Source organism: Pedobacter sp. PLR, from assembly GCF_026239675.1.
Lineage (GTDB): Bacteria > Bacteroidota > Bacteroidia > Sphingobacteriales > Sphingobacteriaceae > Pedobacter.
Genome location: NZ_JAPIVQ010000001.1, coordinates 634,386 through 692,056 on the forward strand (window position 1 = coordinate 634,386; position 57,671 = coordinate 692,056).

Sequence of the window (57,671 nt, forward strand, 5' to 3'; positions counted from 1 at the left end):
TCGGGAGAAGTCACCTGACCTTTAACAGAGATGTTGTTTTGAGCATACAGGTTTTGCGCTGTAAAAAAACAAAATAGTATGCCCAACAAGCACATTAATTTTGATCGCATAATATATTTGGTTAAGTAAAATTTGGCTATTTCATTTTATATTATAAAACGATGTTTTACAATACGCAAGTAAATATAGACATGATAATCACATTTCCAAATATTTTTTATTTTTTTTATCCGACTACCCTACTGATAATCAAGCAAAAAGACAACAAAAAAAATTGAGATCAGGCAAAGCGAATAAATTCTAAAAACATGGGTAGATATGGTTTTTACAGTGATTTTACCAGCCAGATATGCTTACCCGGGCTTACGTTAATCAGCTTCCAGAACTTCCCTTCTGGTATAGCTTTCATCACTTTACCATTCTTAATAATTTTATCATTCCCTGTGACGCGGGGTAAATAAATTATTCCTTTAGAATTAGGGGGAAGTGTAACCTGTAATTGAAAGGTCTGCGCTTTTTTATTAAAAGAGACCTCAATCTTTCCACGTAGGGTTGAAAATTGCAGATCAGCATAATTTAGCGTTCCTGGTTGTGGTTTTATTTGCATCGTGGCAAAAGAAGGCGTAAGCGGTTCTACACCCATTAATTTCCTGACAATTATATTAGCCGGGGCGGCTCCCCAGGCATGATTCCAGTCCTGATTCTTTTTGTACTCAGTACCCCAGGCTTCTGTGGTCATGGTCGTGCCACTACGCAGCATGTTATACCAGCTTCGCTTATCAACCGAAGTTAATAGCTGTAAAGCATACTGATCCTCATTTACATCGTACAAGGCATCCAGTAAGAACTGAGCTCCATAAACACTGCAGGCCATCCCTCTGGAACGGATATGCGCGATCACAGCCGGTTTATTATTTTCAGGTACCAGCTTAAATGCAAGTGCAAACATATTGGCATGAAGTGAACGATGTGTTGTTCCTTCCCCGTCATTTATTAAGCCCGTTTTTCGATCGATAAAAGCAATTTTAAAAGCTGCTTTAACTTTAGCTGCCTGTGCTTTAAAAAAAGCAGCATCATTTCCCTCGTTCAGTACGGTTGCCAGTTCCTGCATACATAAAAGTGCCTGATAATGAAATGCATTTACTACTGAATTATATTCCGTAAAGACAAACCCATCCGTTTCACCTGCTGCATCTTTATCTAAACCATATCCACCTTTCTGCGGCCAGTCTACAATATCCTTTAGTACCGTATTATCATTAAACCTTTTAAAATGAATGGAATTGGTAAAGACGGTATCTTGTTTTCCATTCCGGGTGCTAATGAGCCCATCCGGACGGCCCAGTTTGAGCAGCAACTTAGCTTTGAGCTCCGGATAAAGATATTTTACTGTTCTGATATCTCCAGAGTAAAGATAATCGTTCCAGGCAATCAACAGGTTTTGTAAAGACCACTCTGTTGGCCAGGTCGCATTATAAATAAGATAATACAAAGACCTTTTGGCCATATTGAATTCGGCGTCTGAAGCATAGTGAGACAATTGATTAATGAGCGCATCTGCTTCGTATGGGATCCGTTCACGGTCGCCGTCTATGTATAAACCTGTAAATGAAGTGGCTTTGATGGTATATTTTGAGAGTTCCCACACTTGATTCAATAGCGTGTCAGAAGATTTAAACCTTACGGCATCATCATCAAAAAGATAATTTACGGTATAGCGGAATACCTGTTCAACGGCTACATCTCCTGCGGGCTTTTCAATCTCCACATAACGAAAGGGCAGTACTTCAGCAATATAATCCGGCATAAGTATGGCTTTAGCACCTGTGTTTTGCTTATTGGCAGTAAATCTAAGGTCATAACTATGCCGTCCTTGTTTAAGTGGTAAAACCAGTAAACGATAGCGGATGGTTCCCTTTGGTATCCTGTCAACCCTTCCTTCCGCATCAACAGATTCTCCAACATGTATCCTCAAAGTATCATGATCGGTTCTGGCAATAGCCAGTACATTTAATTGTCCGAAGGCATCCTTTTCAAAATCGTAGAAGAGATTCTGATCCGCCAGTTGTTTTGTGATCAGCGGATATTGTATCGCTTTTGTAATCGGATAAAATGGAGGCTGATAATCTTTTAAAACTTTCGCTGTCCTAAACGCGCCCTTTGCGGAGAATGCACTTTCAGCACCTTTATTGTTCCAGACTTTTACCTTCCAGTAGTAAACCGCATTGGTATCGAGTTTACCTCCATTGTATAATACCCCGGTATTTTGATTCCCGGAAACCTTTTTCGAATCCCAGACATCTCCGGAATCCGTATCGAGCTTCCGGACTGAAGAGGCTACCAGAATCTGATAAGCAATTTGATGACTATCCGCAGAAACATCGTTCATCAGCCAGGCAAAAGTGGGTTTTTGATTAGCAATTAATGCCATTTGGTGGGAAAACCCGGAATCCTTTGCTTCCTGAAGTGAGAGATTTGTTAACAATCCATTTTTCCAAACCTTATCCGCGTGTAAAAGCAGGTCAACACGCAATTGAGAGGGTACTTTAAGCGATTGTGCACTTGCGGTCGTAATGAACATCAATAAAAGCGCGATGGAGAAAAAATATCCGGCAATACGTAACGACAAGTGGTTCATGGGCTTAAGTTGTTTCTTCGGTTGATCTAATATAGGGAGCGATACCTCATACTACCAAGAAAAAACCTGGATTAAGTCCATAATTCTTGAATTTATCTGTAGAAAAACTATAACAAAATGATAATTTCAAGACTACCTCAACCCATAAGATATAAAAATAACAAATACTAAAAAAGCCTTTAGACATCGTCTAAAGGCTCCAATAAATATATTTTTTTAATCATCTTTCCCGGTTGGGAAAGGTTTCTGTACTCATTAGCGGGTATACTTTGAGCTTATGGAGATAGACACCTTTTTAGCTTTGTTCGATTTCTTTTAAGCTATCCATTTTCTTGTAGGCAAGAAACCCTTTGATATCCTCAAAATGCTCCCGGACACGCTTATTACCAAACTCAAATACTTTTTCTGCCAGCCCATCCAGGAAATCACGATCATGGGATACCAGTATCATAGTGCCATCAAAATCTTTAAGGGCGTCCTTGATAATATCTTTGGTCTTCATGTCCAGGTGGTTGGTTGGCTCATCCAGGATCAATACATTTACTGGCTCTAACAGTAACTTGATCATGGCTAAACGGGTTTTCTCTCCTCCTGAAAGCACCTTAACTTTTTTCGTGGTATCATCACCACTGAACATAAAGGCGCCTAAAAGGTCCTTAATTTTTATAGAACCATCGCTGAGTGGAATCTGGTTAATGGTTTCGAATACCGTCATATTTTCATCAAGCAATGCAGCTTGATTTTGGGCAAAGTATCCAATCCTGGCATTGTGACCAACTTTTAATTCACCTTCAAAATCGATCTCGCCCATGATGGCTTTGATCATGGTCGACTTACCTTCACCATTTTTACCAACAAAAGCCACTTTTTCTCCCTGTTTGATCACCATTGATGCTTTTTCGAACACCACATGATCGCCATAGGTTTTAGTAAGCTCTTCTACGATTACCGGATATTGACCCGAACGCGGCGATGGTGGGAATTTCAGGCGCAATGCTGAAGTATCCACTTCATCGATCTCAATAACTTCGAGCTTTTCGAGCATCTTCACACGCGACTGCACCGACAAGGTTTTGGAATAAACCCCTCTAAAACGATCTATAAACTCCTGGTTATCTGCGATAAAACGCTGCTGTTCCTCATAAGCTTTCAATTGGTGGATACGTCGGTCTGCACGCAACTGGAGATAATGGCTATATTTTGCTTTGTAATCGTATATTCTACCCATCGTTACCTCGATGGTACGATTGGTAATGTTATCTACAAAGGCACGGTCGTGGGAAATCACCATCACTGCTTTAGCAGAGTTGATCAGGAAATCTTCCAGCCATTGGATACTCTCGATATCCATGTGGTTGGTAGGCTCATCCAATAAGATCAGATCTGGTTTCTTTAACAGAATTTTTGCCAGCTCAATGCGCATGCGCCATCCGCCAGAAAACTCAGAAGTTTGACGGGTAAAGTCTTTACGCTCGAAGCCTAAGCCTTTTAATACCTTTTCTACCTCTGCATCATAATTGACCTCTTCGATCGAATAAAACTTTTCACTCAGTTCAGAAACACGTTCAATCAGTTTCATGTAGTCATCACTATCGTAATCGGTACGAATAGTAAGCTGCTCATTCAACTCATCAAGCTCTTTTTGCATCTGGTTTACCTCTTCGAAAGCTTTCATCGTTTCTTCAAAGACGGTAACCTTATCCTGGGTGAGGAAATGCTGTGGCAAATACGCTATTACCGCATCCTTTGGACCGGTTACGTTACCAGAAGTAGGTTTTGACGCATTGGCAATGATCTTTAAGATGGTCGACTTACCTGCACCATTCTTACCCATCAGGGCTATCTTATCGTTCTCGTTTATCGAAAAGGTTACATCGCTAAACAGGGTGGTTCCGCCAAATGAAACGGATATGTTATTTACATTAATCACAGTATGGGAATATTGAATTATGGGCAAATATAAGGGAAAGACATCGGATTATGCTGAGAGAAATAAAAGGGCGAAATTCTGCATTTTAATTAGCTTATCTTTGTGGTATTAATATAGTTTTGATTCAGCATCTAACTTAATCAGGGAACCATGAACACACTTCGAATAATCACAACTTCAATCCTATTATCCTGCCTGATCTATTCCTGTTCAACTTCCAGAAATTCATCTGCTGAGGGGAAAAGAAAGCGCAGTAAAATTACAACCATCAATCCTGGTATAAAAAACCCGGGTAGGTCTGTTATTAATGCTAGTGGTGACGGGCTCACACCCGGAATCAGCGAACCAAGAGGTGCTGGTTCAATGATAAACGCAACCAACATAGCCAGTAATGCAATTGGAAGAGCGAACACTTTGGCTAAAGGGAAACAACAGAACTTAGAAACACTGACAGATGCAGAATTGCTCAATAGAATGGCCACAGCTCAACTAATGGAAATCAGTGTGAGTAACAGAGCTGGTCGTACAGCGACCAAAGACAATATTAAAAACTATGCCGGCATGATCTCCTCCAATCATACAGAGATTCTGAAGGAATTGAAAAAACTTACTTCGCAGAAAAACATAGTGCTCGAGAAGGAAGTGCTATTGCGGGGCACTCCTAAAACAGATCTGGATTTTGTTAAAATGATGGTTGAAAGCAACCGAAACATCATCAACATTTATACTATAGGCAGTAACTCTACTGATCCTGAGCTGAAGGCATTTACGTTGAAACAATTGCCAATATTGAAAAAGCACTTAGCGGTTGCTCAGGAACTGAGTCGCGAAATCAAGTAAAACAGCATCTGACCGGAAAACCCATACGTTTTTCCCAGCCTACCTTTTCAGGCCTTAAAAAGCCAGAAAACTCTCTTTTCAAATAAAAACTACAAAATCCATAGATTTTATTGATTTAATAAAAAAGAATACTATCTTCGCATTATAAAAACAACCCTTAACAAACTGGATCACAATGAAAACAGACTTACATTTCATCAAAATGAAAAGAAAAACAGCTAATGCAGGAATGCCCTTTCCATTAGACTGTAACTGTTGTTGTTGATTCTGATCAGTAATCACTGAGGAAGACTAAAACGTCTACAAATCCTATAATATATTTTGAAACCTGGCTGGATGCTGAAAACATCCTTATGGCTTTGCTTTGCAATTTATCTTTTACAAAAATCACCGAAAACCAACGCGTAAAACCAACAAACTATTTAATATTAACAAGATGAAAAAACATTTATTTATTATCCTGTCCTTTATCCTCACGGCAAATTATGTTTTTGCCCAAAGTGCGATAACAGGTGTTATAAAAACCAGTAACGGCACCCCGGTACCACATGCAACAGTATTGATAAGAGGCACTAAAATTTCTGCAATGGCAGATGCTGAGGGCAAGTTTAGCATCGATTCAAAACAAGACCTTCCATTTTACCTTCGGGTAAGTTCAATTGGCTACAAGTCCCAGGATTTTCAGATTTTAAAACTTCAGGAAACACCTTTCGAGTTAATACTGATTGAAAGTGAACTACTGGATGAGATTGTGGTAACATCCAGAAGACGTTCGGAAGTGCTACAAGATGTGCCTATCGCAATCACTGTAATCGGGGGACAAGCTGCAGAAAATGCGGGGGCTTTTAACGTTAACCGTTTAAAAGAGCTGGTTCCTTCTGTACAGTTATATGCATCAAACGCCAGAAATACAACACTTAATATCAGAGGGCTAGGCTCAACATTTGGCTTAACCAACGACGGTATTGATCCTGGAGTAGGCTTTTATGTAGACGGAGTTTATCAGGCTCGTCCGGCAGCTACTTCTACAGATTTTCTTGACATTGAACAAATAGAGATCCTTCGTGGCCCGCAAGGAACCTTGTTTGGCAAGAACACTACTGCAGGTGCATTTAACATCACTACAGCAAAACCAACTCAAACACCCGGCGGAAAAGTTGAATTGAGTTTTGGGAATTACAACTTTATGCAAGCGAAAACATCGGTTACAGGAGGTATTGCAAAAGATCTGGCAGCAAGATTATCCATTTCCGGAACTCAACGAGATGGTACAATTTACAATACTAAAGAAGAACGTAGATACAGCGGCCAAAACAACCTTGGTTTTAAAGGTCAGCTATACTATACGCCCTCAGATAAATTACAGGTATTATTAAGTGGAGATGTCAGTATTCAGCACCCTGCAGGGTACCCACTTGTAATTGCAGGCGTTACGACTACAGAAAGAAGCCCTTACCGCCAATATGCCCAGATTATTTCTGATTTAGGTTATCAGCAGCCTGTAGCAGACCCTTCTTCCAGAAAAATCAATACCAATACGCCATGGAAACATGACCAGTCAATTGGGGGTATATCCTTAAATGTGGATTATAAGATAGGCAACGGAACGCTTACTTCAACTACTGCATGGAGGTTCTGGAATTGGGATCCTACAAACGACAGGGATTTCTCTGAATTGTATGCACTGACCAAATCTCAGGGGAACTCCCGCCATGATCAATATTCGCAGGAGTTTAGATACGCAGGTAATATAGCTGAAAAAATAACCGGCGTAATTGGTGTATTTGCCCTTGGTCAGAATTTAAAAGGACTAGACCAGACCGAAGAGGTTGGTAAAGACCAGTGGAGATTTGTACAAACAAGTAATACCGGTGCCCAGGCACTATACTCAACACCCGGCTTGTTAGATGGCTATGGTATCAAAACCAATTCAACGATCAAATCATTAAGTACCGCTGTATTTGCACAGGCCGACTGGGAGTTTCTAAACCACCTGCATGTGTTACCAGGCTTAAGATATACTTATGATAAAAAAGATGTTGATTATGACAGGGTAACTTATGGAGGCCTGCAAACTTCAAATGCAGCGTTACTTGCACTTAAAACCGCCGTTTATAATAATCAGCAATTCAGCACCAGTGTAGACAACAATAATTTGTCTGGTAATATCACCTTGTCATACCGACCTACGACTAAGTTAAATGCTTATGGAAATTTCTCTACCGCTTATAAACCAGTTGGTGTTAACGTAGGTGGCTTGCCAACAACTGCTACCGGAGAAGCAGACTTGTCTGTGGCTATCGTAAAACCAGAATATGTTCAGCACTATGAATTAGGTGTTAAAAGCAAGCCATTTAAAGGTGCAATTGTAAACGTTAGCGCATTCAATACAGATATTAAAGACTACCAAACCAATGTGCAATCCCCACAACTGGGCGTAAACAGAGGTTATCTTGCCAATGCTGAAAAAGTTAATGTAAAAGGTTTGGAAGTCGATGGGATTTATCAATTAGGCAGGTTCTTAACTTTAAATGCTGCTCTGGCCTATCTGGATGGCAAATATGTGAAATTCACAAATGCCCCATTGCCATTAGAAGAAACCGGTCATACAGAACTCGTTAATGGTGTAGCTACACAAGTGGCGTTTAAAGATGCTTCAGGAGGCAGATTACCAGGGATATCCAAATGGAATGTTTCTGGTGGTGCAGAGTTCAGTAATCCGGGAAGTCTGGCCAGCACAGCAGGTAGATATTTTATTGCTGCCGATGCCAGTTACCGTTCAGATTATTCTTCAAATCCTACACCTTCACGTGTATTAGTCGTAGAAGGTTATTCATTGTTGAATGCCCGGTTAGGATTTAAATCCGATAAATTCTCCCTGTTTGTTTGGGCCAGAAATATCGCGAATAAAAATTATTACGAACAAGTACAGGCTGCAGCAGGTAACGCTGGTTTATATGCCGGGGTACTTGGTGATCCAGGAACTTATGGGATTACACTTCGTTATTCTTTGTAAGATCGTTTAGCCATTACTTGAAGAAGCCGCCTCATATGTAAAATATGAGGCGGCTTCTTTGTTAAAGCTTTCCCACCCTCGCTGCAATATGGTCATCAAAACCACACAAAAAGTCTTATCATCATTCCATTTACTTTCAGCATATTACTTGAATATTAGCTATGCTGCCAGCATCTTCCTCCTCCAGAAACGACACGTTTACAATACCCTCCGGTTTTATTCTTTGCACCGCATACTGAAGAGGTGGGTTTTGTATTTCCTCCACTAGAGCCAGACCCGCCGCTAGAACCAGCAGAATAACTACCATAAATCATCGATTTTTGTCCCGAATTAACATTATATAATAAATCAAAACTATTGTACCCTAAGCCTCCATAAATCACTTCATTGTTCTTTAGGATATAAGCATCAATACTTTGATAAACACTGTTAGTAGTTCGGATGTTGATTTTTAAGTCTACGGCATCAGCCTTTTCGAAAGAATAACTCCACTTTCCATTAGTATTGGTTATCTTCTTAATGCTTTTATTTGTATCCATGAATTGGATTTCACAAGCTGTACAGGTTACTTCATAGGAGTAAATTTCCGTTTTAATCACCTCTTCTGGCTCCTGATTTTTTTTGCTACATGAGGAACAAAACAGGATTAATAAGGAAAATATTACAGCGCCTAAACGGTTCGTATTATTTCTTCTTTCGTAGATTTTTCGCATTAAATGTTACATTTTAATTGTTCAACATTCAAAAGTATACAGTTCTGGATTGCTTATCTTACGGGAAGCCGTAAACCTTTAGCAATTCATATTTCCATGCATTAAGATCTTAACCAACCCCGGTTAGAATGGATTTAAAATTATGAATACTGTTTTTCAAATTACCCCTGGTATCTTAATTCAATTTACACTGGACTACCGGGACCTCCAACTAACCCGAAAAATCAACCTAATTAATCATTAACCAGAAACTACATCCAACTACTCCCCTCCCATAATCACTTCCATTCAAATGAAGGAAAGTATTTAGTAATAGCGAGTCCCTCAACATATGTATATGTTTTAAAAAATGAGCAGCGATACCTTTGCCTGCAACAATTAAAACAAGAATACAATGAGAATATTATTAGTTACCTTATCTGTACTGGGTATCGGGTTTCAAGCCTTTTCCCAGCAGGTTGACACCTTAAATATCTATAGTTCTTCCATGAAAAAGGAAGTCAAAACACTGGTGATTCGTCCTTCATCAGCCACAGAAAAGAAATTACCAACAGTTTACGTTTTGCATGGTTATAGTGGTTATCCAAAAAGAACAATAACGCAGGATATTCCAGCTTTGTTAGCGCTTAGCAAAGAGCTGAAAATGATGTTTATTTTACCTGATGGAAATTATGACAGCTGGTATGTTGACAGCGAAGTTCAAAACTCCAGGTACGAAACATTTATTGCCAAAGAATTGGTGGATTATGTTCAGAACCACTATAACTCAGACCAATCAAAAACAGCAATAATCGGTTGGAGTATGGGTGGACACGGTGCCTTATATATTGGAGCCAGGCATCAAAACACGTTTAAGGCCATTGGCAGTTTATCTGGCGTAATGGACTTTACACCTTTCGGAAAGGAATACGGAGTACCAAAAGCATTAGGAGAAAATCTTGAAAACTGGCATAAATACACCGTGATGTCTCAAATAGAAAAACTAAAAAACTCCCGCCAAAAAATTTTTATTAGCTGTGGAACAGAAGATCCATTAATTGAACAAAACCGGAAATTACACCAACAACTTCTCTTATTCAACATTCCTCATATTTACGAGGAAAGACCTGGTGAGCACAACGCAGCCTACTGGTCTAAAGCAGCAATTACTCAACTAATTCAGTTAAATCAATTCTTTGCAGCCTATGAATAATTATTTTAAAGGCCGTTTCAGGACACAAAAAAAACACCCTGATCTCCTCAATCTTCATATTATCATTTTCAGCCTGCTCAGCACCTCAAAATGATAAAAACATAACTCCAACCCCTATGACCAATATCATTCACAAAAACCCAAAAACACTCTTTGACCCTACCCCATTCGCCTTTTCGCATGCGACAAGCAGCGCGGATAAAGGAAAATATGTATTTATATCCGGGCAAAGCGGTGGTCAGGATTTAAAGCATACGCTCTCCAAAGATTTCAGAACCCAGGTTAAATTCGCTTTGTCAAACTTAGAAACTGTGCTTAAAGCATATCACTTAAAACCTGATGATGTACTTAAAATCACCGTATTAATTGTGGACCATAATCAGGAAAAACTCGCGATATGGACAGAAGAAATGCATCAGGTATGGAAGAACAATAAATTCCCGGCTAGCACCTTAATTCCTGTTCCAAAGTTAGCATTAGATGATATGCTGGTAGAAGTTGACGCTATTGCTTTTATGCCGGAATAAGCAGGAATTAAAACAGCCGCTCAACTGAATACAAAACTCAATTGAACGGCTGTTAATTTAAACGCTAACAAACATCTTAAATACTACTTCAACATCACGTCTACCAACACCGGAAAATGGTCCGAAGGAAATTTCCCATGGTAAGTATCCGTTAAAATCCCCCACCTGCTGGCGGTAAAACCTTTCGTTACAAAAACATGGTCAATTACACCAAAACCCTTCACATCTGCACCGAAAGAATTGAAAGAAGAGTTGTTTCTATATGGGTGTTCTACCTGACTAAAAGTATCCGTTAAGAAGTCTGATGTCGCTAATATCTTGTAACTATCACCATTATGATCTACATTTAAATCACCGGTAAATATTGCCGGAGTATTCCCTGCTATTTCCTTGATTTTAGCCAGAATCAACTTACTGCTTTCTACTTTTGCCACCTTACCCTGATGATCAAAATGTGCATTAAAGTAATAGAATTTTTTGCCGGTTCTTAGATCCTGAAGGTATAACCAGGTGCAGATCCTGTTGCAGCAAGTGGCATCCCAACCTTTACCTGGCTGATCAGGCTTCTCCGACAACCAGAAATCGCCCTTTTTCAGCAATTTAAACTTGTCTTTTCGATAAAATATAGAAGAGTGTTCTCCGCCCTCTTTACCGTCATCACGACCTAAACCATAATGTTCATATTCTGGTAAAGCCTTAGAAAGATCATCCAGTTGATTTTTTAAACCTTCTTGAATTCCGAAAATATCATATTGATGGAATCTCAATAAATTAGCGGCTACCGGTGCCCGTTGCTCCCATAAATTCCCAACATCACCCTTGTTATCATATCGTAAATTAAAAGTCCCAACAACTAGTTTCTGAGCAAATAGCTGACTACAGGTAAGTAAAAGAAGTACTACAGTAATATTAATTTTTTTCATCGTGTTATATATTTTAAAAGATCATTTAATAATTTACCAACCTGGATTCTGTCCCAGCTTAGGGTTCACAATCCTATCGGATTCCGGAATAGGATATAGATAATTTTTAGCTTCAAAGGTTCTCGTTACGGTGGTTAACCAGGTCAGTTCGCCGGAAGTATCATTACTTAAGCGCTGAGGATTTACCCCACCATTTGTTGTTGGGGCTACATTGATATAGTTTACACCGGCAACAGGATTTGCAGGCATCACTTTATAAAAACATACATCCAATTTACCATCACCATTTAAATCCATAGGTACATCTAATGCAGGAACATAAAAACCATTCCATACTTTGGTCATTAATTCACCATGTTTCCACCTCACGATATCATCAAATCTAAGGCCTTCCAATGCCAGCTCTATTCCTCTTTCCCTTCTGATTTCTAACAGGGAAGCGTCAGCCACATCCGGGAAATAGTTTTGCATCATATAAGTATCCGCAACGGTCGGTTTAGTGGTTAAACCACCTTTAATTCCGGCACGCTGTCTTAAAGCACCAATTGTTTTTGACCAGTCGGCATCCGTAAAAGTGCCTAGTTCGGCTTTTGCCTCCGCATAATTCAGTAAAACTTCAGCATACCTTAAGATACTTATGGAGTTCACATTCAGAGAACCACCATCATATTTTGTATCATCCAGGGTCCATTTTATAGGTTGATAACCGGTATAGGTATAAGAAAAAATCGGCGGTGCAGCTTCTGGTGTACCTCCATTAATACGCTTATAATCCCCCATTCTGATGGTCTGTTGCAAACGTTTATCGCGACCTTTCACCTCTTCTACAAAAGGCATCGTCTGGTACCCCGGTGTACTGGTAAATGGCGTACCGTCAATATTCAGGTAAGTATTTACAAAAGTACGTGTAAAGCTTAACCTGCTGCCATAAGTAGCACTGGTCCAATACCAATTGGCGTCATTATAGATGGCCAGGTTGGCATCAGCAACAACAGAAAGCATGATTTCTGAACCTACAGGAGCCGTACTCGTAAACAGTTGGCGGTAAGAAGCATCTTCGCCAGCACTCGTATTCAGTGTAAAGCCAGAAGTCTGCATGGTTGTCGCCGCCGCAGTAGCCGCTTCCGTTAGCCATTTATCAGCGGTAGCTGTCAAATTCTTTTCCGGATGGTATTTTCTGAAAGTACCTTCGTACAAACATACTCTTGATTTAAAAGCCAGAGCGACAGATTTCGTGATCAACGTTTTAGAATTATCGCCGGAGCGGCTGATATTGGCAATCGCAAAATCAAGATCCGCCAACACCGAGTCCATCACTAAAGCTCTTGTATCTCTTCCATTATACAATGCAGGATCGTCTACTTTTAAAGTTTTGTTGATCCAGGGCACATCACCATATCTTTTCACCTTTTGAAAGTAAAAGAAAGCGCGGAAAAACCTGGCTAATCCCTGGTATTGCTTTCTTACCTCCGGACTCACCTTTGGATCCACATTATTCTCTATAAAAAAGTTAATGTTTCTCAGTTTCCTCCAATCCCAGCCCTTTTCTCCCTGGGCAGTTCTGGAATTATAAGCACCGGCAACCAGAAAATCCGGCGACTGACTTCTTGCTCCATAATCAGACATTTCATCTCCGCGGTGCGTCTCATTTGCGGTAGGTAATACGTCATAAAAGGAATTGGCATACAATTCAAGCCCCTTCTCATTGCTAAATACCGAGGTACGGATTGCACTATCTTCAGGTGTCTGATCCAGCTTTTTACATCCTGTCATAAACACAGCAGAAAAAGCGAACCATAAACAGAATCTTTTCATATTATTATCTTTATGTATTTACTAGTTTTTGATTAAAATGTAGCCGTAAAACCTATGCTATAGCTCTTTAACTGCGGATAATTATTTCCATTTCCACCACCTTCTGAATTACCGATACTTTCTACATCTATATCTCTGGTGATTTTGTAAAGCGGTGAATAAGTAAAAATATTTTCTCCGGAAAGCACTACACGAGCAGCACTTAAACCTACTTTTTTCACCAGATTTACCGGAAGGTTATAGCCAACCTGAACATTTTTAAGACGGATATAAGCTACATTCTGAATGTATTTGGATTGCGATTGCAACTCCCCTGAACCATTTTGCGCCACATACCCGCGGTACCTTGGGAAATAAGCATCAGGGTTGCTTTCCGACCATATTTTGTCTTGCATAGATTTAGGAATCTTATTGTAAGGACGGTTGTATTGTCCCCAGAAAAGACCATTTTCAGACCCGGGATACCAATCCATTTTAGCTACCCCCTGGAAGAAACTGCTGAAGAAGAAACTTTTCCACTGCGCACCTAAGGAAATGCCATAGGTATATCTTGGCGTCGAATTACCAATCACTTTTTTATCTCCGGGATTATCAACCGTATTATCTCCGTCATTAATCACCCCATCACCATTCAAATCTTTGAACTTAATATCGCCGGGTAATAATTTACCACTGTTCGACGCTTTAGTCAGGATCTGTTTTGCTGAATTCGCGATATCCTCCGCAGAAGTAAAGTAACGATCCGTGTCGTAACCCCAAATCTCTCCCACATTTTGTCCGGTATAATAATCTGTCAGCCTTTTCTGCGGATTATTGTACTTGGTAATTTTCGCTTTGGAATCTGCCAACGTTAAACGAATATCATAGGTTAAAGGACTGCCAGATACCGCAAACTGATCTCTCCAGGAAATTGTAGCTTCCCAGCCTTTAGTTGTTAAATCTGCATAGTTACCCTTTGGTACCTCTGTTCCGAAAACTCCCGGCAATGTCATACCAACGGTAAACATATTTTTAGTATTTCTTACGTAGGCATCTCCGCTGAAATTTAAGCGGTTGTTCAGGAATGCCAGGTCAAGGCCTATATTTTTGGTTTGAGAAGTTTCCCAGGTCAGACCGTCTGGCAATACCCCCGGCTGACTCGTATACTGTGGTCTCACCCCATTTAATATTCTGCCGGATTGCTCTATTTTAAATTTCTCCTGAAAAGCATAAGAAGCGATACTTCCATTTCCTAAGGAACCATAAGAAGCCCTGATTTTCACATCCGTAATCACATTCTTATTTACATTCCAGAAAGGTTCCTGACTCAGTCTCCATCCTGCAGAAAAAGAAGGGAAAAAGTCATAACGCTGGTCGGAAGGGAATTTTGAAGAACCGTCATATCTACCGTTTGCTTCGAATAAATAGCGGTCTTTATAGGCATAATTTAAGCGGTAAAACCCACCCAATACGGCCCATTGGTCATGACCACCAGCAGTAATTATAGACTGTCCAAGTGCAAGATTAATGTCTTGCGCATCATCAAAAATCAACCCGTTACGTGAAGCCAGCAAGCGCTTATAAGTGGATTGCTCATAGTTATATCCTGCCAGTACTTTCAGGAAATGGTCTTTGCCGACCTGAGGCTCATATTCCCCATAAATGTTAGTCGCCAGGTATTGCGTAGTACGGTCAGTCTGCTGGAAATCATTCGTATTCGTACCTACATATTCTATTACGCCCGGTTTTCTGCTGAAAGCAACAGGTACACGCACGCGGGTATCATCATCTGTGGTTTGCTGGAAAGTTAAATCACCTTTGATCCTGAATTTATCATTAAAAAACTTACTGCTAAAACCAGTCGTATTTCTGAAGACTTTTTTATTAGAAGTCGTACCGTTTTTAGCGGTATAATAATCACCTACCGTATAAGCTGCCGAGTGGGTTAAAGTACCATCAGGATTAAACATTGGTGCCACATTATGACCTTCATCAGAAAGGTTCCTGAAAATTCCGCCACCCTCTCCAACATTAAGTGGTGAATAATACTTAATCGCTGAATAATCCATATTATTATAGACTTTCAGCCAGGAGTACAGTTCGGTAGAACCCTTTGCTCTTACATTATACATCTGATAATCATCAGAATTGTACCTGAAAAGACCAGATTGCTTAAAGGACCTGCCCGAAATGTAAAAATCAGATTTACCGCTTCCGCCGGATATGGATACATTGTGCTCCATAGAATTGTTATGGTCCTTGAACAGCTCTTTATACCAATCGGTATTACCGTAATAAACGTACTCGCCATTGGCATTAAGCGCTGTTTTCGGCAAGCCCGGATCAGCATCACGACGTTTCAGTTCCGCCAGGTATTCAGGAGAGAATTTCACCGTTTTATTGATGTTCTGAGGCGTTTGTGAATAGTCATTCCAGGCAGACCATGCTTCATTAAAACCTTTCGCAAACTCATAACCGTTAGTCACTAAATCCGGAACCGTAGTCGGTGTTTTAACAGCACCTGAAAATGAATAACTAACAGAAGTTTTGTCTTTGTCCGGATTTTTGGTTGTGATTAAAACCACACCGAAAGCAGCCCTTGCGCCATAGATCGCTGCAGATGAGGCATCTTTTAGTACGGTTACTGTAGCAACATCATTAGGATTGATCCTTGAAGGATCACCTTCCACACCATCAATTAAAACCAATGCACTACCGCCTTGCCCGATAGAGGTTGTCCCTCTGAGGTTATAGGAAGGACTCTGGTTAGGGCGGCCATCAGCAATGGATATATTTAAGTTAGGAATCACGCCTTGTAAGCCCTGAGAAAGATTCGCTATCGGCCTGTTTTCAAATACTTTTGAGGTAACCTGATCTACAGCACCCGTCAGGTTTTCTCTTTTCTGGGTGCCATATCCTACAACCAATACCTCATTCAAGGTACCTGTTTCAGCTACCAGAGAGATATTGAGTTTAGTCATTTCCCCTGGCTTTACCAGCACTTTACTATAGGTAGCACTGGTAAAAGAGATAAAGCTGACCACTAAGGTATAAGTGCCTGGTGCTGCAGTAATGGAATAAGAGCCGTCAGGATTACTCTGAACACCTTTATTCAATTCCATAATTTTAATACTTGCACCGGGTAAAGGATCGCCTTTTTCATCTACAACTTTACCACTGATTTTCCCTGGCTCCTGATTTTTCATCAGTGTAATTACGCCCGGTACTTCTTCAGAGAAGGTCAATGAAGTATTGGCAAGCAAAGAAGCCAGGATATCAGCAATCTTATCATTGGAATAATCAATTTCATCAATTCTGATATTCTTCAACTTTAGATAAGCAGGATCGTAGGCAAAATCAACGCCACTCAGGCGCTCAATCTTCTGAACGGCACTGAGTAAGGTCTCGTTTTTAAAAGAAACTTTAATACGTCTGTTTAAAATCTGACCGCTGGTATTTCCTGCCAGCAACACCTGAGAACTGGTGAGGATAAGGATATAGACAATGAGGGTATAACGCATAATCTTCTGCAATAGCAGTAAATGTTTTTTCATTTGTATTTTAATTTTCAAAGCCCGGGAACCAGCATATAAAATGCCCCTTAGAGTTCCTATCTTTGATCATGAACAAAAAATAATTGTTTTGCAACAGGCGAAGGGCTCAATCTAAAGCTGTTGCGTTCTACAGGCCGGTTCTGCTTCAGAGCCGGCTTTTTTGTTGGTTTAGTAGATGATTATACCATTTCCGGTCCTCCTGTATTTCTTGTGGTGTATTGAACAGATGATTTTCAACGTTTGGGAAAGCGTATGTGTCGAACGCATTTGAATATTATACTGATAACGGTCTACATTGGGGTCCTCGCTGCTTAGCGTAACTCCATAATAAAGCTTGACGATCCTGGCTACCTCTTCAAAACTGCCCTGATTTAGGTCTATGGCCGTAGCATACCATTGGTTATTCTCCGCCAAACCGAAATCATCTTGCTTCCAGGTATTGGTCCGCAGGTTATAGTTTATTTTTTCACCAGGCATTAACTGAGCCAATACTTTTTGCGGAGTAGCAACTTCTACTTTACCCTCGCTCAGGCTCACCTCGATTGCCAGCTCTCCTTTTTGATCCGTATAATTGCTTACTTTAAATTTAGTACCCAGCACTTTGGTGATCAGCAGACCGGAATGCACTAAGAAAGGATGTTCCGGATCTTTGGCGACTTCAAAAAAGGCATTTCCTTTTTCCAGAAATACCGTTCTCGAAGCTTGCTTACCAAAATCCTGCGTTACTTTAAATTCACTGGAAGGATTAAGATGAACAATAGAGCCGTCTGCTAAGGTGATTTTTTTGCTTTCTGCTGCACTAGTCGTATATGCCAGATATACCGGTAAATCCACAGTCTGCTCCCCGATCCCTGCTGGTTTGAATAATAGCCCAACTGCAATCAGTAACACCGCAGCCGCAGCATAAGGAAGTCTTTTTCGCCAGTTTGGTAACCTCAGGACTTTTTGAGCTTGTGCTGGCGCGATTGCCGCAAACATTTCTGCTTTAATGCGACTGGCATGAGCTTCATCCCGGAAACCGGTAAATTCTTCTGCATCGTAAGCTGCATACCATTTCTCCAGATTCAGCTTTTCCGCTTCAGTCAGTTTATTTTCGCTGAACCGTTTTAGTATTTTCTTAAATTCTTGTGATTCCAATCTATTGCCCTTTTTAGATAAGTAGCTTGAAAAGGCTGGATTTACTTATAGAAATTGTTAAGTGTTTGTTAAGAAATCCTCAACTGGTTAAATTCAATAATGAAGAAAGCAAGAACTACCCATTCCGGATATTTTGCGCCCAATTTAACACGGATTCTGCGCAGGGCTTCGGAAAGATGATTGGAAACCGTCTGTTCTTTTAAATTCAACTTTTGGGCAATTTCTGCCGTGGATAATTGTGCGGCTTTTAACAGGTAAGCTTCTTTCATTTTGCCGGGAAGCAAGGCGACCTCTCCGGCGATAAGTTTTTCAAGCTCAAAATAACCATCAAGATCGTTGATGGAAGTCATTTCTTCAAAACGCTGAATGGTACTTTCCAGCACTTTATCTTTTACTTTCTCTGACCTGAAATGGTTGAATACCTGAAATTTGACCGCTCCGTTTAGGTAATGTGCTATTTCAGTATTGATCGTAATCGTTTCACGCCGCTGCCAGATGTTGATGAAAACCGTCTGGACAATATCTTTTGCAGCAGCTTCATCCTTCACTCTTTTATAGGCATGGATGTACAGGCTCCGCCAGAACTTTTCATATAAAGTAGTATATGCAGCCTGATCACCGTTTTGGAGCGCGTTAATTAACGTTGATTCATTTATTACTGTCGTTGGCATCCCCCAAAAATAGAGCACCCATATAAAGGAATGATTAAGTTAATGTGAACAACAGGGAAATCAATCCTCCGGATTCATTTCTTGCTTTACAAAAAAACAGGCAAATCTCTTCCTTTAACCTGTTAAAAAAACAAGTTTTGTAAGGTTACGGACCCGGAATATCCCCTGATCTTAAGCCGGTTTCCCCGGCAGGTGTTTCAGTTTATCCTTTAATACCTGGTATTCCTTTTCCAGGTACCGGAATGCTTTGGTTGCGATGACTCCCTCCGCGTAGTCCATCTTTTTCTTTTCGTAATCCGCAGCAACCTGATCAAAACGGGCTTTAACAATACTGTATTTTGCTTTTTCTGCGATTTCCAGCGGGCCATCGGGAGCGCCATTCAGGTTACCTGCATAAGCACTGTCAGAGATTAGTTTCTCATTAGAAGATTTAAAACAGACATAAACTTCCATTTGCGCGCTCATCATCCACTCCTTATCAAGCGGAAGAAAACAGCGTCCATCTGCTCTTTTCGCGGCATTCAGAAAGGTACTTGCCTGTTTTTTTGTTGGGTGACTGACCAATACCATCAGCATATCATCTTCAGCGCCATTTTCTTCGATACCGGAAGCCCAGCTTAAATTGAGCCCATCTGTTCCTTTGCTTACTTTCAAATCCGCTGCCATTTCCAGTGCTCCTTTACTAAGGATCACTTTGGCATAATCAACCTTAATATTGGGATAATCGCCCGTTAAAGCCTGTTTCTTGTTATAGGAAGTCGCCAGATTGTGTGGATTTTTAAGCGTTCCTTCTGATTCCCGTTTAAAACTGACATTGATAAAATCCTTCATCGGTTTCAGCAGTTCCATCGTTACCGACATCTCCTCGCGATTGGCTTTTTGTTTCAGGCTGGGTTTACCAGGTTTACCGGCAGTGCGGCATATCAATTGTCCTCTGGACATATAAAACACCACATCCCCTATTTTCCCCGTAGGGTGCCCAAAAGGGCCCACTTTGCATACTGCCATAATATAATTGGTTAATTCGTCTGAATTGACTAGAACCAAGATACTTACAAACAACAGCATATCCTATGAATTCCCTATAATGATACTAAACTATTTAGTAATCTATTCGTAACCTAAACCACCCTAAGCACAGGGTTTTCAGGCAATTTTGGCCAGCAGAGCCCTAGCAGCCCCGAGATAAGATTCCTGTAAAAGACACCATTATAAAACCTCATCTCAGTGTTTGTATTTCCACGCTACAACATAGGCTGATATTTGAACATAAACAGGTCCGCATTACAACAAAAGCCATTACAGCGAGTCAACCCAATCACCCTAAATTTGTTACACAAAAAGTACCCTTAGAATTCCTTCTCTTAAACCCTTTTCGTTATTTTTAGAAAGTAGTTAATTATTTCCATGAAATAAAATAATGACAATTCCCGACACAATTAATAAAAGCTGACAGCGTTTAAGGCTGAAAGAACATATGGGAAGAATCCTATTCAATGACACATTAAATCATAATTCAATGAAAAAACTGAGGTCAAAAGTAGTAAAAGCACTAAAAAGAGAATTCACCTTCGAATGTACCATTTCAGCAAGAATGAACCAGGTGATCTTAAACGTTAAAAACATAGTTTTTGAAGAACATCTGGGACAAGTGATTCAGCAAACACAGCTGATCATCGACAAATATTTTCCACAAAGAGAAGAGCACCTTTGTTTGGTGGTCAGGGAAATCGGAGGGAACAATCAAAACACCTTTAAAATCTGGAAGTCTATTAATAACTAATTATATTCATACCAAAAGCTGAGGACAAATTTTCCTTCATAAAAGGCCTTCAAACCAATGAAATTTGAAGGCCTTTTTTATAGGCTTATATTTTATTCAAAAAGCCGTATTCATGTACATACTGCTGCCCTTCTGTCAATACCCAGTTTACAAAAGCGGTAACCTCAGGTCGCGTATCTTTGTAGATCAGTGTAAAATTCCCTTTAGGTGGTAAAGTGGTAGAAATTGATTCCAAAGAATGAATCAGCTGATCCAGATCCGCATAAAAACTTTCCTCCTTCCCAATCACTCCGTCTCCGTTTAAGTCTGTTGGCACCACGGCAATTCCCGGTTTAGGTTTTCTTGTTTTCAGGTCATACACAATACCAAGGTCATTATAGGCCACGCCCAGTGGATCATCAGCCACTGTTTTCAATAAAACCTGGTCATCGGCAATCCTCTTCCCCCCTGAATTCGTCAAATCCTTTAACTCCTCTCCCAGCACACTGGAAAAAGTAGCAGAAGTACAGGCGCTGCGACTATACACCTTAAAAGAAACCGGTTGATCGCCGAAGGCTGCAAACTTATCCTTACCGGTACTACTGCTAAAATAAACAGATTCAAAATCTTTGGCTTTAAAACCACTTTTCTGTAGTTTAGCTAAACCCGGATTTTTCTCATTGACAATCGGAACGATTGCGAACCGGCTCACGATGGTATAATTCCCTTTCGCAGGATCCTTCTCTTTTAGCGGTGCCGCCGAAGCATTGATATCCGGATTTGCCAGCCCTTGCTTCACGACAAACTTCACACCCGGATTTGCTTTTGAAAACTCCTCGCCCCACTTTTCCAGAAGTGGAAAAAGGAAACGTGTTCCGGTGATATTGATGGTACCTTCCAGTTTCAATTGATCGCCAGGCCCATTAGCCAAAGTATTTAAAGAGCAGAATAAAGCAATCGCAAAAGTTGTTTTTCTTAAATTCAAAGTCATTAATTTCATAATACAATTTTTAAAAGGTGAATATTAATTATAGCCTGGATTTTGTTTAAGCGCAGGATCTACCAGTAACTCCTGACGTGGAATAGGATATCGTAACTTATTGACATCGCTGATGCCCAGCACCTGCTGCGCCAGACCTCTGCGAATCAGGTCGAACCAACGGTGGCTCTCATAAGCCAGTTCCAACCTTCTTTCCTGTAAAACTTTAGTGATCACCTGGCTTTTGTCGCTCAGCCCGTTCAGGTCATCATCCTTCGCTTTGGCACGTAGCCGAATGATCCGGATGTCTTCTACCGCTTCCGGAATCCTGTTCAATTCGGCTTTAGCTTCCGCGCGGATCAGGTATAATTCCGCAATCCGCAGGGCATAAACCTGATTTTCACCGGTAGAGATTTTGAAATTCATATTCCCATAGGTGATAATTCCCTTGGGCGGTGTATTGATATCCAGCAATAAGGATTTGCGGTCGCCACCATAAGGGCCTCTTGCCAGGGCAATAAATTCGTCTGTAGGCAACAATTCACGCGTGCCTCCGGTTAGGTTACTGGCGAACCAGTTCCCGGCCCAGGAGTTCTTATTATTGATGGTATAATCTATTTCGAAAATAGATTCAGTGGTGTTTTTAGTGTTGAAAAAAGCAGAATAGCTTGACACCAAACTAAATTTAGCACTTTCTTTAATCACCAGATCTGCGTAATCAAGGGCCTGTTGCCACTGCCCTAAATACAGAAACAACCGTGATTTCAAAGCATAAACTGCATAGATAGAAGCCCGGTTTCGGTTTACTGTTACCGGACTGGCGGGCAGAAGATTTTGAGCCACCTCCAGGTCATCTCCAACTTGTTTATACACCTGAGCTGGGGTGCTGTTGCCAATCCCATCTGCGCTATTCGGATTCCGCGTGCTTTCTGTAATGATGGGAACATTTCCCCAAAGACGTACCAGATCGAAATAAGCGAGGGCGCGAATAAAATACGCCTCTCCGATTGCTGCGTTTCTATCCGCTTGCCCGAAAGTCTGGTCATTTACTTTTGGGACCGATTGGATGATGTTGTTACTGCTGTTGATGGTGCTATACAAAGCACCCCATAGTGAAGAAACCGAAGTATTGGTGGCAAACACCGCATGCACATCGAACTCTCTGTTGGAAGGCGAATTGCCCACCCAACGCAGGTTATCGTCTGCAAGATTAACGATATACCTGAAGGTGTTTCCCTGGTAATTATTCTGACCTAAGGCACTGTAGGTCCCTATTAAAGCAGCATCTGCACTTTTTTTGTTGACAATACTGTTTTCTTCCGCCACATATAAGAGCGGTTTAGGGTCAAGCAAATCTTTGCAGGAGCTTCCAAAAAACAGAAAAGGAATCGCCCATATCAGGCTATATTTTGATTTAAATTTCATGATCAACATATTTTAACATTAAAAAGAAAGGTTAAAACCGGCCTGAAAGGTTCTCGGTTGTGAGGCAATGGCCTGATCATAGCCCATCACATTTTGATTATCACCCATGGTATTGACCTCAGGATCCACCCCTTTATATTTGGTGATGGTGATCAGATTCGTTGCAGCAATATATAACCGCACATTGCTGATGTGGTATTTTGCGAGTAAAGCCTTAGGCAGTTTATACCCCAGAGACAGCGTTTTCAGCCTTGCATAAGAGCCATCTTCCAGAAAACGATCTGAAATGATACTCGCATTGTTTCCTTTGGCCGTCATCCGGGGAACTTCGGTAATATCGCCCGGATTTTGCCAGCGGTCTAATTGTTCCTCCAGTTGTGCAAAAACACCGTTTCTGGAACCGCCATGTCCCATTCTGTAACGGGTATTGTTCCAGATTTTATTGCCAATTGAATAGTTAAAGAAAACATTCAGGTCGAAATTGCCATAGGTAAATTCATTGCCAAAGCCACCAAAGAAATCCGGCCAGGCATTTCCTACAATCTGAAGGTCTGCATCAGAAAGGAGGCCATCCCCATTTACATCTTCAAAAACCACATCGCCATTGGCAGGATTTACCCCCAATTGTTTATGCGCATAAAAAGAATACAGCGGACTTCCTTGCTGCATAATAGTCCGGTTGTCCAGAATCGGGGTATTTAACTTCTCAATCGTATTTTTATTGGTGGAGATATTGAAACGCGCATTCCAGGTAAATGCCTTATGCGTAATCACCTGCGCATTCAAAGACAGCTCAAATCCTTTATTACTGATTTCTCCGGAGTTGGAAAAGATCGAAGCAAATCCAAGTTTCTGAGAGATTGGCTGTTGCAATAAAAGATTCGTGGTATACTTGTTATAGTAGTTTAATTCCAGGTTCAGCCGATCTTTAAGAAAGCCCATATTCAGGCCAACATTGAACTGCGTAGTCGTTTCCCATTTCAGGTTGGGATTAGCCAGTTGAAAAGGTAAAATTCCGGAGGTGCTCAGGTAATTATTTCCTCCGTTCCATAAGCCCAATGCAGCAAAATCAGGAATGCCATTTTGATTTCCGGTGAGGCCATAACTGGCGTTGAATTTCAACTCAGAAAACAGGTTCAGCTGCTTGATAAATTCTTCCTCACTGGCACGCCAGGCGACACCTGCTGCAGGGAAATATCCCCAACGGTTGTCCTTTCCAAATCTTGAAGAAGCATCTGCGCGGATACTGGCATCAATCATATATTTACGGTTGTAACCATAGCTTGCCCTGCCGAAAAAAGAAACCAATCCGGCTTGTGATTTACGGGAGGTCCCGGTCTGACTTGCAGAAGAGGCAACCAATGTAAACTGGTCTGTAGGATAACCTGTACCGGTAACACTGGTGGTTTCAAAAGTCTCCTTTTGCAAGGTATTACCGACAGTCAGATTAAACTGATGCACATTTTCCCAGACCTTATCATAACTGATCAGCTGTTCATTGATCAGGGTCGCATTCCGGTTTAAAGCTGAGGTACCAATTCCATTGATGGGTGCCTGACCTAACTGCAATTTGGAATTGAAATAGTTATCCGCCTTGCTTTCGTTGAAATCTACGCTCCAGCTGGTTCTGAACTTCAGCCCTTCCAGGATTTTATACTCTCCGAAAATATTGCTGGTAATCCTGGTTCCTGCGTCCGTAAACACCGTTTCTTTGATGGCAGCAACCGGATTTTCGAACAATGATGGCCGTGCATAACTGCCGTCAGGATTGTACAGTGGCAGATAGACTGGTGTGTACAAAGCCCCGTTTACGGTACCGTTAGGCACATTATTATTCGGTGTCATGTTCCGGTTGGTACTCACCAGGTTGACAGATACCCCGATTTTAGTTTTCTCATTAAACTGCTGTCCTAAATTGACCCTAAAACTGGCCCGTTGAAAACGATCCGGTTTTACGATTGCATCCTGACTATAGTAATTACCACCCAGGTAATAGGTTGTTTTTTCATTACCCCCGGCTACCGATACATCCACATTATCTGTAGGCGCATTTTGAAAAATCAACCCTACCCGATCAATGGTTTCCTGCTCTTCCGGTAAACCTGGTCCGCCTTCTGATTTCGGTCTGAAAGGGCGTTTGTCAAAGGCACCGCCATCGTTCAGCCAGGTTTCGTTCTGCAAAATCCCTTCCCCCAATCCGGAGATGGTTGGCCAGAATTTAATGGCCTTCGAAATTCCTTTATAATAACCGATATCAACTTTTGGCTTCCGGTTTAGTTTTCCGCGTTTGGTGGTGATCAACACCACGCCATTGGCACCTCTGGAACCATATATTGCAGTCGCATTGGCATCTTTAAGGATTTCTATGGATTCGACATCACCGGGGTTCAGGTCGGCAATTGGCGAGGTCTGTTGTCCGCCGGTAGAAATACTTTGCAAGGTTCTGTTGTTTAGGAATACACCGTCTACCACATACAAAGGATCATTACTCGCGTTAATAGAGGAAGAACCCCTTACCCTGATAAAAATCCCGGATCCGGGAACAGAGGTATTTGAAGAAACAAGCACTCCGGAAGCCTGGCCCTGGAGCATCTGATCCACACCGGCAACAGGAATATCTTCAATCTGTTTTCCGGAAATCGTGGCCACGGAACTGGTCAGTGTTTTACGATCCTGGGCGCCATAACCAACCACCACTAAATCCTGAAGTTGATTGGTTTCCGGCTCCAGCTTTACATTTACCGGACTGCCATCCACCACAAGCGTTTTGGTTTGGTAGCCTATATATTTAATGATTAAGGTGTAAGGGAATTTTTGACCAGTCACAAAGTTGAAAGCACCAGCTCTGTCTGATGTTGCGGTATGTGTGGTTCCTTGAATTAGAATGGAGGCTCCGATTAATTTTTCGCCCGTCAGGGCATCGGAGATCGTACCTTTTAAAGTAGAATTGATCAGTGGTGTTGTTTCCTGCGCACTGGCGTTCCCGAAAAAGAACGCGCTAATCAGCAGGTAAAAGGCAAATCCTGGCCATAGTCTACGACCAGGTAAGGCAGCTTGTGCCCTATCAATAATTTTCATATTTTTACAATGGGTTTATTACGTAAAAAATCAGGTGCAACGTCCAAATTGAAACCTGGTTTATTTATAGATCCGGAAGGGTGCGCCGAAAGGCCACCCTTTATTTATATAGTATCTTTAACATTTCATAAGCTTTTTGTTTGTTGGTTTGCTGGTTGAATATAAATTGTTTAGGCAAATATATAAATATAGTCTACCTTTTTAGTATACTTTATTTAAAAATAAACATTTCTGTTAAAAACCTTCATTCATCTGATTGTAAAGCAGGGGAATTCTATAGCCAGATGTAACACAAATCATTTCTGAGCATCTATTGGATATACTAAATATCTTTAACCGCCTGGCTATGAACAGATCACTCCTTTATACCATTACATTTATCCTGCTTCCCTTTTTCAGTTTTAAAAGTCAGGCCCAATTACAAACACTGAGTGGCGATCAAATCAGTACAGCGACACTGGATAAATTTATCAGGAAACAGATGGATTCGCTGGGGATACCAGGCCTGTCATTCGCGCTGATCCACAATGGAAAAGTAGTTTATCATCGGGCGCTGGGTGTTTCAAATATCGAAACAAAAGAAAAAGTGGAAGAGAATTCCATCTTTGAAGCGGCTTCTTTGTCAAAAACGCTATTTACCTACTTTGTATTAAAACTAGTCGATCAACAAAAATTAAATCTGGATACCCCATTGTACCATTATTTACCTTATCCGGATATTGCCAAAGACACGCGTTATCAACTGATCACAGCACGAATGGTGCTCTCCCATACTACCGGTTTCCCTAACTGGCGGTATTTTGACAAACGCGATGAAAAACTTTATAAACAGGGCGAATTGTATTTGAAATTTACTCCGGGTACACAATTCTCTTATTCAGGAGAAGGGTATTATTATCTCGCAAAGGTTATTGCTAAGCTGAACAATTTAACCATAACCACATTAGAACCCATATTTCAAGCTGAAGTAGCCAAACCGCTACGTCTTAAAAAAGCCTGGTTCAGTAGCCATAAGTACATTACTCAGCATAAAGTTAAAGGTCATATTAAAGGAAAACCATTTGACAAAGCATGGCCGACTTCTTTTCCGGAACAAGATTCCACCTGGTTTGAGGCGGCGGGCGGCTTGCATACGGAAGCTTTAACCTTCTCCAAATTTCTGATTGCTTTGATGGATGGTCAGGGTTTATCGAAGCACATGGTCGATGAAATGTTCAAGGCACAGGTTCAACTGGATAAAAACAGTCCACATTACCTATACAATGGCGATACCGCCTGGGGCTTAGGCGTTGCGATCAGGCCAATAAGCTATGGGACAATCTACGAACATGGCGGCAACAACGGCGATGCTCAATCAGGATTTAAGATCAATCTGGCCAATCACAATGGATATGTATTCTTCACCAACTGTGATCAGGGGAGCACTTTTAATAAAAACATAGGGGCATTACTCCTCAGGTAAACTATCCACATCATAAGAAAGCCGTTAAGAAGATCTCCTTCCTAACGGCTTTCCAAATTTAAAACCCTTATTTTCCTGTTACACGGATATCTATACGTCGGTTTTGTGCCCTACCCTCAGGGGTATCATTGCTGGCAATCGGATGCTCGGCACCATAGCCTTCTGCTTCCAGTCGCTTTTGATCAATACCTAATTTCACCAACTCGTTTTTGGCGGTATTTGCACGTTCATTAGAAATTCTCTTATTCACTGCGGCATCGCCGGTACTATCGGTATAGCCACCTAATTTCAGGGTAACTACCGGATACGCGACTAAAATAGCGGCAATGTTATTCAACTGTTCCTGCGATTCTGGTTTTAAAGTGCTTTTTCCAGGTTCAAAGTATAACCTGTCGAAGGTAAACCAGGTGGTTTTATCTACCGGTTTATCTTTAGCTTCAATGAATACAATCAACCTGTTTTCTACGGAATTCTCCGCGATGCTGATTTCTTTTCCATCAGGCAACTTCCTGGTCATCTTTTCGCCAAGATTCTTCACATAATCTCCGGCTTCATTTAATTTACCTTCCACAGTGGTTACAGTGGCATCTACTACACCACCAACTTTACCGCCCATGGTATCTATACTGGTTGTTACTGAATCTACTGTACTGGTGACCGAGGTTTCATTGCAACCTTTTTTTCCCAACATCCACCATAATGCCACAATAACGACAATCAGGGGAAGCAGCCATTTGATAAAGCCACCACCTGTATTTTTATCAGGAACCCTTCCTGATGGTATTGCGCTCGCCCTATGCATTTCAACCTGAGGGGCATCAGGAATACCTACATTGGGAAGCTTAATATTGGCAATTCCTAAAGTGCTGCTTAAACCCGGAGGAAGTGCTGCTGCAATTTCGCTTTTACTTTCAAAAATCTTTCCTAATAAATCAGAGACACTCCAGCCTTTGGAGGCCATCAGTTTTGAAATTAAGCCGGTCACCAATGGCACAATCATCGCCAGCAAACCGGCAGACTTACCCTCAGGTAGCCCCGTAGCAGTAGAAACTGCGCTTGTTACGGAGCCGCTGTCATTTCCAAATAAGCTGCCCAACATGGATTTTCCTTTTTCCAGGAGCGAATCACTGGAACCATTTAGTAAATCATCGGGGGAATTCGTAGCCGCAGAACCAGTTAAACCAGGCAGGATACTATCCAGTAAGCCACCTCCGGCTCCGTTTTTGAGGATTCCGGCTAAAACCGCAGGGATACCAGCAGAGAAGCCTGTTTTCACCTGATCCTCAGTTACGCCAGCTTTCTGGCTCAAAGAAGAGATCACGCCACCGCTTACCTCATTCTTCAACATTTCAATTAAATTCATGCTTATAGTTTTATAGGTTAGAAATATTATATCATAAAGCAGGTTAAAAAACCAGACGCTTTAAATTTTAAAATTCAAACAAATACTATTCACCCTCAATTAATTTCAATCCGGCATAAAGAAATAATGCCTGCACTATATAAAAATAAGCACTAATCCCTTAATAACCACACAATAAAGTATTTAACTTCAAAAAAAAAACAATAGAAAATTTAGATGTACTCCTTATTTGAGAACATTTAATCCAGCCGAAAAGTTTCCGTATTTTAGTATATAATGGTTCTGGAGCACAGAATAATATTCCATGATCAATTTCATAACTTAAAATCCCTCCTATGAAAGCAAAAATCAACTCCTTTGAAGAGCTCATTGCAGCTCTAGACCAGGATACCCCGTTAAATTTAGAGGTCCAAACCTCCATCCTATGTCCATATGCTATTGTACTTCCTGTTGGATTTAGCCTGACTGGATTGGACAGAGATAGATCGATCCTTAGTTTCAGCAATAGTGACGGCATCGGTTTAACGGCCAACAACGAAGTCAGCAACCTGAATATTCAAACTAACCCGGGCAACAGAGCCATTTATCTATTGAGCCACCAGGCCGATCTTGGGACTTTTACCTTAAAAGACTTAACCATCACCGGACAGGTTCAAATATTAACCCGCTCTGGCAGCCTTAAAACCAAACTAATCGCCGAAAACATTGATATTGTAAGTTGCGATGCGCGTCGTTACTCCGAGCAACCACAGAAATATGGTGTAAATGTTTACCAGGGAGCCTTTACCGTTTACAACTACAACAGTAATCCGGATAGCGTGATACAGGCCACCCTGACCGACATTACCTTAGGCAGAAAGGGTGCTCCGGTAATTGGAACCGGCTTATTTATTGGCGGTTTTAGCGACAATGGTGGTTGGGTCCTGGCAGACCAGGTCAGTACCGGAGAAATCTACACCAACGGCATGATTCCTTACGGACAGCCAAATATCATTACCGCAGCAGTCTTTATCCTTAATGGTGCCAAAGTTAAAACACTGATCAACAAAGGCAGGGTCACAACGTATGGGGTGAATGACATGGTACTGGATACCTGGGGACAAGTGGACCGTTGGATTGCAGAAAACCCCATTACTTCTTATGGCCCCAGCGGAATTGGCTTTGTCAACTTCGGAGTGGTCGATTATTTCGAGGCAAAAGATAAAATAGAGACCTATGGACTGGGAGCCAGAGGGTTTAACCAATATGATGGCACTGTAAATCAAGCGGTATTCCATGGGATTGAAACCCATGGCAACGGCTCCATTGGCATCCAGGTGAGTAAACCTGTTGGCAGTATCACGATAAAAAACGACCTCATCACCCATGGCGCAGTGGGCCAGACACTGGTAAAAGGAGTCCTTGTCTCCCTACCCGCAGATGGGCTCAGCATTAAACCAGGTGGAGAAGTTAAGCAATTACACATCGCCGGAAACATCATTACGCATGGTAGTGGTGTGCATTCCTTCCATGTAGAAGGCGGCACCATCAAAGAATTATCGGTAAAAGGGGAAATCGTAGCCGAAGGAAAGAATTCTGTGGCCGTCTCCGTAACGCAAAGTGGAAAAACGTCATTAAAGCAGGTCAGCGCCATATCCAGAAAGGGAATCGCTGTTTTAATTGAAAAAGGGGCTGTTACAGACCGTACAGACCTGAAAGCCAAAGGAGATAAGGGGGATATCGTCGAAGAATAAATGCTTAAACCTACAACAGCCGGCAAAACCGGCTGTTGTGATATTTTAAAAATCAGATGGACTGAATACTATAATTCTGATTTCCAATCCACTTTAGTACTCGTACTTAGTTGGATTATGTCGGTCTCCATTCGGTTTTTTCCCTTCACGCAGGTAATCACCAGTCATGTCGATATACTTGTTATACGTATTCAACATTCTATAATCCCAATAAGGATACTCGCGGTCTGTCAGCATTTTATTAATCAAAGGTCTCATGGCCAAATGGAAGGCTTTACTATTGGAAGCATAAGTCATATTACTGCTGTGGCCAAAACCAAGCGCATGCCCCAATTCATGAACCAGCACTTCTTCTGCATTCTTATTGTAATGACGCATCATCACATATTCTGCAACTGCAACCAGGTTTCCACCACCTAAGCCACTCACATTTCTGACTAAACCAGTTTCGATATTTGCTCTGGTCAGAATATCACGGTAAACCGCTGATTTTTTCTCCTCGCTCAGCAAAGTTCCATCATTGGCGGTTAAGCCTTCATAAGCCATAAAACCAGTTTGAGTAGATTCTTGTGAAAACAAATAAGCCAAATTGGTAAACATCACCAGACTTTCTCTGGCATGTAAAGGGTTCATTCGATACCAATTCCCTACATCTTCCTGTGATTTTCTAAAGTTCAATCTCCATGGGATTTTCATGGCGTTTAGTCTTTTGTAAAAGGGGTCGTCTACCACTACAGAAAATACTGCTTTAGAAAGGTCCGTCTGTTTAGCAAGGGTAATTAACTGACCACTTTCAGTATACAACTGCTCTTCATGGTCTACAATAGACAAGGGGAGTTGGAAAGTAACCAATGGGGTAATAGAATCAATTTTTAAAAGCGCGACTCTTTCTCCGGTACCTGCCAGTTTCACAAAAACCTGTATATTTCTGATGGTTTTCAACGTGAAATTCATCAGTTTTACTTCTTTAGTACCACTCAATTCAATTTTAAGCGGATCGCGTAAAACGATGCTTCGCGTTACCATAACGGCAACTGACTCCGTATCAGCCAATAAATCTTCTACTCCGGTAAGGGTTTTAAAGTTTACGATTTTTGTTGAAACGACAGTTTCAAGGGCTTCTTTTTCAGCCTTTTTACAAGAGAAAAGCATCAGAATAAAGGAACAGATCAGTAATGAATATTTCATACCAGGGATTAAATATTATTTATCCCAATTATAGCTAATATATTCATTTTATCTCACACATATTCTCATTAAACCCCGTTTAAACAGCTATCTACTAGGCTTCCAGTACGATGTGAGCTTTATCGACCTTTAAAGTTCCAAGTAAAGTTAACATGGTTAAGGTGAAGGGTTCCGGCCCGCAGATATAGTAGTAAGCGCCTGGATTAGTCACATATTTACTTAACAATTTAAGACCGATCTCCCGGCCTGCAGCACCAGGTTTTGTAGGCGATTTCAAAACATCTACGTATTGCCCGGCCAGCATATATTTTAGTTCTGCCGGGAGGATGATATCTTCTTCACTATGGTTCGCAAATAACAAGGTATTCCCGGTCAGGGCATGGTCTAGTTTCAACTGACGAAAAATGGCGATAAATGGTGTGATCCCTGCCCCGCCAGCAAGGAATACTCCGGGGCCTTTGTAATGAATGGTTCCGAAAACATCATGAAGAATCAGTTCATCGCCTGTGGTTAAGGCCGACAATTTTTCGGTGACACCCCCATGATCTTTATAAATTTTAATGATAAACTCCAGATACTCGTTATCATTGGTACAGGTAAAAGTAAAAGGCCTCAGTTCTTCGGTTAAACCAGGCTGATTAATGGACACATCTGTAGCCTGACCGGGTACGAAAGAGTAACCGGCAGGCTTTTCGAGGATAAAGCGCTTTACATTTCGCGCTACATGCTCCACATTTAATATTTTTACAATGTATCCCACCTGCCTAATCTTTAGCAATTTTAGGTCCAGAAAGTTTGGCCAGACTATAAGCGCCAATTGCCATCGCAAGGTCTCTTACGGCTACATCAAGGTACTTTCCACTCGCTATAAGACTCAAAGCAATCAATACTAACCAGGTGCAAACCAGATACGCCCCTTTTTCCGGATTAAAGAACACCAGTAAGCCTGCGATAATTTCTATCACCCCCACAATCATCATAAACGTAGCAGCGCTGAAAGGCAACATTGAAGCCAATGTAGGGTTGAGGTATTGTGACCAGTCTGTCAATAAATTACAAAACTTGTCTGCCCCGGCTACAATCGGGATGAGTCCGTAAGTCAGCATAAGCAAAGACTGTACTGATTTAATGTTTTTAAGATCTTCCATGATGTTAATTTTTATACATTAGAGAGGGGCTGTAGAAAAAGGGTTACAAAATTTTTATACCTGATTTTGTAACCCTTTTCCCTGCCAATACTCTATTATATATCAGACACTATGAGCACCGAAACTACAAATACGGACACCTTCAGCGAAGAGGAAATCATACAAAGAATTGTAAACGGGGAAAAAGCCTTGTATGAAAGAATCATGCGCAAGTACAATGAGCAATTGTACCGGATTAGTATGTCCATTGTTAATGATGCTCAGGAGGCGGAAGACATTATGCAAAACGCTTACCTGAATGCTTACCGACACCTGCCTGATTTTAGGCAACAATCTGGTTTTGGGACCTGGCTCACCCGAATCCTGATAAATGAAAGCTTATTACACAAGAAAAGGAAAGTTCAACAAAACAAGACCCTGATGGAAAGTAATGAAAAAGCTCAGCATACAGAAACTCCATTAGAAAGCCTTGTGAATAAAGAACTCAAAGCGATCCTGGAGAAAGCAGTAGCTGCCTTACCGGAAAAATACAGAATGGTATTCGTGATGCGCGAAGTACAAGGGATGAGCACGATAGAGACTATGGAGGCCCTGGATATCGGGGAATCGAATGTTAAAATCAGGCTGACAAGAGCCAGGGAAATGTTACGTTCGGAGCTCAATGCCTACTGGAAACCGGGACAACTGTATGCCTTCAATCTGGTTCGTTGTGATGTTATCGTAAACCATGTGATGAAACAACTCTAAAATATTGTTAATTTCAGCCTTTATTGGCCGTATCCCACACAGATACGGCCAATATTTATTTCAAACCAAGGCGATATCAGCATATGAAGGAAGAACTTCAACAGAAAATAGATTTAAAGACTAAGCCCCAGGGTGCATTAGGCAAGTTAGAACAACTTGCTCAGCAAATCGGAACCGTACAGAATACCCTTAGTCCGGAATTAACCAAACCTGCGATTGTTGTGTTCGCAGGGGATCATGGCATCGCCAAATCCGGTGTTAGCGCCTACCCCCAGGAAGTGACCTACCAAATGGTCCTGAATTTCCTGAATGAAGGAGCGGCAATCAATGTATTTTGCAGGCAACACCAGATCAACCTGCTAATCGCAGATACCGGGGTGAATTTCAACTTTAAGCCACACGAAAAACTGATCCGTGCGAAAGTGGAAAAAGGCACCAGAAACTTCCTGGAAGAACCAGCTATGAACATTCATGAGCTGGAAAACTGTTTGACACAATCGGAGAAAATCGTGAACGACCTTCATGCAGGTGGCTGTAACATCATCGGTTTCGGAGAAATGGGCATAGGCAATACCTCTGCGGCAACCATGATCATGAGCAACCTTTGCGGACTACCGATTGAAAGCTGCGTAGGCAGAGGTACCGCATTGAACGACGAACAATTTGCCCATAAAATCAGTATACTGAAACAGTGTGAATTGCGTCATGGGCGCTCAAAAGACCCTGTAGCCGTATTGCAGACTTATGGTGGCTTCGAAATTGCCCACATTACCGGAGCGATGCTGGCAGCTTATGAAAACAATATGCTGGTTATGGTGGATGGATTTATTGCCACAGCAGCCTACCTCGCTGCCCTGATGATCAACCCATTGCTACAAAACAACGCCATATTTTGTCATCTATCCGACGAAACCGGTCACCGTCAATTGTTAAAATTCTTAGGTGCAGAGCCGATATTAAACTTAAACATGCGACTTGGTGAAGGTACCGGATGTGCGGTATCCTACCCGATCATTCAAAGTGCAGTAGCCTTTCTAAATGAAATGGCCAGTTTCGAAAATGCTGGTGTTTCTACAAAAGCATCCTAAATGAAAAACGAGATACGTATATTTTTTACGGCAATGATGTTTTATACGCAATTGCCTTGTCCGAAATGGGTAGACCATGATCCGGAGCACCTGAACAAATCTACCCGGTATTTCCCTTTGATCGGCTGGCTTGTTGGCGGACTTTCCTTCCTCGTATTCTGGATCAGCAATTTCCTGTTTGGCGCTGAAATCGCGGTAATTTTATCGCTTGCTGCAGGTGTATACATCACCGGATCTTTCCATGAGGATGGTTTTGCAGACGTATTTGATGGATTTGGAGGTGGCTGGACAAAGGCAAAAATCCTGGACATCATGAAAGACAGTCGCCTGGGTACCTATGGTGTAGTTGCACTGATCTTTTTGTTTGGCCTGAAATACCTGGCCTTGCATAAGTTGCTGATGAGCCTAAAATTTACTCCTGATTATATTGTCTTGCTGTTTTTTATCACTTACCACGCCCTGGCGAGGTTAACTGCCATACAGATCACTTTTACTTCAACCTATTCCCGTGAGGATGAAAGTAGTAAATCCAAACCTATAGCCAAAGCTTACTCCTATAAAGAAGTAATTGGTGCTTATATTTTTGGCCTTGCTCCGCTGTTAGTATTGCTTGCTTTCCGCTGGCAGCTCATTTTTGTATTAGCACCCTTAATCCTGCTTTATTTAATCAGCCAGCGGTACTTTAACAAGTGGCTGGACGGCTATACCGGCGATTGTCTGGGTGCCGTAGAACAATTTGCCGAAGTGATTACGCTTTTAACATTTCTGGTCGTATGGAAGTTTATGTAATCCGACATACCGCAGTAGCGGTGGAAAAAGGAACCTGCTACGGACAGTTTGATGTGCCCTTAGCAGCTAGCGCAACGCAAGATATCAATGAAGTCATTGCTAAATTGCCTGACGATTTTGACCAGGTTTACAGCAGCCCTTCCAGTCGCTGTAGCCTACTTGCTGATCAACTACCTACGAATTCGGCAGTGGAAAATCGGCCGGATTTAATGGAGATGAACTTTGGCGACTGGGAGAACAGCAAATGGAACGACATGGATCAAATTCTGCTTGGGCACTGGATGAATGATTTCGTCAGCACAAAAACCCCTTCCGGGGAGAGCCTGGAACTGCTTTATGAAAGAGTAAATGCGTTTATAGCGATGCTCAGAACCAAAGATTTGGGTAAGGTCGCCATTGTAACCCATGCCGGTGTAATCCGTTGCATCTGGGCCATCATTTTAGACATTCCGTTGCGCAATATTTTTAAAATCTCTGTAGATTACGGCTCAGGGATCAAGATTAATTTAAACAAAGACAGCGCATTAGATCAAATAAAACACTTTTCCGCCGATTCATCATCCTGATCATCTATCATTTCGACATTGATTTCTATTTGGTTTTCTTTTCTATTGGAAGAGGGTATCGGGATACCTGCACCAGCACCAATGCCGATTAAGGCTAGTGAAAGCAGTAGCACAAGACAAAGCCCTCTCCATATCTTTTTCAAAGATTTCATGGACATTTGTTAAAGTAAAAAAACAGGGTTAAAAAGGCAATTAGCTGCCGATACCCGGAGGGATGATTTTAGGAATAACAAAGAACCTGAAAGGTTCGAAGAGAGAGAGCTGATCTTGATTATGGTTAAAAAGAATAGCTGAGGTGCTATTGTACAACCATAAAGCATAAGTATATAAAGCCTTTGATCCAGTTTCAATATGGGCCTTTAATTGGATATTCTTTGCGTTGCTGTAAACCGGGGAGCTTTCTACCCATTGCAGAAAACCAATTACAGATTCGATCCGGGCTTTCTGGTTTAGTTGGGTAGAAAAGCCAATGGGTCCTGACAGGCAAAAAAAACTACCTGCAAATGCCCATATCAACAGGTATTTTGAATAGCGTTTTCTAAAACTTAAAGACTCCATTTTGCTCATCAAAATAAAGTTAATGATTTTATAATCAACACCATAACAAATAAAAAAAAGCAGCAGTAATTAAACTGCTGCTTTTTTTTATAAAGAAACCCGGGTATTAAGAAGCACTATCAAATCCGTATTGCTTCAATACGTCCGCAGGCACACCTTCCCATTTATTAGGAACGTTACCTACATAACCGATATCTTTCACACCCATTTCCGTGGTATAGAACCCGGAAGCGGTCAGACTTCTCATCAGGTTAAAAAAGGCAACACCTTGTTCCATTCCTGGTTTTGCTTTTTTAGGATAAGCAATCTGGTCTACCATTTCAATTTTCTGCCCGTCGGAAAGGTCTTTAAAAGGCTTCTCCCAACGATTCAGACATTGCATATCCAACCATCTTAATCCGCCTCTCATGGGCGTTTTATGGTCTGGCATATCTTTCACGATAAACTCAATAAATTCCGGCACTTTAGCCTCAGTTGCACTTCCTGATTTATCATCTTTTGGGATGATGATATCGGAAAGCACAGCGATAGTCGCCATCTCATGTGGAGAAAAGAACGTTTCCTCCATCAGCGTTTTATCTCTCAGGACTTCCCATTCTTCTCTTCCGGGGTGATCACCTGCTTCAGGAGTTGCAGCAACTTTAGGTTCACCTGGTTTACAGGCATCTAATAATACTGCGGAACTTATAGCAGTTAGTCCTAAGACTTTTAACGAATCACGTCTGTTCATAATTTTTCTTTGCTTTAAACAGATTAAATATTTTGTTTTTTCTTTTGATCCAGGATATATTCCGCAGTTCTCATAGAAAGCGCAAGAATGGTCCAGGTTGCATTTTTATCTCCTTGCTGTACGAAAGGTGCTGCATCTACCACGAATAAGTTTTTACACTCATGTGCCTGACACCATTTATTCAATGCTGATTTTTTAGGATCATCACCCATTCTGATGGTACCCACTTCATGGATGATCTTTCCCGGAGCCTCTAAACCGTAATTCGTTTCCGGACCAGGGATGTCAGAAGTAATGATGGCACCCATTGCATGCATCATCGACTGGAAAGTCTCCTGCATGTGTTTCGCCTGTTTCACCTCTTCGTCTGCCCATTGGTAATTGAACCTCAATACCGGGATACCGTATTTATCGACTACTTTAGGATCGATCTCGCAGTAATTTGTTTCTCTGGCGATGGCAGTTCCCCTACCAGCCATACCTACCGAAGCACCGTAGAAGCGTCTGTAATCGTCTTTTAACGATGCTCCATAACCTCCTGCTTCTTTCATTTTACCGTCTCTACCCGGTACCATACCGTTTAATTTAGCAGTACCACCACCAAATCCATAAGCTGGCATTCCCATACCACCCCAATATTCAATATGATAACCACGAGGGAAATCCAGTTTTTTATTGTCTAACCACCATGGCGAATAAATGTGTACACTACCTATACCATCTTCGTTGTATCGCTTACGGTCCATCAGCTGAGGTAAGAAACCACTTAAGCTGGCACCGGTAGAATCATGCAGATATTTACCTACAATACCGCTTCCATTGGCCAATCCACCAGGGTGGGCCGCAGATTTAGAGTTCAGTAAAATACGCGCAGACTCACAGGCACTGGCACCAAGGATGACTGTTTTCGCAGTTACCTGATACTCAAAACCGTCTTTCTTATTGATATAAGAAACGCCGGTAGCCAATCCGTTTTTATCCGTCAGGACTTCCCTAACCATCGCATCAGTGATCACGGTTAAGTTTCCTGTTTTCACTGCCGGGATGACTAAACAAGAAGAAGAAGAGAAATCACCATACACTTTACAGCTACGTCCGCATTGTCCGCAGTAAAAACAAGGTGCACGGTCTTTATTATCCGGTAAGGCTTCTGTTAAAACGGAACCCCTACCTGGAATTACCGTTACGCCGGTTTTCTCTCCGGCTTTCTTAATGAACAACTCATTTAGCCTTGGTTTTGGCGGTGCCATGAAGATTCCATCGGGTTCATTTTCGATGCCTTCTACAGAGCCATATATCCCAAGCATGCGGTCTATTCGATCATAAAAAGGTTTTAGCTCTTCGTACGTAATAGGCCAGTCATCCGTTAGTCCATCCTTACATTTAAAATCCAGTGGTCCCATTCTTAAGGAAATTCTTCCCCAGTGATTGGTTCTGCCACCTAGCATTCTAGACCTGAACCAGGCAAATTCGCTTCCTGATTTTTGGGTATAGGGTTCGCCATCTAATTCCCAACCTCCATATGAGGCGTCAAAATCGCCAAAAGGTCTTGTGGTTGATGCACCACGTCTTGGGGATTCCCATGGCCATTTTAACTGTTGTGCGTCGATTCTTGGGTCGAAATAAGCACCAGCTTCAAGCATCAGCACTTTTTGACCGGCATGAGCCAACACGTAGCCGGCCATACCTCCGCCTGCTCCAGACCCTACGATAACAACATCGTAGACGGTAGACGATTTTTTGATTTGAAATTCACTCATATATTTGGTTGAATGGTTGATGATCTAATATTATAAAAACATCCTAAATATGCAAATAGCTGAATCAAGAATGAATCTTAATAAGCATAATCATCAATATGTAAACAAAAAAATACAAGTAAAATCAGGATTTGGCATTCAGATTATTTGCTTTTCCCTTCGTAACTTCAGGTACCGCTGTCTTTGCCTCCCCTTCTGCAATATGGATTTTTTTCAACCTGTGGTTCTTCACTGCCGCATCAATAGAGTGTGATTTATGTATATCCAGGTCGGCTTGTGCCACGTCTGATAACTTTTGATAATACTTATGCAGTACATCCAGCTCAGACTCCGTCAGGTCTTCAATATCCACCATCCGGTTACTGGCATGCCTGCTGGCCGCAATCAGTTCATTTAATTTCAGCTGAATCGCCTTGGAATCCTTGTTTTGACTCTTCTGAATGAGGAACACCATTAAAAAGGTAATGATGGTTGTCCCCGTATTAATCACCAGTTGCCAGGTGTCTGAATAATTGAAGATCGGTCCGGAAAGCACCCAAACAATCACCACCAGGAAGGCAGTGCAAAAAGCCACAGGACTTCCGGTCCAGTTGGTAATCTTAGTTGATGCTTTCTCAAAAAAGTTCCCATTGTTATTTTTCATGTGCTATAATTAAATGTCCGGTTTAAAATTGAATACTCCGGTTCCGCATTGCAGCTGCGAGTCCTGATTTCGTAGCATATAACACCTTACCTGTTAAAATGTTTCCCATCGCCACAGGAAGCAATACCCTTCCCTGATTAAGGGCTTAATTTCTAAATTACTCAAAACATTTCAGTTCCAGATTTGTAATTACACTAATGCTAAACTATAAATCAAGCACTATGAAAAACAAACATTTACTGGCCATTTTCAGCCTGTTGCTGATCTCCTTTTCCGCTTGCCGGAATACCGATAAGATCAACGCTGACACTACTGATTCAACAATTGCGCAGGTCATCCCTGATACCGCAGATATAAACAGAGGTGGTGATATGACTGCTTTCCTGCAGGAAGCAGCAACTGATGGCATGATGGAACTCGCTTTAGCGAAACTTGCAGCAGAAAAATCCACCAACAAACTCATCAAAAGATATGGAGCAGTGTTGGTCAAAGACCATACTAAAATCGCCGCTGAATTAAAGACACTCGCTGCCAGTAAAAAAATTGCATTACCAGCTACCCTTCCTCCGGCAGACCTGAAACATATTGAAGAACTTAAAAAAATGGATGTTGCCGCCTTTGAAAACCATTACATCAAAATGATGATTAAAGATAATGCCGCAGCAATTGACCTTTACAAGTCTGCGAGTGTATCCGGCGATGTACAAATCAGGAGTTTCGCCACTAAAGCATTGCGTATGTCTGAACGTCATTTCAAACGTGCGAATGAAATCAATGCCGATGCCGGTTATTAAAATATAAAACAGATCGGGGTTCATCCCCCACCGATCCGTCATCACTCAGGTGACGGATTTTTTCATTCAGCAATCATCTGATTGGATTTCAGTTCATTATACAGCAAAAGATCCAATCCATAGATGTCATTTCTGATTTGCAACAGCCCTTTATCATCCAGCCAGGCGGTGATATAAGTCAGGTATATTGGCATTTTTACCGGCAAACCAATGTATTTGGCTCTGGGATAAGACCGATCCATGGCCGATTTAATCTGGTTAAAGGTTTTTCCGGGTCCGAATAAGGCAAGCGCAAGTTCCTTCGGTTTTTCTACCCGCACACAACCATGGCTAATGGCCCTGAGCTTTTTCTTAAAAGCAGACCTCGCCGGGGTATCATGCAGGTAAACGCTGCTGTTATTGTCAAAAATAAACTTGATTTTGCCCAGAGAATTCTGTTCACCCGGACGTTGCTTAAAGGTATACTGTGAAACATCTGCGGTAGACCAGTCTATTTTTTCAGGTGATGAAATACGTTTCCCTCCTTTATACACATCAATATCATTGTTGCTGAGGTAATAAGGATCACGATCTGCATATCTGGAAATTTCATTCCGGGCAATACTGGCCGGAATATTCCATATTGGGTTGACCTGCACACTATAAATCATGCTGTTCAGCTGAGGTGTCTCTTTTGAGCCCCCCGGATCAGTTTCTGTACGGCCCTCTCCCACACAGACTTTCATTTGCAATACAGACACCCCTTTTTCCATCACATCTAAGGTGTAATCAGGAATATTAACGCTTATATATTTCTGCGCATCAGGCTTATTTTTCCAGCGCAGACGCTCCATATTTAATTTAATAGCTTGCGCCGCATCCTCCTTGTTCCTGTTGATGGCTCCTGTACCCGCTTTTAAAGCCATTTGTAAGGAGCGATAGGCTTCAGATGAAGGTTGTATGCTATCCAGAAAAAGGAACAGATCAGGAGCGTTAAAAACCCTCATGATTTTTGAACTGTCAGGCACCTGCGTGGTGATGAAATAATTCTTATCGAGGCTATCGGGACTAATAAGCCCATATTGCATCGCCTGACTATATTTTAGCAAGGCAGCAGCCATCAATAGTTCCAGTTTCACTTTTTCCTGATATTTGATGGAGGCCGGTTTATCCTGCTGTTCTTCCAAATCCCTGATACGGGGCCCGATTTCATTCAGGTAGAAATAGTTGGTATCCAAACCATGAAGCTCAGTTTTTCTCAGATATTCCGCAATTGCCCCTGGCTTTAAGCCCTCCTGACCCAACAAAAAGGGTTTATAATCATGGCTTTGATATAAGCTATCCAGCCATTGGGGATGGGCGCTCCGGCTAAGCTCCTCTGATAAATGTTTTTTAAAAACCGACACCGAATCATTCTGGCGCCTGGTCATTTCCTTGTTCTTCCTGTCTTCCTGAACCTGAGCCGCGGCTTCCTGATCCTGAGCAGCTGTCCTCCAGCTTTCATCCGGGCGATAACTTTCCCGGGCAACTGATTCTTTAGGGCGTTTTATGGCACAGGAGCACAAAAATGCCGCAGCTACCAGTAAAAAAATAAAGCTTTTTTTCACCTCAACACAAAAAACAACTCCCTTTAACATAGACAGATAGATGTAAATCTTTAACACCTGATCAATTCTATTGTTTCCAATCTCTCGTAAAAAATGAATAAAAAATTCCAGGTGCGTTATTTTGCTGATGGATTTATAAAGTTTCTGGCAATCTCTGTGAGGTACAAATCCGTTCTTTTTTCATCCACCAAACATTCTTCAATTAGTATTTTCACCTTATGATGCCCCAATTCAGCTGATAAAGACATCAGATTTCCGTAGCAAGCAATTTTATAATGCTGAATAACCTGTACCAGGCAAATCACGGCCACATCCCTTAATGGCGAACCCGTCTCCATATCTCTGATCATGCAGGAAGCTTTCTCAGTTAAACACCCGACGATTTCACATTTACCATTTGAGCCATCCCGCTCGAACCGATCCATGATCGCAGATAGATGCCCGAGGTGCTTTTGTGTAGTCCGCATATTGTGCAATAACACTTCCACTAGTGCTTCATGTCCGGCAGCAATACCTAATGCAGCAAAACATTTCATGAATTTTCGTTCTGCATCGTAAATATCTTCCAGTCCATTGAGGAAGAAATCCTCCAACCCTGGCCTTTTCCTTATATCTTTCATCACAAAGGATTTGATTCCATAACTCTGAAATTTCAGCTATTAAATTTCGTCAAATAAACAACAAAACGCAAGCAATGGACTGAATTTAAACCATATAGTGACAAATTACGTGTTAAAAAAAAACCGAATATCCGCCCGATTGTTCTTTGTAACCAGGACAATGTATTTCAGATCAAGCTTAGCTATTCTGAAAAAGCAGGAGAAAAGGTCGGAATGACCCTGGAAGACTGGAAGAAATGAAAGAAGGTTCTGGAAAAAAATCAATCCCTAAGGTTAAAAAATCAAAGAACAACAAGATGAGAAAATGGATTTCAACAAAGGCCAGACTGCCGATGGACCATGCCTACAAATTGGTGAGTGTGGTGAACCCGGAACTGGAATACGGCTACCAAATCGCGAGATACAACACCCATTTCCGTGCCTGGGAACTACAGGAGGAGGAAAGCCTGAGCCCCTGTCTCAAAGTCAGTGGATGGATGGATTTACCCGAATTGTGTGACTTATAAAGGAAAGTTTTTTAATATATTGAGCTTGTATTTAGATTATTCACCTGAAAACTAATCTGCGAGCCTATGTTTAGCGACACTCTCCTCCTGGTATTGGTACTGCTTTTTGCCGTATTTCTATTGACCATGCTGGCTCAAAAGCTAAAAATCTCTTACCCTATATTCCTGGTCATCGCCGGATTGGGCATTAGTTTTATTCCGGGAATCCCAAAGATAGAGATGGAACCAGAAATGGTTTTCCTCATTTTTCTTCCCCCTTTACTTTACGAGTCTGCCTGGTACACTTCCTGGAATGACTTCTGGAAATGGCGCCAGCCCATTGCCATGCTGGCCTTTGGCCTCGTATTCTTCACTTCAATAATTGTCGCATTTGTATCCACAGCAATGATTCCGGGCTTTACGCTAGCCATGGGTTTTCTTTTGGGCGGTATCATCTCCCCACCTGATGCCGTTGCCGCAAACTCCGTTTTAAAGCACATTAAGATCCCCAAAAGGTTAACTACTGTGCTGGAAGGCGAAAGCCTGATCAATGATGCTTCCAGTTTAATTGTATTCCGCTTTGCCCTCGCCGCCATTATATCAGGACATTTTTCTATGGAACAGGCCGTCGGACAGTTTTTCCTGTCTGCAGGAACGGGCATAGTGATTGGCCTTGCTATAGCCCATATCGTCTATGTCGTGCATCGTTTCCTGCCTACAACCCCCAGCATTGATACCGCATTGACTTTAATGACCCCATATTTCATGTATATCGCCGCTGAACATTTCCATTTTTCAGGTGTCATGGCCGTCGTTTCCGGCGGGTTATTCCTATCTTACCGTTCGCATGAAATCCTGTCCCACAGCGCATCCAGAATTCAGGCAATTAGTGTATGGGCTACCCTGGCTTTCGTTTTAAACGGACTGGTATTTATCCTCATCGGACTGGAGCTTCCGGTCATCATGGAAAGTCTGGGTGATTATGCGATCACAGAAGCCATCAATTACGGCCTGATCATCAGTATCACGATCATTATCATCCGCCTGCTGTATACCCTGCTGATCGCCTATATCCCCGCCTGGCTTGGAAACAGGAAACGTGCAGACCCGGTAAATCCATTGTGGAAGGGGCCGGTAATCATCGGCTGGGCAGGAATGAGAGGAGTTGTATCTTTAGCCTCCGCTCTTTCTATCCCTTTACTATTGCGCAGTGGCGAGGCTTTCCCACACCGCAGCCTGATCCTTTTTATCACCTTCATCGTGATCCTGGTGACCCTTGTTTTTCAGGGGCTGACCTTACCCCTGGTCATTAAGTGGACGGGAATCAAAGACATTGAAGACTTCCCACCTGAGGGAGAACAGGAAGCAGGTATTCGCCTGAGACTGATGCAGGCTGCCCTACGGAGATTGAATGAAAAATTTGCCCGTGATGCAACAGAAAATGAACTGATCGGATTTTTAAAGAAGCAGCTGGAAAGCGATATTTCTATCACCAATCAGCAACTGGATTCTCTGGAATGTGACACCACTGAAAAGGTGGAAATCGCCAGGTACAATGCGGTCCTGATGGACCTGTACAGTATCCAACGCATGGAATTATACCAATTGCGCAAGGAAAAGACATTCAGCGATGAGCAGATTCGTAAACAGGAAAACCAACTGGATTTAGATGAAGCGAGATTAAGTTAACCCGGCGATATTTGCAATTAACAGCCTTTATCTGCAATCAGACCAAACAAAATGCACCTATTTTGGTATGTAAAGTAAATCACCCTTTTTTATGAAATGGATTCTAGTTTTTGAAATTGCTTACGTACTCTTTATTATTGCGGTTTGCCTCCGCATCATCTATGATACCAGATCTGTAAGCAAGACCCTTGCTTACCTGCTCCTTGCTGTTTTTTTACCCGTCATAGGTGTCATCATTTACTTCTCATTTGGCATCAACTACAGGGTCAGAAAGATCTACAACAAAAAGATCATCTCCGATGAAATCCAGCTGGAGAAAGTGACTTCAAGGATCATGAAGAATTCAGCAAAAACCATTGAAGAAATGAAGCCGGCGCAGCAAAAGTTTAAGAAGCTTGCTCAATTACTATTGAACAGCAATACCAGTGGGCTAACCGGAAACAATGAAGTGAAGTTGCTGATCAACGGAGAACAGAAATTCCCCGAAGTATTACAAGCCTTACGTGAAGCAAAACACCATATCCATTTGGAGTATTACATATTTGAAGATGAAAAGATTGGCAATGAAATCAAAGCTATCTTAATTGAAAAAGCTTTGGCAGGCGTGCAGGTCCGCTTGATCTACGATGATTTTGGGAGCCGCTCCATTAGAAAAAAACTGGTACCCGAACTTAGAAAAGCCGGTGTCCATGCTTTCCCTTTTTACAAGGTAATCTTTATTGCCCTGGCCAACCGCCTCAATTATAGAAACCACAGAAAGATCATCATCATTGACGGCAATATCGCCTTTACCGGCGGCATCAATATCAGCGACCGGTACATTAACGACCCTAAATACAACGACACACTATTCTGGAGAGATACCCACCTGAAAATCAAAGGAACTGGAGTACATTACCTACAGCATTTATTTATATCTGACTGGAACTTTTGTGCCGAAGAAAATTTAGAAATACTGCCGGAGTTTTTCAGCTTTGAGGAAAACCCTAATGGGAAAGTAGACTTACAAATCGCGGCCAGTGGCCCTGATTCAGACCACCCAACCATCCTGCTCAACCTGATTCAGGCCATCGGTATGGCAGATCAGGAAATCCTGATTACCAGCCCATATTTCATCCCCGGAATCAGTTTGCTGGACGCACTCTATGTGGCCGCTTTCAGCGGAATAAAGATTAAACTACTGGTTCCTTTTGAATCAGATTCTGTTTGGGTGGCTGCTGCTGCACGCTCCTATTATCAGGAACTACTGGATGTAGGCGTAGAAATCTATCAATATCAAAAAGGCTTTATTCATGCAAAAACGATGGTCATAGATGAGCAACTTTCCTTTATCGGAACCGCAAATATGGATGAGCGTAGCTTTGAGCTTAATTTTGAAGTGAATACTGTGGTTTATGATGGGGAAATCGCTAAGCAGCTTAAAGCAGCTTTCGAAGAAGATCTCCAGGTTTCCAAACTCATTGATGCTGCCGCCTGGACCGCAAGATCTGCCTGGGTGCAGCTACCGGAAAAAGTAGCGCGTTTGCTCTCTCCACTTTTGTAAAACAACTGTTTGAATACTGTCTGCAGTCTTGTGATACTGTAATAACGGACTGAATACTACATAAAGCAGTCCAGATAATCGAGGATCATGTGAATCACCAGACCAAGCCCCACAATCCTTGTTTTGGGAAAGAAAAGCAGGATCACATAAACCCCAATAGCATAGTAAGAATGCAAAGGGTGGTAGCCAATACTGCAACGGTTGGGGTCATAAACAGGCACCGCCAATAAATGATCCAGATCCACCGCCATGGTAGCCATCATGATCAGCCAGGATTTAACCAGCGTCTTCTTATAAAAAAGAAAAGCCACAATTGCAGGTACCAGGAAGTGTAGGAAAATATGAAACATGGCTTCAAATATACTGCTATCCAATTAAAAACATAAGAATTTCAAAACTTACTATAAATGCCAAAGATTAATGCGCGATTAATCTAATGGCATTTATACAGAATCAGCACCGGGATCGTCACAGCTAACCAAAGCTATATTCCAGCTCCGCTTGTTTTTTAGCGCCACAATCTCCGGAGATTTCCAACACCTAAACCGATAAAACCGATGTTTACAAGGACTAAACATGAAAATATTGACTTTTTTTACTAATAACATAATCAGCTACTTACAGACGCTAATTAAACTCTTTAATGAACAAAACTTTCACATACTGCGTCAATAAGCAATAGGTGATCAGGATCGAAATCAGCCAGGGAAAATAAGCGATTGGCAAGGGCGTTAACTTCAATACCGGTGCAAATGACGTAAAAGGAATGGCGATTCCGACCAGCATCACGAGCGTAGTTAAAGCAATCACCGGCGCTGTTGCCCAGCTCTGAATAAATGGGATTTTACGGGTACGGATCATGTGAACAATCACAGTTTGCGACAATAATCCTTCTACAAACCAACCGGTTTGAAACAAGCTTTGGTGTGCCGGACTATTGGCCTTAAACACATAAAACATGACTGCAAAAGTTGCATAATCAAAAATAGAACTGATGGGCCCGATGATGACCATAAACCTTCGGATACCTCCGGCACGCAATACTCCTTTTTTAGCAATTTTCTAAAATAAAAATGCCGGATTCCTGAACAATTCAGAAACCCGGCATCTAACAGATGGCCCCTAAAATATGGCAGTAAAACCACCTGAAAAAGCTTAGTAGCTCATTTCTACAATTTTCTCTACATCGGATGGCGCAAGGGTTTTATGTTCACCCAATCCTAACCAACCTCTTTCAGTAAAGCGTTTCGAGATCTTTTGTGCAGTGCCCTGGAAATCAACTGTATATTCAGAAAGCGAAGTTTTAATTTCCATGGAATGGAAAAAATCTTCGGTTCTGGCAATTGCAGCGTTAGCGATATCATCGGTACTACCAGAAGTAATTCCCCATACACGCTGACCGTATTGCGCCAGTTTTTCTTTCTTCGCTTCAAAATTATAACGGTAATGACTTGGTGCAATGATGGCCAAAGTTCTGGCATGGTCAATTCCGAATAAAGCCGTCAGCTCATGACCCATCGCATGTACCGCCCAGTCGGTAGGTACACCTTTTTGAATCAATCCGTTCAAGGCCATCGTACAACTCCACATAAAGTTAGCTGCAGCCTCATAATCCCCCGGGTTTTCAATCACCTTCGGACCTACTTCAATCAGCGTTTGCAGGATGCTTTCTGCAAAGCGATCCTGTAAATGCGCGCCTGCCGGATAAGTCATATACTGCTCTAAAACATGTGTAAAGGCATCCGTTACCCCATTTACCAATTGGCGTTTAGGGATAGATTTGATCACCTCAGGATCAAGGACAGAGAATTCCGGGAACAAACCAGGACCGCCCATGGCCAGTTTTTCCTGAGTTTCCTTGCGGGTAATTACCGCGCCGGAGTTCATTTCTGAGCCCGTAGCAGGTAAAGTCAATACCGAAGCAAAAGGTAAACCTTTTTCTGTTCGGATATTTTGCGTCAGGATATCCCATGGGGTATCTCCCTCGTACAATGCCGCTGCGGAAAGGAATTTCACCCCGTCAATCACGGAGCCACCACCAACAGCCAACATATAAGTCACCTTTTCTTCTTTGATCACTTTTAGCGCCTGCATCAACACTTCATATTCCGGATTTGCTGGAATTCCAGAAAATTCCAACACTTCAAAACCCTTTAGTGCATCCATCACCTGATCGTATACACCGTTAGCTTTGATACTACCAGCACCGTAAAGCACCAATACTTTAGCACCTGTCGGGATTTCTTTACTTATCTTTTTTATTTCCCCTTTTCCAAAAATGATCTTGGTCGGGTTTTTAAATTCAAAATTTAACATCTTGATTGGGTTGTTTTATAATTAAAATAATACAGCTATAGTTTCTAAAATATTACAGCTATCAGTTTAGCTTTATCTTTCGGTTATCGATTCGATAACCGCTTTAAACCTTAACGATCATTTTACCTTCATTTTTACCTTCAAAAAGGTCCATAAAGGCTTGAGGAATCTGATCAAAACCTTCTACTACAGTTTCCACGTAGCTCAGTTTACCTTCTTTCAACCAGGTACTCATCTGCGCAATGGCTTCGGGAAATTTAGTTGCAAATGCAGACACAATAAAGCCTTGCATTAATGCGCTTTTGATCACCATAGTTGGCTGAATACGTGGCCCAAAATCTGGTGCCGTAGCATTATACAAGGATATCGCTCCACAAACAGGAATACGCGCATATCTGTTGAGGTTAGCAAGTACTGCATCAGAAATCGCCGCCCCCACATTATCAAAATACACATCTACACCGTCCGGACAAGCGGCTTTTACAGCTGCTTTCAGGTCTGTAGTCGTTTTATAATTGATGGCTTCATCAAAGTGAAACTTAGATTTCAGCATTTCTACCTTCTCATTAGTACCGGCAATCCCTATGACCCTACAACCTAAAATCTTACCAATCTGGCCTACTACCGTTCCAACGGCCCCCGCAGCACCAGAAACAACGATGGTTTCTCCTGCTTTTGGTTTTCCGATTTCCAACAAACCACAATAGGCAGTTAATCCGGTCATACCAAGAATCCCCAGATAAGCGCTTAAATCTGCCGCCTTAGGATCAACTTTGATCAGGCCTTTACCATCATGACTCTGGTATTCTTTCCATTCCAGACTCCCGGAAACGAAATCTCCTTTTTCAAAACCAGGCATTTTACTATCAATTACCTCTGCCACCACACCAGAAGACATCGGTTTATTCAATTCAAAAGGAGGGATATAAGATTCCGAATCATTCATTCTTCCTCTTAAGTACGGGTCTACCGAAACATATTTTGTTTGCAGCAATACCTGTCCATCATTGGCCACTGGCATCGCTTCTTCTATAAATTTAAAATCACTTAACACCGGTTTTCCTACCGGTCTTGCGTTCAACAGAATTACTTTATTCATAGCCATGTTCTTTACAATTTTATTTTCTTAATTTTTCCAGGAGGTCATTTAACAGATCAGCATCTTCGTTACCGAGGTCAAGAACCCCCTGATCAATAATCGCCCTGGCCTCAGTTTTCAGCTTCGCCCCTTCCGGACTTAGCTTAACATAAACCACACGCTGGTCAGATAAGTTTCGCTCTTTCACAATTAGTCCTTTATCCATCAATTTATTAAGCAATCTGGATACATTGGGCATGCGGTCTATCAAACGATCCTTGATCAGGTTAACGGTAGCCGTTTGTCCCTCCTGACCATGTAAAATACTCAACACATTAAACTGCTGTAGCGATAAACCCGTCGGTTTTAGCGCAATTGCAATCTTATTGAGAATCCAGTTTGAAGTGAAAATAATATTTGTTGCTGCCCGCTGTTGGGGAGTTACAAATTGATGTTTTAGTTCTTCTTCTATCTTCATGCGTATCAGTTTTAAGGCCACCGTGATTAGCGAATACAAAATTAACATCCATGGATTATAACTCCAAGGAATACAAATAGAGAATTACCTAATGAATGTCATTTTAGCTTTAAAGCCACTTCCTGAAGTAGGAATTGAAGGCTTCCTTGTGTTGTTCTGAAAGCGTGATCATCCGGTCTCCGATGTATAAAGTGTTTTTAGTTACCGCAGTGATCTTCTCCAGCGAAACAATAAAAGAGCGGTGAACCCGCATAAAAGCTTTTGAAGAAAGCTTAACTTCCAGATCTTTAAGACTGCTCAAAGTGAGTAAAGGTTTGTCATTATTTTCCAGGTATACCTTCACATAATCTTTCAATCCTTCGATATAAAGAATGTCTTTGATCGCGACCCTAACCAGCTGGTACTCCACTTTCAGAAAGATATAGGCGTCGCCTGTTTCTTCCGGGCTTTTAACCGGAGCTTTCATTTCTGCATAGTTCCTTGCTTTGTTTGCTGCGGTCAAAAACTCTTCGTAATCAAAAGGCTTCAACAGGTAATCCAGTGCATCCACCTTATAACCATCCAGTGCGAAATTATTAAAGGCGGTAGTAAAAATCACCCTTGGTCCGGGGCCACCTGGCTGATGATCCAACATCCTGGCCACCTGAATCCCGTTCAGATCAGGCATCTGAATGTCCAGAAAAATGAGGTCGATCTGCTCATGATGCACCATTTCCAAGGCTTTTAACCCACTAGAAAAGGCCCCTTTAAGCTCCAAAAAAGGTGTTTGTTCTATAAAACTACACACCATCCCTAAGGCCAGAGGCTCATCATCAACTGCTATACATTTCAGTACCATCGGGATTTAGGCTAATTTCAACCGTCAAAAGCAACTGTTTCAGACAGGGTCCATTAGCAAAGCAGATTACGACCTTGCTTTAAACACTTTACAAGTCGCAAAAGCCAACCTGAGTAATGTACAGGCACAGTTAAGAGCCGCAGAGCGGAACCTTTCGTTCACCCAAATTTACTCCCCTATTGATGGCGTAGTACTGAGCAGAAGTGTCAGTATTGGTCAGACTGTTGCCGCCAGTTTCAGTACACCTACCCTGTTCACCATTGCCAAAGACATCACTAAAATGCAGGTGCAGGCAAAAGTGGATGAGGCCGATATAGGTAATGTAAAAACCGGCCAGCGCTCCACATTTACAGTAGATGCATTTATTGACGATACGTTTAATGGCACCGTCAAAGAGATCCGTTTGCAACCTTCCATCTCCGCCAATGTAGTAACCTATGCGACTTTAATTGATGCGCCAAATGACGACAAGAAGCTAAAACCCGGAATGACCGCCAATATTATCATATTTAGCAAAGAAATAAATAATGCTTTGCTGGTTTCCGCACAGGCTTTAAAGTTCCATCCGGATTCTTCCCTGTCTAAACAATATGAAATTATTCCTGACCCCGGACATAAAAAAGGAGGCGCAGGAAAAGGAAAGCACCAGGGTAAAACCAATCCGCGGATACCCGTAGGTGGAGATGTTGTGTCCAATCCTACGGCTTATGTATGGGTGCTGGAAGGACAAAAGCTGATACAAAGAAAAATCAAGACCGGCCTGAATGACAATACGCAGGTACAGGTATTATCCGGGCTATCCGAAAATGATCTGATAATAACCGGAGCTAATGGTCTTTCTGCTACTGCCACTCCGGCAGCCGCTGCAAGCAGTCCATTTATGCCAAAAAGAGGAGGCAGACGATGACCGCCAAAAAGATCCTGGAAATCCAGAACGTAAAAAGGGAATTTATCATGGGTGATCAAATCGTCCGTGCCCTGAAAGGAGTTTCATTTGATGTGAATGCAGGAGAATTTCTGACCATTATGGGCAGTAGCGGATCTGGCAAAACCACCTTATTAAATATGCTCGGTTGTCTGGATAAACCTACCGAAGGCAGTTATATTTTAGATGGTGTAAACGTTAAAGAGCTAAGCAGGGATGAACTGGCCAAAATGAGAAACACAAAAATTGGCTTTGTATTCCAGGCATACAACCTCTTGCCCAGAACCACCGCCTTAGAAAATGTAGAGTTGCCCTTGTTGTACAATCCAATGATTACCACCAAAGAACGCAAAGAAAGAGCCATAGCAGCCTTGCAGGCGGTTAAATTAGATGGCCGTTTTGACCATACTCCTAATCAACTTTCCGGTGGACAACAGCAGAGAGTAGCTATTGCCAGAGCACTGGTCAATGAACCGGTTATGATTCTCGCCGATGAAGCAACAGGAAACCTCGATACCCGTACTTCTTATGAGATCATGTCGCTGATGCAGGAGCTGAATCAGGATGGTAAAACCATCATATTTGTAACCCATGAGCCTGATATCGCTGCATTTACCAACCGAACCGTCCTGTTAAAAGATGGCCGGGTACAAAAGGACACAACCAATCCAGATCCACGTTCCGCAAAAACCGCTTTAGCCGAATTGCCCGATACTGATGATTATTAAATGATAAGCTGATGAAAATCTTAAACCTGATCAAACTTGCCATAAGGGCATTACAACGCAATAAGTTACGCGCCCTGCTGACCATGTTGGGCATCATCATTGGCGTTGCTTCTGTGATTACCATGATGTCTATCGGCGAAGGTTCTAAACAAAGTATCAATGCTTCACTGGCCAGTATGGGTTCTAATATGATCACCATTCAGCCTTACAGCAACGAACCTGGCGGGGCAAGAATGATGGGAAGTAGTCTTAAGACATTGACAATTAAAGACGTGGAAGCCTTAAAAAATGCACTGGATGTTGCCCTGATTTCTCCATTGGCATCTTCCAACGGACAATCGATCAATGGTGCAAACAACTGGCCTACGACCATTCAGGGTGTAAGTCCGGATTATCTGGAAATTAGAAAAGTAGTGGTAAAAGAAGGGATCATGTTTTCAGACCAGGATGTCCGGTCCTCCGCAAAAGTATGTTTACTGGGTAAAACGGTGGTCGACAACCTATTTCCCAACGGGGATGATCCGATTGGAAAAATCATCAGATTCGGCAAGATCCCCTTTCAGGTAATTGGTGTATTGGTACCAAAAGGAACCAGTAATTTCGGACAAGACCAGGACGACATTATCATTGCCCCCTACACTACGGTGCAGAAAAGAATATTATCGACCATCTATTTTGGCAGCATCTATGCTTCAGCCGTCACAGAAAACGCTTCCAATGCGGCTGTTGCTGAAATCACTTCGATATTGAGAGAAACACACCACCTCCGCGACAATCAGGACAATGATTTTCAGGTGCGCACCCAGGCCGAACTGATGACCATGATGAACTCTACCAGTAGTATGCTTACGGCCTTATTAACTGCCGTTGCCAGTATTTCCCTACTAATTGGCGGAATTGGCATCATGAACATCATGTATGTATCTGTAACGGAACGCACCCGGGAAATTGGACTTAGGATGTCTATTGGTGCCCGTGGCGTAGATATTCTGCTTCAGTTTTTAATCGAGGCAATCATGATCAGTATTACCGGCGGCGTCATCGGTGTCCTACTGGGCATCACCGCAGCCATTGTCATTCCATCCATGCTGAACTGGCCAACTGTGATTTCACAGTCTTCCATCGTCATTTCATTTTTGGTCTGTGCCCTGACCGGGATATTCTTTGGCTATTATCCGGCACTAAAAGCTTCCCGGTTAGATCCTATAGAAGCCCTACATTACGAATAAAGGTTACTTTTTACAACAAGTGATGGGTATCTTTAATGGTATCCATCACGAAAATGCTTTTGGTTTGGGCAATTCCAGGAATTTCACTCAGCTTATTCATCGAGAAGGAATGGAAGCTTTCCATGCTCTCCGTTACAATTTTGAGCATAAAGTCAAAATCTCCGGATATATTATAACATTCTGTCACCTCCTTAAAGGCCAGCACCGCATCAATAAATTCCTGAGCAGCTTTCTTATTGTGGACCTTCAGGGAGATCTGTACAATCACGATGATACCCTTATTGATTTTCCGGTTATCCAGCAAGGCGACATACTTTCTAATCACCCCTTCCCGCTCCATTCTTTTGATCCTTTCATGGGTGGGAGTTGGACTTAAATGCACTTTAGACGCGATTTCACGTATGGTGAGCTTTGCATTCTCCTGCAATAAGCGCATAATTTCATAATCTTTATCATCTAAAACCAGTGCTGCCTGGCGGACTTGTTCTGTTTGGGGAGCCATATTTAAGATCAATAACGCATTTGTTCTGTTAAATTAGGAAATAATACTCATTTGTTCTAAATAAGCAGAACTTATTTTTAGTCTGTGTTACGAAAGTTACCTTTGTAAGGAAAATTTCCTCCATTACGTTTTATGACTCAAAGAAAGAACCTCATCCTTGCCATAGCTTCCATTGGTATATTTATAGAAGCACTGGATATTGCCATTGTTAACCTTGCCATTCCATCTATACAATCTGATTATGGGCTCAGCAGTGATAAGGTTCAATGGTTACAAACACTTTATGTGTTGTTGTATGGGGGATTTCTAATCATTGGAGGTAAATTATCAGACCTTATCGGAAAGAAAAACATATTCCTTGCCGGTTCTGCACTTTTCCTGATCACCTCTTTAGGTGCCGGTCTTTCCGGTTCTTTCGAGATGCTGGCTTTCTTCCGTGCCGCACAGGGAATTGGCGCCGCATTGATCATGCCTTCCGCTTTTTCTATTGTAACCCATACGTTTACGGAGCCTCGTGAACGTGCAAAAGCCATCGGTATTTTCAGTTCATTTGCGGCCATCGGATCTGGTAGTGGCCTTGCATTAGGTGGTATCATCACCACTTTTTGGGGCTGGCATTGGATTTTCTTTATCAACGTTCCTGTATTATTTGTCATTATCGGCCTTGCCTGGTACTATCTTGCTCCGGATGACTTAAAGAAATCGAAATCCAGACCAGACTTATTATCCGGTATTTTATTGGTTTTGGTACTGCTGATGCTGAGTTATGGTGTTCATGAACTGGGAAGAATCCGCGAGCACTATATCATGCTGACCGGTCTTACCATTGCTGTAATAGCCGGCTTTAAGATCATTCAACACCGCTTAAAAGTTCAGCAGGAACCTTTAATAGAAGTTTCCTTATTCCGTTCTAAAGCAACAACTACCGGTATTGGCGTATTCTTTTTACTAGGTGCCTATTTTACAGGATATATGTTTTTACTTTCTTTATTGATTCAGAAAGACATGAATTTTAGTGCCGCCAAAGCTGGTGTTACGCTGGTTCCATTCAGTATTATTTCTGCTTTGTTTGCGAAGTTTGCACTTCCTCCTTTAATGAGGAGGCTGAATGTATGGCAAACGGGTGTTTTTGGAATGTCTTTAATGGTAGGTGGCGCAGGATTTTTACTGGCGTCTGTCCTGATGGACCATAACTTTATTTTACTATTATGTTCTGCATTTTGTGTATCCGGATTGGGTATGACGATCTGCTATACCAGCTTATCGGTGATCTCCGTACAGGGTATTCCGCCACAGCATTATGGCCTGGCATCCAGTCTGGCTTCAACGTCCTATTTTCTGGGTGGTGGAATTGGATTATCCATACTTTCCTTATTTATCAGCACCCATGAAACCGGAAATTCAGTGAGTACAACGGCTATCCTGGTACTGTGTATTTATGCAATCGGCGCACTGTCCTGGCTGGCTTCTTATACCAAAAGACACGTTTCAGTACAGAGACCAAGTCTTGCCACAGAATAAATTACTTGCTGTTGATCCAGTCTTCCGCGGACTGGATCTCTCCAAAAAACTGAATATCTACATTGCCAATATAGAGATCCGCACTCTTCTTCGCTGACAACTGACAAAAAACATCGTTAGAATTTATCCATGCGAAATGTGTTAAGCCTCCTTTTTCAATCATAGGAAACCAGATCTCTCCTACCCATTCTGAGGCATCAGACCAGGTGCCCAGCACCGCTCTGTTATCATTTAAAATCTTACTACATTCATTGGCCCTTAACATGCCCAACATCACCATAGCCCCATGCTGTACGGTTTCTTTGTTGTTAAAGCCCGTCCAGTATGCATCTAAACGATGGTTCACTTTGTTATAGCTGACCGTTAAACTGTCATCTTTATAGAATTGATGTCTTTCTACCTGACAGTCGACCGCAGCATATTCCTTTAGGGGAAGCCTGAAATAAAAGGTAGAACCGGCATCCAACTGGCTTTCAAGCCAAAAGCTGCCCTGATGTGCCTTCAATATTTCCGAACAAATGAACAGTCCCAACCCTAGCCCTTCGTAGCGCAAATCTTCATTATCTACACGGTAATACCGATCAAACAGCCGCTCCATTTCAAACGCGGCAATACCTATTCCAAAATCCTGTACAGAAACCACAATGTTATCAGACTGAATTTTGCCCTTCATCAGTACTTTGCCTCCGTTCGGGGAATATTTAACTGCATTGGTTAAGAAATTAATCAGCACCTGCTCAATTCTCAGCAGATCGCCATGATACGGAAGATCTATGCTGTGCTCCAGTAGCAGCTCATGATCCGGTGACACTGCCTGAACCGCATCCACTGCTCTTTGCATAATTTCATTAAAATTGAACTCCGCCTTATTAAAGCTCATGCTGCCGGAATTGATCTTGGTGACATCCAGTAAATCAGTGATCAGCTGTTCCAGGCGAAAGATATTGCTGGCAGATTTCTCCACAAAACCATGTAGTTTTTCGGGATCATTAGTCCTTTTCATCAATTGATTAAAGGCTTTTATGGAGGTTAAAGGTGTTTTTAACTCATGGCTCGCGATGGCAAGAAATTCATCCTTACGTTGTTCATTTGACTTCTGAATGTCAATGTTTGTATTTGTCCCCATCCACATTTTCAGTTCACCACTTTCTATCAGTGGAATGGCCTTTCCTAAATGCCATTTGTATTGTCCGTCTGCCATTCTCAGGCGGAATTCTACTGAATATTCAGAATTTTGACCTAGCGCATAACTCCATGCCCTGATGCAGGCAGGAAGATCGTCCGGATGAACAAAAGACTGCCATCCTACCCCTCTCAATTCTTCTAATGACTGTCCGAAATCACGGCAACAAATTTCATTCACATAATTGATGATCCCATGGGCG

At 41.9% G+C, this 57,671-nt stretch carries 50 protein-coding genes and 1 pseudogene (2 of these 51 cut by a window edge); 19 read left to right on the forward strand and 32 right to left on the reverse strand.

Translation table 11 applies throughout. The features are described 5' to 3' along the window. The 3 genes from OQX61_RS02630 to OQX61_RS02640 all read right to left on the reverse strand — a co-directional run. Window positions 1–110, reverse strand: the start of a protein-coding gene (locus tag OQX61_RS02630) for a TonB-dependent receptor (RefSeq protein ID WP_265840098.1). 2,875 nt of this gene lie to the left of the window's left edge; only the first 110 of its 2,985 coding nucleotides appear in the window; the start codon lies at window positions 108–110; its stop codon lies off the left edge, out of view. 215 nt (window positions 111–325) lie between these two features. After that, window positions 326–2,638, reverse strand: a complete 2,313-nt coding sequence (locus tag OQX61_RS02635; RefSeq protein ID WP_265840099.1) for an alpha-L-rhamnosidase C-terminal domain-containing protein — start codon at window positions 2,636–2,638, stop codon at window positions 326–328. A 295-nt stretch (window positions 2,639–2,933) separates the two neighbouring features. Then, window positions 2,934–4,568 carry an ABC-F family ATP-binding cassette domain-containing protein gene (locus OQX61_RS02640; protein ID WP_265840100.1) on the reverse strand — a complete coding sequence of 545 codons (1,635 nt, stop codon included), beginning with the start codon at window positions 4,566–4,568 and terminating at the stop codon, window positions 2,934–2,936. Between the two features lie 150 nt (window positions 4,569–4,718). Between OQX61_RS02640 and OQX61_RS02645 the strand changes: the two genes are divergently transcribed. After that, window positions 4,719–5,408 carry a DUF4142 domain-containing protein gene (locus OQX61_RS02645; RefSeq protein WP_265840102.1) on the forward strand — a complete coding sequence of 230 codons (690 nt, stop codon included), beginning with the start codon at window positions 4,719–4,721 and terminating at the stop codon, window positions 5,406–5,408. Window positions 5,409–5,844: 436 nt separating this feature from the next. Beyond that, complete coding sequence (locus OQX61_RS02650) at window positions 5,845–8,424, forward strand: TonB-dependent receptor (RefSeq protein ID WP_265840103.1); 2,580 nt, start codon at window positions 5,845–5,847, stop codon at window positions 8,422–8,424. A 155-nt stretch (window positions 8,425–8,579) separates the two neighbouring features. On the opposite strand, the gene OQX61_RS02655 is transcribed toward OQX61_RS02650, so the two are convergent. Next, complete coding sequence (locus OQX61_RS02655) at window positions 8,580–9,137, reverse strand: hypothetical protein (RefSeq protein WP_265840104.1); 558 nt, start codon at window positions 9,135–9,137, stop codon at window positions 8,580–8,582. 487 nt (window positions 9,138–9,624) lie between these two features. Between OQX61_RS02655 and OQX61_RS02660 the strand changes: the two genes are divergently transcribed. After that, window positions 9,625–10,329 carry an alpha/beta hydrolase family protein gene (locus tag OQX61_RS02660; protein WP_265840105.1) on the forward strand — a complete coding sequence of 235 codons (705 nt, stop codon included), beginning with the start codon at window positions 9,625–9,627 and terminating at the stop codon, window positions 10,327–10,329. A gap of 116 nt (window positions 10,330–10,445) precedes the next feature. Next, window positions 10,446–10,856, forward strand: coding sequence for a RidA family protein (locus OQX61_RS02665; protein WP_265840106.1), 411 nt, complete (start codon window positions 10,446–10,448; stop codon window positions 10,854–10,856). 83 nt (window positions 10,857–10,939) lie between these two features. Here the strand turns inward: OQX61_RS02665 and OQX61_RS02670 are convergent, their stop codons facing one another. The 6 genes from OQX61_RS02670 to OQX61_RS02695 all read right to left on the reverse strand — a co-directional run bounded on the left by OQX61_RS02670 (window position 10,940) and on the right by OQX61_RS02695 (window position 19,943). Further along, window positions 10,940–11,779, reverse strand: coding sequence for an endonuclease/exonuclease/phosphatase family protein (locus OQX61_RS02670; protein ID WP_265840107.1), 840 nt, complete (start codon window positions 11,777–11,779; stop codon window positions 10,940–10,942). Window positions 11,780–11,812: 33 nt separating this feature from the next. Further along, window positions 11,813–13,594: a RagB/SusD family nutrient uptake outer membrane protein gene (locus OQX61_RS02675; RefSeq protein WP_265840108.1), complete on the reverse strand. Its 1,782-nt coding sequence runs from the start codon at window positions 13,592–13,594 to the stop codon at window positions 11,813–11,815. A 32-nt stretch (window positions 13,595–13,626) separates the two neighbouring features. Then, complete coding sequence (locus tag OQX61_RS02680; protein ID WP_265840109.1) at window positions 13,627–17,127, reverse strand: TonB-dependent receptor; 3,501 nt, start codon at window positions 17,125–17,127, stop codon at window positions 13,627–13,629. 168 nt (window positions 17,128–17,295) lie between these two features. Further along, a complete protein-coding gene (locus tag OQX61_RS02685; protein WP_265840110.1) occupies window positions 17,296–18,264 on the reverse strand; it encodes a FecR family protein in 969 nt (322 codons plus the stop codon). Window positions 18,265–18,332: 68 nt separating this feature from the next. Then, the gene (locus OQX61_RS02690) at window positions 18,333–18,935 is read right to left on the reverse strand and encodes a sigma-70 family RNA polymerase sigma factor (RefSeq protein WP_265840111.1); all 603 of its coding nucleotides are present in this window, start codon (window positions 18,933–18,935) and stop codon (window positions 18,333–18,335) included. Between the two features lie 171 nt (window positions 18,936–19,106). Beyond that, on the reverse strand, window positions 19,107–19,943 hold the full coding sequence (locus OQX61_RS02695) for a DUF6266 family protein (RefSeq protein WP_265840112.1): 837 nt from the start codon (window positions 19,941–19,943) through the stop codon (window positions 19,107–19,109). 511 nt (window positions 19,944–20,454) lie between these two features. Here OQX61_RS02695 and OQX61_RS02700 point away from each other — a divergent pair. Next, window positions 20,455–20,718: a hypothetical protein gene (locus OQX61_RS02700; RefSeq protein ID WP_265840113.1), complete on the forward strand. Its 264-nt coding sequence runs from the start codon at window positions 20,455–20,457 to the stop codon at window positions 20,716–20,718. 85 nt (window positions 20,719–20,803) lie between these two features. Here the strand turns inward: OQX61_RS02700 and OQX61_RS02705 are convergent, their stop codons facing one another. Genes OQX61_RS02705 through OQX61_RS02715 form a run of 3 tightly spaced genes read right to left on the reverse strand, consistent with a single transcriptional unit; the run spans window position 20,804 to window position 26,179 of the window. Next, window positions 20,804–21,697, reverse strand: coding sequence for a hypothetical protein (locus tag OQX61_RS02705; RefSeq protein WP_265840114.1), 894 nt, complete (start codon window positions 21,695–21,697; stop codon window positions 20,804–20,806). 24 nt (window positions 21,698–21,721) lie between these two features. Further along, entirely contained in the window at window positions 21,722–23,101 is a 1,380-nt protein-coding gene (locus tag OQX61_RS02710) for a RagB/SusD family nutrient uptake outer membrane protein (RefSeq protein ID WP_265840115.1), read from the reverse strand. A gap of 18 nt (window positions 23,102–23,119) precedes the next feature. Continuing rightward, on the reverse strand, window positions 23,120–26,179 hold the full coding sequence (locus tag OQX61_RS02715) for a TonB-dependent receptor (RefSeq protein WP_265840116.1): 3,060 nt from the start codon (window positions 26,177–26,179) through the stop codon (window positions 23,120–23,122). 346 nt (window positions 26,180–26,525) lie between these two features. Here OQX61_RS02715 and OQX61_RS02720 point away from each other — a divergent pair, with 346 nt between their 5' ends. Next, window positions 26,526–27,641 (forward strand): serine hydrolase domain-containing protein, encoded by a 1,116-nt coding sequence (locus OQX61_RS02720; protein WP_265840117.1) that lies wholly within the window; start codon window positions 26,526–26,528, stop codon window positions 27,639–27,641. A gap of 67 nt (window positions 27,642–27,708) precedes the next feature. On the opposite strand, the gene OQX61_RS02725 is transcribed toward OQX61_RS02720, so the two are convergent. Continuing rightward, the gene (locus OQX61_RS02725) at window positions 27,709–29,004 is read right to left on the reverse strand and encodes an OmpA family protein (RefSeq protein WP_265840119.1); all 1,296 of its coding nucleotides are present in this window, start codon (window positions 29,002–29,004) and stop codon (window positions 27,709–27,711) included. Window positions 29,005–29,339: 335 nt separating this feature from the next. Between OQX61_RS02725 and OQX61_RS02730 the strand changes: the two genes are divergently transcribed. Further along, entirely contained in the window at window positions 29,340–30,737 is a 1,398-nt protein-coding gene (locus OQX61_RS02730) for a hypothetical protein (RefSeq protein ID WP_265840121.1), read from the forward strand. 93 nt (window positions 30,738–30,830) lie between these two features. Here OQX61_RS02730 and OQX61_RS02735 read toward each other — a convergent pair whose 3' ends face one another. The 3 genes from OQX61_RS02735 to OQX61_RS02745 form a co-directional block, all read right to left on the reverse strand. Further along, window positions 30,831–31,925 (reverse strand): hypothetical protein, encoded by a 1,095-nt coding sequence (locus OQX61_RS02735; RefSeq protein WP_265840122.1) that lies wholly within the window; start codon window positions 31,923–31,925, stop codon window positions 30,831–30,833. Between the two features lie 94 nt (window positions 31,926–32,019). Then, window positions 32,020–32,685: an FAD-binding oxidoreductase gene (locus OQX61_RS02740; protein ID WP_265840123.1), complete on the reverse strand. Its 666-nt coding sequence runs from the start codon at window positions 32,683–32,685 to the stop codon at window positions 32,020–32,022. A gap of 4 nt (window positions 32,686–32,689) precedes the next feature. Next, the gene (locus OQX61_RS02745) at window positions 32,690–33,073 is read right to left on the reverse strand and encodes a hypothetical protein (protein ID WP_265840125.1); all 384 of its coding nucleotides are present in this window, start codon (window positions 33,071–33,073) and stop codon (window positions 32,690–32,692) included. A 111-nt stretch (window positions 33,074–33,184) separates the two neighbouring features. Here OQX61_RS02745 and OQX61_RS02750 point away from each other — a divergent pair, with 111 nt between their 5' ends. The 4 genes from OQX61_RS02750 (at window position 33,185) to cobC (ending at window position 36,263) form a co-directional block, all read left to right on the forward strand. Then, window positions 33,185–33,820: a sigma-70 family RNA polymerase sigma factor gene (locus tag OQX61_RS02750; RefSeq protein ID WP_265840126.1), complete on the forward strand. Its 636-nt coding sequence runs from the start codon at window positions 33,185–33,187 to the stop codon at window positions 33,818–33,820. An 83-nt stretch (window positions 33,821–33,903) separates the two neighbouring features. Further along, window positions 33,904–34,908, forward strand: a complete 1,005-nt coding sequence (gene cobT / locus OQX61_RS02755) for a nicotinate-nucleotide--dimethylbenzimidazole phosphoribosyltransferase (protein WP_265840127.1) — start codon at window positions 33,904–33,906, stop codon at window positions 34,906–34,908. Further along, the gene (locus OQX61_RS02760) at window positions 34,909–35,697 is read left to right on the forward strand and encodes an adenosylcobinamide-GDP ribazoletransferase (protein ID WP_265840128.1); all 789 of its coding nucleotides are present in this window, start codon (window positions 34,909–34,911) and stop codon (window positions 35,695–35,697) included. Further along, window positions 35,682–36,263 carry an alpha-ribazole phosphatase gene (gene cobC, locus OQX61_RS02765; protein ID WP_265840129.1) on the forward strand — a complete coding sequence of 194 codons (582 nt, stop codon included), beginning with the start codon at window positions 35,682–35,684 and terminating at the stop codon, window positions 36,261–36,263. Before OQX61_RS02760 ends, cobC begins: the two co-directional genes overlap by 16 nt. On the opposite strand, the gene OQX61_RS02770 is transcribed toward cobC, so the two are convergent. The 5 genes from OQX61_RS02770 to OQX61_RS02790 all read right to left on the reverse strand — a co-directional run bounded on the left by OQX61_RS02770 (window position 36,227) and on the right by OQX61_RS02790 (window position 39,954). After that, entirely contained in the window at window positions 36,227–36,421 is a 195-nt protein-coding gene (locus OQX61_RS02770; RefSeq protein ID WP_265840130.1) for a hypothetical protein, read from the reverse strand. The two genes, cobC and OQX61_RS02770, sit on opposite strands and share 37 nt — an antisense overlap. Window positions 36,422–36,455: 34 nt before the next feature. Further along, window positions 36,456–36,830: a hypothetical protein gene (locus OQX61_RS02775; RefSeq protein ID WP_265840131.1), complete on the reverse strand. Its 375-nt coding sequence runs from the start codon at window positions 36,828–36,830 to the stop codon at window positions 36,456–36,458. A 97-nt stretch (window positions 36,831–36,927) separates the two neighbouring features. After that, the gene (locus OQX61_RS02780) at window positions 36,928–37,551 is read right to left on the reverse strand and encodes a gluconate 2-dehydrogenase subunit 3 family protein (RefSeq protein WP_265840132.1); all 624 of its coding nucleotides are present in this window, start codon (window positions 37,549–37,551) and stop codon (window positions 36,928–36,930) included. 23 nt (window positions 37,552–37,574) lie between these two features. After that, entirely contained in the window at window positions 37,575–39,311 is a 1,737-nt protein-coding gene (locus OQX61_RS02785) for a GMC family oxidoreductase (protein WP_265840133.1), read from the reverse strand. A gap of 124 nt (window positions 39,312–39,435) precedes the next feature. After that, window positions 39,436–39,954, reverse strand: coding sequence for a low affinity iron permease family protein (locus OQX61_RS02790; protein WP_265840134.1), 519 nt, complete (start codon window positions 39,952–39,954; stop codon window positions 39,436–39,438). Window positions 39,955–40,175: 221 nt separating this feature from the next. On the opposite strand from OQX61_RS02790, the gene OQX61_RS02795 reads away from it, so the two are divergent. Continuing rightward, window positions 40,176–40,748 (forward strand): DUF4142 domain-containing protein, encoded by a 573-nt coding sequence (locus tag OQX61_RS02795; RefSeq protein ID WP_265840135.1) that lies wholly within the window; start codon window positions 40,176–40,178, stop codon window positions 40,746–40,748. A 62-nt stretch (window positions 40,749–40,810) separates the two neighbouring features. On the opposite strand, the gene OQX61_RS02800 is transcribed toward OQX61_RS02795, so the two are convergent. After that, window positions 40,811–42,334: a L,D-transpeptidase family protein gene (locus OQX61_RS02800; protein WP_265840136.1), complete on the reverse strand. Its 1,524-nt coding sequence runs from the start codon at window positions 42,332–42,334 to the stop codon at window positions 40,811–40,813. 116 nt (window positions 42,335–42,450) lie between these two features. After that, a complete protein-coding gene (locus tag OQX61_RS02805) occupies window positions 42,451–42,954 on the reverse strand; it encodes a DUF892 family protein (protein WP_265840137.1) in 504 nt (167 codons plus the stop codon). A 296-nt stretch (window positions 42,955–43,250) separates the two neighbouring features. On the opposite strand from OQX61_RS02805, the gene OQX61_RS02810 reads away from it, so the two are divergent. The 3 genes from OQX61_RS02810 (at window position 43,251) to cls (ending at window position 46,671) form a co-directional block, all read left to right on the forward strand. Continuing rightward, entirely contained in the window at window positions 43,251–43,460 is a 210-nt protein-coding gene (locus OQX61_RS02810) for a DUF551 domain-containing protein (RefSeq protein WP_265840138.1), read from the forward strand. Between the two features lie 66 nt (window positions 43,461–43,526). Continuing rightward, on the forward strand, window positions 43,527–45,128 hold the full coding sequence (locus OQX61_RS02815) for a Na+/H+ antiporter (protein WP_265840139.1): 1,602 nt from the start codon (window positions 43,527–43,529) through the stop codon (window positions 45,126–45,128). A gap of 91 nt (window positions 45,129–45,219) precedes the next feature. After that, window positions 45,220–46,671, forward strand: coding sequence for a cardiolipin synthase (gene cls / locus OQX61_RS02820; protein WP_265840141.1), 1,452 nt, complete (start codon window positions 45,220–45,222; stop codon window positions 46,669–46,671). Between the two features lie 56 nt (window positions 46,672–46,727). Here cls and OQX61_RS02825 read toward each other — a convergent pair whose 3' ends face one another. The 6 genes from OQX61_RS02825 to OQX61_RS02850 all read right to left on the reverse strand — a co-directional run bounded on the left by OQX61_RS02825 (window position 46,728) and on the right by OQX61_RS02850 (window position 51,381). Further along, window positions 46,728–47,021: a DUF6122 family protein gene (locus OQX61_RS02825; protein ID WP_265840142.1), complete on the reverse strand. Its 294-nt coding sequence runs from the start codon at window positions 47,019–47,021 to the stop codon at window positions 46,728–46,730. A 277-nt stretch (window positions 47,022–47,298) separates the two neighbouring features. Beyond that, window positions 47,299–47,712, reverse strand: a complete 414-nt coding sequence (locus tag OQX61_RS02830; RefSeq protein ID WP_265840143.1) for a cation transporting ATPase C-terminal domain-containing protein — start codon at window positions 47,710–47,712, stop codon at window positions 47,299–47,301. 114 nt (window positions 47,713–47,826) lie between these two features. After that, window positions 47,827–48,987 (reverse strand): iron-containing alcohol dehydrogenase, encoded by a 1,161-nt coding sequence (locus OQX61_RS02835; RefSeq protein ID WP_265840144.1) that lies wholly within the window; start codon window positions 48,985–48,987, stop codon window positions 47,827–47,829. Between the two features lie 103 nt (window positions 48,988–49,090). Next, window positions 49,091–50,086 (reverse strand): NADP-dependent oxidoreductase, encoded by a 996-nt coding sequence (locus tag OQX61_RS02840; RefSeq protein WP_265840145.1) that lies wholly within the window; start codon window positions 50,084–50,086, stop codon window positions 49,091–49,093. Between the two features lie 19 nt (window positions 50,087–50,105). Next, window positions 50,106–50,543: a MarR family transcriptional regulator gene (locus OQX61_RS02845; RefSeq protein ID WP_265840146.1), complete on the reverse strand. Its 438-nt coding sequence runs from the start codon at window positions 50,541–50,543 to the stop codon at window positions 50,106–50,108. A gap of 109 nt (window positions 50,544–50,652) precedes the next feature. Further along, window positions 50,653–51,381, reverse strand: a complete 729-nt coding sequence (locus tag OQX61_RS02850; protein WP_265840147.1) for a LytTR family DNA-binding domain-containing protein — start codon at window positions 51,379–51,381, stop codon at window positions 50,653–50,655. 25 nt (window positions 51,382–51,406) lie between these two features. On the opposite strand from OQX61_RS02850, the pseudogene OQX61_RS02855 reads away from it, so the two are divergent. The 3 genes and pseudogenes from OQX61_RS02855 to OQX61_RS02865 form a co-directional block, all read left to right on the forward strand. Then, window positions 51,407–52,288 (forward strand): annotated as a pseudogene (locus tag OQX61_RS02855) (efflux RND transporter periplasmic adaptor subunit); the annotation flags it as partial. After that, window positions 52,285–53,034, forward strand: coding sequence for an ABC transporter ATP-binding protein (locus OQX61_RS02860; protein WP_322973520.1), 750 nt, complete (start codon window positions 52,285–52,287; stop codon window positions 53,032–53,034). The pseudogene OQX61_RS02855 and the gene OQX61_RS02860, both read left to right, overlap by 4 nt. Before the next feature lie 11 nt (window positions 53,035–53,045). Continuing rightward, window positions 53,046–54,263 (forward strand): ABC transporter permease, encoded by a 1,218-nt coding sequence (locus tag OQX61_RS02865; protein WP_265840148.1) that lies wholly within the window; start codon window positions 53,046–53,048, stop codon window positions 54,261–54,263. A gap of 10 nt (window positions 54,264–54,273) precedes the next feature. On the opposite strand, the gene OQX61_RS02870 is transcribed toward OQX61_RS02865, so the two are convergent. After that, the gene (locus OQX61_RS02870; protein ID WP_265840149.1) at window positions 54,274–54,765 is read right to left on the reverse strand and encodes an Lrp/AsnC family transcriptional regulator; all 492 of its coding nucleotides are present in this window, start codon (window positions 54,763–54,765) and stop codon (window positions 54,274–54,276) included. A 132-nt stretch (window positions 54,766–54,897) separates the two neighbouring features. On the opposite strand from OQX61_RS02870, the gene OQX61_RS02875 reads away from it, so the two are divergent. Further along, complete coding sequence (locus OQX61_RS02875; protein ID WP_265840150.1) at window positions 54,898–56,286, forward strand: MFS transporter; 1,389 nt, start codon at window positions 54,898–54,900, stop codon at window positions 56,284–56,286. A 1-nt stretch (window position 56,287) separates the two neighbouring features. On the opposite strand, the gene OQX61_RS02880 is transcribed toward OQX61_RS02875, so the two are convergent. Beyond that, window positions 56,288–57,671 carry the 3' portion of an ATP-binding protein gene (locus OQX61_RS02880; RefSeq protein ID WP_265840151.1) on the reverse strand. It continues 509 nt past the right edge of the window, so 1,384 of the gene's 1,893 nt are visible here — the last part of the coding sequence; the start codon falls outside the window, past its right edge; its stop codon occupies window positions 56,288–56,290.

What these genes read in the sequence shown, in the direction of transcription:
- OQX61_RS02860 (WP_322973520.1), top strand. Translation starts at nt 52,285, where the DNA reads ATGACCGCCAAAAAGATCCTGGAAATCCAGAACGTAAAAAGGGAATTT.
- OQX61_RS02645 (WP_265840102.1), top strand. Translation starts at nt 4,719, where the DNA reads ATGAACACACTTCGAATAATCACAACTTCAATCCTATTATCCTGCCTG.
- OQX61_RS02775 (WP_265840131.1), bottom strand. Translation starts at nt 36,830, where the DNA reads ATGAGCAAAATGGAGTCTTTAAGTTTTAGAAAACGCTATTCAAAATAC.
- OQX61_RS02680 (WP_265840109.1), bottom strand. Translation starts at nt 17,127, where the DNA reads ATGAAAAAACATTTACTGCTATTGCAGAAGATTATGCGTTATACCCTC.
- OQX61_RS02780 (WP_265840132.1), bottom strand. Translation starts at nt 37,551, where the DNA reads ATGAACAGACGTGATTCGTTAAAAGTCTTAGGACTAACTGCTATAAGT.
- OQX61_RS02795 (WP_265840135.1), top strand. Translation starts at nt 40,176, where the DNA reads ATGAAAAACAAACATTTACTGGCCATTTTCAGCCTGTTGCTGATCTCC.
- OQX61_RS02715 (WP_265840116.1), bottom strand. Translation starts at nt 26,179, where the DNA reads ATGAAAATTATTGATAGGGCACAAGCTGCCTTACCTGGTCGTAGACTA.
- OQX61_RS02655 (WP_265840104.1), bottom strand. Translation starts at nt 9,137, where the DNA reads ATGCGAAAAATCTACGAAAGAAGAAATAATACGAACCGTTTAGGCGCT.
- OQX61_RS02670 (WP_265840107.1), bottom strand. Translation starts at nt 11,779, where the DNA reads ATGAAAAAAATTAATATTACTGTAGTACTTCTTTTACTTACCTGTAGT.
- OQX61_RS02790 (WP_265840134.1), bottom strand. Translation starts at nt 39,954, where the DNA reads ATGAAAAATAACAATGGGAACTTTTTTGAGAAAGCATCAACTAAGATT.
- OQX61_RS02870 (WP_265840149.1), bottom strand. Translation starts at nt 54,765, where the DNA reads ATGGCTCCCCAAACAGAACAAGTCCGCCAGGCAGCACTGGTTTTAGAT.
- OQX61_RS02705 (WP_265840114.1), bottom strand. Translation starts at nt 21,697, where the DNA reads ATGAAATTAATGACTTTGAATTTAAGAAAAACAACTTTTGCGATTGCT.
- OQX61_RS02785 (WP_265840133.1), bottom strand. Translation starts at nt 39,311, where the DNA reads ATGAGTGAATTTCAAATCAAAAAATCGTCTACCGTCTACGATGTTGTT.
- OQX61_RS02675 (WP_265840108.1), bottom strand. Translation starts at nt 13,594, where the DNA reads ATGAAAAGATTCTGTTTATGGTTCGCTTTTTCTGCTGTGTTTATGACA.
- OQX61_RS02810 (WP_265840138.1), top strand. Translation starts at nt 43,251, where the DNA reads ATGAGAAAATGGATTTCAACAAAGGCCAGACTGCCGATGGACCATGCC.
- OQX61_RS02650 (WP_265840103.1), top strand. Translation starts at nt 5,845, where the DNA reads ATGAAAAAACATTTATTTATTATCCTGTCCTTTATCCTCACGGCAAAT.
- OQX61_RS02825 (WP_265840142.1), bottom strand. Translation starts at nt 47,021, where the DNA reads ATGTTTCATATTTTCCTACACTTCCTGGTACCTGCAATTGTGGCTTTT.
- OQX61_RS02840 (WP_265840145.1), bottom strand. Translation starts at nt 50,086, where the DNA reads ATGAATAAAGTAATTCTGTTGAACGCAAGACCGGTAGGAAAACCGGTG.
- OQX61_RS02710 (WP_265840115.1), bottom strand. Translation starts at nt 23,101, where the DNA reads ATGAAATTTAAATCAAAATATAGCCTGATATGGGCGATTCCTTTTCTG.
- OQX61_RS02835 (WP_265840144.1), bottom strand. Translation starts at nt 48,987, where the DNA reads ATGTTAAATTTTGAATTTAAAAACCCGACCAAGATCATTTTTGGAAAA.
- OQX61_RS02700 (WP_265840113.1), top strand. Translation starts at nt 20,455, where the DNA reads ATGAAAAAACTGAGGTCAAAAGTAGTAAAAGCACTAAAAAGAGAATTC.
- OQX61_RS02725 (WP_265840119.1), bottom strand. Translation starts at nt 29,004, where the DNA reads ATGAATTTAATTGAAATGTTGAAGAATGAGGTAAGCGGTGGCGTGATC.
- cobC (WP_265840129.1), top strand. Translation starts at nt 35,682, where the DNA reads ATGGAAGTTTATGTAATCCGACATACCGCAGTAGCGGTGGAAAAAGGA.
- OQX61_RS02845 (WP_265840146.1), bottom strand. Translation starts at nt 50,543, where the DNA reads ATGAAGATAGAAGAAGAACTAAAACATCAATTTGTAACTCCCCAACAG.
- OQX61_RS02850 (WP_265840147.1), bottom strand. Translation starts at nt 51,381, where the DNA reads ATGGTACTGAAATGTATAGCAGTTGATGATGAGCCTCTGGCCTTAGGG.
- OQX61_RS02735 (WP_265840122.1), bottom strand. Translation starts at nt 31,925, where the DNA reads ATGAAATATTCATTACTGATCTGTTCCTTTATTCTGATGCTTTTCTCT.
- OQX61_RS02875 (WP_265840150.1), top strand. Translation starts at nt 54,898, where the DNA reads ATGACTCAAAGAAAGAACCTCATCCTTGCCATAGCTTCCATTGGTATA.
- OQX61_RS02750 (WP_265840126.1), top strand. Translation starts at nt 33,185, where the DNA reads ATGAGCACCGAAACTACAAATACGGACACCTTCAGCGAAGAGGAAATC.
- OQX61_RS02635 (WP_265840099.1), bottom strand. Translation starts at nt 2,638, where the DNA reads ATGAACCACTTGTCGTTACGTATTGCCGGATATTTTTTCTCCATCGCG.
- cobT (WP_265840127.1), top strand. Translation starts at nt 33,904, where the DNA reads ATGAAGGAAGAACTTCAACAGAAAATAGATTTAAAGACTAAGCCCCAG.
- OQX61_RS02665 (WP_265840106.1), top strand. Translation starts at nt 10,446, where the DNA reads ATGACCAATATCATTCACAAAAACCCAAAAACACTCTTTGACCCTACC.
- OQX61_RS02770 (WP_265840130.1), bottom strand. Translation starts at nt 36,421, where the DNA reads ATGTCCATGAAATCTTTGAAAAAGATATGGAGAGGGCTTTGTCTTGTG.
- cls (WP_265840141.1), top strand. Translation starts at nt 45,220, where the DNA reads ATGAAATGGATTCTAGTTTTTGAAATTGCTTACGTACTCTTTATTATT.
- OQX61_RS02865 (WP_265840148.1), top strand. Translation starts at nt 53,046, where the DNA reads ATGAAAATCTTAAACCTGATCAAACTTGCCATAAGGGCATTACAACGC.
- OQX61_RS02745 (WP_265840125.1), bottom strand. Translation starts at nt 33,073, where the DNA reads ATGGAAGATCTTAAAAACATTAAATCAGTACAGTCTTTGCTTATGCTG.
- OQX61_RS02805 (WP_265840137.1), bottom strand. Translation starts at nt 42,954, where the DNA reads ATGAAAGATATAAGGAAAAGGCCAGGGTTGGAGGATTTCTTCCTCAAT.
- OQX61_RS02690 (WP_265840111.1), bottom strand. Translation starts at nt 18,935, where the DNA reads ATGCCAACGACAGTAATAAATGAATCAACGTTAATTAACGCGCTCCAA.
- OQX61_RS02660 (WP_265840105.1), top strand. Translation starts at nt 9,625, where the DNA reads ATGAAAAAGGAAGTCAAAACACTGGTGATTCGTCCTTCATCAGCCACA.
- OQX61_RS02720 (WP_265840117.1), top strand. Translation starts at nt 26,526, where the DNA reads ATGAACAGATCACTCCTTTATACCATTACATTTATCCTGCTTCCCTTT.
- OQX61_RS02695 (WP_265840112.1), bottom strand. Translation starts at nt 19,943, where the DNA reads ATGGCAGTATGCAAAGTGGGCCCTTTTGGGCACCCTACGGGGAAAATA.
- OQX61_RS02730 (WP_265840121.1), top strand. Translation starts at nt 29,340, where the DNA reads ATGAAAGCAAAAATCAACTCCTTTGAAGAGCTCATTGCAGCTCTAGAC.
- OQX61_RS02815 (WP_265840139.1), top strand. Translation starts at nt 43,527, where the DNA reads ATGTTTAGCGACACTCTCCTCCTGGTATTGGTACTGCTTTTTGCCGTA.
- OQX61_RS02760 (WP_265840128.1), top strand. Translation starts at nt 34,909, where the DNA reads ATGAAAAACGAGATACGTATATTTTTTACGGCAATGATGTTTTATACG.